This is a genomic window from Glycomyces sp. NPDC048151 (genome assembly GCF_043202775.1).
GTDB lineage: Bacteria > Actinomycetota > Actinomycetes > Mycobacteriales > Micromonosporaceae > Glycomyces.
Window position 1 is genome coordinate 227940 of record NZ_JBIDBB010000004.1, and the last position, 54490, is coordinate 282429.

Below are 54490 nucleotides of genomic sequence, written 5' to 3' on the forward strand. Positions count from 1 at the left end.
GGCGCGGGCTTGCCGGTCGCGTCGAACAGCTCCTCAGGGCGGTACGAGCGCATCCACGCCTCGAGCATCGCCAGGTGCTCGGGGTTGGTGCGCACGCCCGCCAGCGGCACCTGGTGGGCCCGCCACGTGCCCTCGACGGGCACGCCGTCCACTTCGTCGGGTCCCGTCCAGCCCTTCGGGGTCCTGAGGATGACCATGGGCCAGCGCGGCCGGACCGGTTTCCCGTTCGCCTTGCCGCGCGCGTCGGCGCGGATCTCGGCGATCCGGTCGAAGCACGCGTCCAGAGTGGCGGCCAGCTGCTGGTGGACGCTCGCGGGATCGTCGCCGTCGACCATGAACGGCTCGTAGCCGACTCCGCGGAAGAACGACGCGCGGTCCTCGTCGGAGATGCGAGCGAAGATCGTCGGGTTGGCGATCTTGTAGCCGTTGAGGTGCAGGATCGGCAGCACCGTGCCGTCCGAGACGGGGTTGAGGAACACGTTCGAGAACCACGACCCGGCCATCGGGCCGGTCTCGGCCTCGCCGTCGCCCACGACGCACGCCACGGTGAGCTCAGGGTTGTCGAACGCGGCCCCGTACGCGTGCGAGAGCGCGTAGCCGAGCTCGCCGCCCTCGTGGATCGAGCCGGGCACCTCGGCGGCCACGTGCGAGGGGATGCCGCCGGGGAACGAGAACTGGCGGAACAGCTGCTTCATGCCCTCCTCGGAGTGGTTCACCGAGGGGTACAGCTCCGGGTAGGTGCCTTCGAGCCACGTGTTGGCGACGATCGCGGGGCCGCCGTGGCCGGGGCCGGTCACGTAGATCATGTCGAGGTCGCGCGCGGCGATGCAGCGGTTCAGGTGCGCGTAGATCAGGCTCAGGCCCGGGCTCGTGCCCCAGTGGCCGAGCAGGCGCGGCTTGACGTGCTCGGGGCGCAGCGGCTCCCGGAGGAGGGGGTTGTCGAGCAGGTAGATCTGGCCGACGGTGAGGTAGTTCGCGGCCCGCCAGTAGGCGTCGATGCGGGCGAGCTCCTCGTCGCTCAGAGGCGCGGTGGCGAGGCCGGATTGCGTCGTGTCCATGCGTCCGAGGGTGCCGTATCGGACGCGCCTTAACCGCGATTCGCGCGAATTCCTCGCTTCAGTGACGCGCGGTCAGTCGACCTCTTTGAGCATCCGCTCCACAGACGCCAAGCGGCCCTTGATCTCCGCGAGCGAGGCCCGCACCTCGGCCGCGTCCTCGCCGGCCTTCGCGGCCAGCTCGCGGTAGTTCGCCTCGCGGGCGGCCGAGGCCTGCGCCTTCTTCGTCGAGGCCCACACGAGCATCGACACGATGACGATCGCGGCGATGAGGAACGCGAATCCGAATACGAACAGCATCCCGGCTTGTCCCATGGACATCAGTCTGTTTCCTTTCCGTGGTCGCCCGGTGCGGGCAAGGTGGGCAGCGCGGCCTTCACGACCTGCGGCGAGATCTCGAGCGCGAACGGGACCGCCTCGAAGTACTTGACGGCCCGGCCGTCCTCGGAGAGCTCCAGCGACCCCGTCACGAGCCCCGCGGACTGGAGCTTCTGCAGGTGCATGTGGAGCAGCGGGCGGCTCATCCCGAGCAGGCGGGCCAGATGGCTCACGTACTGCCGCCCGTCCGCGAGCGCGCCGAGGATCCGCAGCCGGTGCGGGTTCGCCAGCGCCGAGCACGCGGCGAGCAGGGCCGCGCCGGTCAGCTCCTCCATGAAAACCATCCTTGTCGTATGTCAGAAAATTCTGACACATGTCAGCGTCACCTGCAACCCGGCCCTAAACCGATTGCCCCGCAGCGCCCCCACCGGGAAAAATCGGACCCATGCTCGCCGACCACCTCCCGATCTACCGCATCCGCCTGCGCACCGAACGCCTCGAACTGCGCCTCCCCCAAACCTTCGACGAGATCGCCGAACTGGCCGATGTCGCCGTAGCGGGCGTCCACGACCCGGGCTTCATGCCCTTCGGCATCCCGTGGACCGCGGCCGAACCCAAGGCGGTCGCCCGCGGCGTCGCCCTCTGGTACCACCGCGCCATCGGCCGCTGGGACGACCAGGCCTGGACGATCCCGTTCTACGTCTTCAAGGACGGCCAACCGATCGGCGTGCAGGACATCAAGGGAACCGAGTTCACCGCCACACGCGAAGTCAGCACCGGCTCCTGGATCGGCCGCAGCCACCAGGGCAAGGGCCTCGGCAAGGAGATGCGCGCCGCCGTCCTCCACTTCGCGTTCTCCGGCATCGACGCCGACTACGCCACCAGCGGCTCGTACGACGGCAACGCCGCCTCCGCAGGGGTCTCGCGCAGCCTCGGCTACCGCGAGGACGGCATCAAACTCCCAGTGGTCCAAGGCGTCCGCCGCACCGAACAGCGCTGGCGGCTCTCGCGCGCGGACTGGGAGGCGAACCGCAAGCACGAGGTCGCGATCGACGGCCTCGACGACGACGTGCTCGACATGCTCGGCCTGAAGGAGGCGAAATGACGCTCAGCGACTACCTGCCGGTCTACCGGCTCCGCCTGCGCACCGAACGGCTCGAACTGCGCCTGCCGGACCTGGACGACCTCGTCGCGCTGGCCGACCGGGCCGCCGAAGGCGTCCACACCCCGGACTTCATGCCGTTCGTGATGCCGTGGACCGAGTGCGAGCCGGTCGAGCGCGGCCGCCGGACCCTGCTGCACCAGATGGGCGTCATCGCCGGGATCACGCCCGAGAAGTGGATGCTCCCGCTCGTCGTGGTCCACGAAGGCCGGGTGATCGGCGTGCAGGAGGTCGGCGCGAGCGACTTCAAGACGACCCGCGAGGCCACGACCGGGTCGTGGCTCGGCCTGGCCCACCACGGCAAGGGCCTCGGCACCGAGATGCGCGCTGCCGTGCTCGAGTTCGTCTTCAACGGGCTCGGCGCCGACTTCGCGCTGAGCGCCTCGTTCGAGGGCAACGGTCCGTCGCAGGGCGTCTCGCGCAAGCTCGGCTACAAGGCCGACGGCATCGACCACAAGGTCCTCGGCGGGGTGCGCCGCCAGGACAACCGGTGGCGGCTCACCCGCGCGGACTGGGAGGCCCACCGCAAGCACGAGGTCGCGATCGAGGGCCTGGACGCCGAGGTCCTGGCCTCGCTCGGTCTCGGCGGCGACAAGGAGTGACCGGGGCGGGCGCGGCCCAGGCGTGAGCCGCGCCCCAATCGGTCCCAAGGCCCTATCGAAGCCCGATGGACGATGCGCTACAGTAATCATCGTTCGCGGGTCAACCCCGCAGAGAACAACAAGTCGCAGCAAATGCGACATGCGGACGTAGCGCAGTTGGTAGCGCGACACCTTGCCAAGGTGTAGGTCGCCGGTTCGATCCCGGTCGTCCGCTCCAAAGAAGAGGCCCAGTCATTCGACCGGGCCTTTTCGCTTGTCTGACAATGCGATTGGGCCGCCCGTTACCGGGCGGCCCTCTCCCTACGCCTTCGCGTCCTTCGGGATCCAGCGGGAGCTCATCTCCTCCTCCGTCACCGGACTGCCACCGAGCGGTCCCGAGCCCGGAGCGCGCAGCGCCAGCAGGTACAGGTCGAGCATCCGCAGCCGCACCTCCATCGTCCGCTCCTTGTCGCCGATCTCGATCGACGCGAGCGACTCGGTGATCATCTGCAGGTCGCCGTTCTCGACATCCGCGCGGAGCACCCCGCCGGACTTGAAGCGCTCCAGCATCGCCTTGTTCGCGGCGTCGCCGTCCACCGCGAGCCCGAACATGTCCGGGCTCGGAGTGAAGGTCCCCGCGAGCCGGACCGTGAGCGACGGCGTGTCCGCGAGGATCACGCCCCTCATGAAGGCGCGGAAAGCCTCCCACAGGTCGCCCTCGGCCTCGACCGCCTCGCGCGCGAGCTGCGTGTACCGCACGAGCCCGTCTCCGGCGAGCTTGCGCAGCAGGTCCTCCTTGCTCGGGTAGCGGCGGTACAGCGCGCTGATGCCCACGCCGGCCCGCTTGGCGACCTCCGCGATCGGCGCCTCCGGGTTCGCTACGAACACCTCGTGGGCGGCTTCGAGGATGAGCTTGTCGTTGCGGGCGGCCTGCGCCTTGCGCCCGCTGAGCGGCTTGTCGGTCATGACGGCATCCTATCCGGAACAGAGCGGTTCATTCTGTTGCACCTTTCCTGGTACGCCCGCGACCGGCCGCGCCCGCGAGGGCCCGACCGGTCACGGGACTCGATTCACTAGTGCTCGGCCTTCGCCTGCTTCGGCAGCCCGAAGGCCACGAGGAACGCCACCACCGTCAGACCCACGGTCAGGCCGGTGACCCACTGGGCCGCGCCCATCGCCTCGACCGCGCCGTCACCGAACCCGAAGCGGCCGAAGAACACCGTCCCGAGCACGGCCACGCCGAGCGCCGCCGCGCCCTGCTGGAAGGACTCCAGGAGCCCCGAGGCCGAACCGACCTCGTGGTCCTCCAGCTCGCCGGTGATGATCCCGAACAGCGGCACGAAGATCATGCCCATCCCGATCCCGTAGACCAGGAACGCCGGGGACAGCGACCAGGCGCCCGGCGCTGATGCCGCGCCGAACTGGAGCCACAGCACGACCAGGCCTGCGGTCATCGTCGCGAGTCCGACGTGGAGCACCTTGCGTCCGAGCTTCGGGGCGAGGCCCGCGCTGGCGCCGGAGCCGATGAACGCGCCGACCGCCCACGCGGCCATCGCGAGGCTCGCCTTGAGCGGGCCGAAGCCCAGGCCGAGCTGGAGGAACAGGCCCACGGCGAGGGAGAAGCCGGTGACCGAGCCGAAGAAGACGACCACGAACGCGATGCCGGAGGTGTACGAGCGCTTCTTGAAGACGCTCAGCTCGATGAGCGCGGTCCTGCCGGAGCGGGCGCGCTTCACCTGGCTGCGGACGAACCAGGCGAGGACCGGGACGGAGGCGGCGAGCATCGCGATCGACCAGGCCGGCCAGCCGAGCTCGCGGCCTTCGACGAGCGGGACGAGCAGCAGGCTCATGCCCGCGGCGGCGATGAGTGCCCCGCCGAGGTCGAGTTTGAGGCCCCGGGTCCTGGGGGCTCCGGCGGGGAGGACCTTGGCGCCGAGGACGAGCGCGGCGATGCCGAGCGGCAGGTTGATGAGGAAGATCGAGCGCCAGCCGGTGCCGAGGACGTCGGCGTCGACCAGGAGCCCGGCCACGATCGGTCCGCCGATGGAGGCGAGGCCGATGAGCGGGCCGAAGACCGCGTACGCCTTGCCCATGTCGCGGCCGAACAGGTCGCGGATGAGTCCGAAGCACTGCGGCACCATCACGGCCGCGAACGCGCCCTGCACGAAGCGGGCGGCGAGCAGGACTTCGATCGATCCGGCGGCGCCGCACGCGAGGGAGGCGGCGAGGAAGCCGACCAGCCCGACGGTGAGGACCCGCTTGCGGCCGAACATGTCGCCGAGGCGGCCGCCGGTGAGGAGGCCGACCGCGAGGGCGAGCGTGTACCCGGCGGCGAGCCACTGGATGGTCGAGGCGGTGCCGCCGAGTTCGGCGCGGATCGCGGGGGCGGCGACGTTGACGATCGACGCGTCGAGCAGGTTGAGGAGGGTCGTCGCGAGGATCGCGATGAGCCCGAGCCAGCGGCGGGGGTAGACCGCTTCGCTTGCGGCCGTTGCGGATTCGGCGGTGGTGTGTGACGTGGCACCGGCCTGCGCGGTGTCGTCGGTCGGGGTTTCGACGGTGATGGTCACGGAAGCCTCCGGGGCTCTCGAACTACTGGAACGGAACGCTTGATTCCACTATAGCAGAGCGGAATCATCTGTTCCACTATCGGGGCCGGGAAATTTCCCGGAGCACCCGGAAACCGGCGGAGAGCAGCGAAAACGCCCGGCCGAAACTTCGACCGGGCGTGGCAGCGGGCAGACGTCTAGGTCGTCTGAGTGCCCTTGAGGAGCTCGAAGATGATGATCATCGCGACCGCCGCGATGACCAGCCAGAGCGTGGCCTTGCGGAACTTGTGGCGGGCGCCGGGGGAGAACCACATGATCGCCGCGATGATGAGCAGTACCCCGACCACTACGCCCGGAGCGGCGCTGATGCCTTCGTCCACGTTGATCCCTATCCCGTCGTCCTAGTCGCCTCATTCAATCATTCAGTCTGCGGCCCGGCCGGTCAACCCGTGCGCCGTCCCGGCCCGGCCGCGCCCCCTGTCACCACGAGCAGCTCGTGCCCTCGGCCGTGCGCTCGTGGAAGTACACAGTGATCTGTTCGCCGTAGTCGGCGGTCTCGCCCGCCGTCGGGCTCTGCTGGATCACCGTGCAGTGCGCGGGCTCAGGAGTGATGTAGTAGTAGCCGACCGCGGCGACGACGTTCGAGAACCCCTCGCCGTTCAGCTGGTCGCGGGCGTCGAACGTGGTCTGGCCCGTCACGTCGGGCACCTCGCCGCTGCCCTCCTTGACGGTGTCGTCACCGCCGGTGTCCTCGTCGCCTCCGCCGCCGGTCTCGCCGCCGCCCGTTGAGCCGTCGTCCTGGGAGCCGCCGTCACCGGCCTCGCCCGTGGCCTCGCTTTCCCCGGTCGTCTCCGCTGACGGATCGGTGGTCGTCGCGCCGCCCGAGGCCGAAGGCTCCTGGGCCGCAGCCGAACCCGGGTCCTCGGAGGAGGCAGCGCCCGCAGGGGACGTGCCGTCGTCCTCTCCGGCGACCTTGCCGTCGCCCGCGAACGGGTTGAACGCCAGGACCGCGATCACGGTCAGCACCAGCACGGCCGCGACGCCGACGAGCACCATGCGACGGCGTTTGCGCGGATCCTTCTCGGACGGCCCGGCGATCGCGGGCTGGGAGGGCGGCGTCACCGGCGGCTCCGCGGCGGGCAGGAACGGCGCGCGGGCGGCGGCCGGGACGTCCGCGGTGCGGGCCTCCATCGAGGACCCGGCGGCCGGGGGCGTCTCGACCGGGTGCTGCCCCGTGGTCGCCGCGCGGGCGGCCGCCGCGAGGACGTCGCCGGACTCCCAGCGCTCCTCAGGGGACTTCAGGAGCGACCGGGAGACGATCCCGGCGACCTCGGCGGGCACGTCGGCCGGCAGCGCGGGAGGCTCGGAGTACAGGTGCCCGTGGATGACCGCCGCCGGGTCGTCCGCGTCGAACGGCGGCGTCCCGGTCAGGCACTCGTAGGCCACCGCACCGAGCGAGTACAGGTCCGACGCGCCCGTGACGCCCTTGTCGCGCAACTGCTCCGGCGAGACGTACGGCGCCGTCCCCAGCACCTGGTCGCTCGGGGTGAGCCGGGAACGGTTCGCGAACAGGGAGATCCCGAAGTCGACCACCTTCACGCGGTCGTCGGCGTCGATGAGGATGTTGCCGGGCTTGATGTCGCGGTGGACGATGCCGCGCCGGTGCGCGGCCGCGAGCGCCTCGGCCGCCTCCGCCATGATCCGCATCGTCCGGGCCGGGTCGAGCCGCTCCTCCCGGTGCAGCAGCTCCGCGAGCGAGACGCCGTCGACGAGCTCCATCACCAGGTACACGACCGTGCGGTCCCCGTCGGGCTCCTCGCCGAAGTCGTAGACCTCCACGCACCCCGGGCCCTTCAGGCTCGCCAGGGTCTTCGCCTCCCGCTCGAACCGGTCCTTCGGGCGCTGCGCGCCGTCGAGGCCCGCGTGCAGGACCTTCACGGCGACGGTGCGGTCCAGCCGCTCGTCCTCGGCCCGCCACACCGCTCCCATGCCGCCGGAGGCGATGACGCGGTCGAGACGGTAGCGGCCGGCGATGAGCGTTCCGGAGTCCACGGGCAAATCCTCGTTCGGGGTGTCCTGTCGCGCGATCGCCTGCGGGCCATGGGGAGACGGAATCCGGCGGCGGGCGGGGTCGGCGCTGCTGTCGGGCTGGAGGTCCACTCTAAGGCGCGGCCGCCACGGGCCCGCCGCCGCCTGCGCGGTGACCCGCGGCACCGGTCGGACGTTCGGGTCCGCGCCGCGTGAAATCCCGTAGGCTGGCAAGCGAACCGGAGCGGCGATCGCGACAGCAAGCGTCACCAGGCGGCCCACAGGCGTGCCGGACGAGGAGAAGCCAATGACCGAATTCATCGAAGTCCCCAAAGGCCTGGACCGTGTCATCGTCGCCGACACCGAGATCGGCGACGTGCGCGGCGAGGAGGGCTTCTACCACTACCGCCAGTACAACGCCGTCGAGCTCGCCAAGCGCTGCTCGTTCGAGCAGGTCTGGTACCTCATGACCCACGCCGCGCTGCCCACCCGCCCGCAGCTCGCCTCGTTCCGGGCCCAGGTCGCCCCCTACCGGACGCTCACGCCCGAGCTGCGCGAGCTCCTGCCCCTGCTCAAGGGCTCCACGCCGCTCGACGGGCTGCGCACCGCGCTCTCGGCGGCGTGCGCGTCCCGTCCCATGCAGCCCGTGCTCGACATCGACGAGGCCGCCCGCGCCGACGACGCCCTGTTCGCGTGCGCCGTCACGCCGACGATCCTCACCGCCATGTGGCGCATCGGCCAGGGACTCGAACCGCTCGACCCGCGCGAGGACCTCGGCTACGCCGCGAACTACCTGTACATGATGACCGGCGAGGAGCCCTCCGAGGCCAACGCGCGCGCCGTCGAGCAGTACCTCATCCTCACGATCGACCACGGCTTCAACGCCTCCACGTTCACCGCCCGCGTCATCGCCTCCACAGAGGCCGATCTCGGCGCGGCCCTGGTGGGCGCGGTCGGCGCGCTGTCGGGGCCGCTGCACGGCGGCGCGCCCGCCCGCGCGCTCGACGCGCTGGACGCGATCGGCGGGCCCGAGAACATCGACGCGTGGATCCGCGGCGAGCTGGAGGCCGGGCGGCGCATCATGGGCTTCGGCCACGCCGTCTACAAGACCGACGACCCGCGCTCGGTGCACCTGCGGGACGTCGCCGACGGCCTCGACGGCGACATCGTGGACTTCGCCAAGACCGTGGAGCGGCGGGTCGTCGAGATCCTCGCCGAGGTCAAGCCCGGGCGCAAGCTCTACACGAACGTCGAGTTCTACGCGGGCGTGGTGATGGAGCTCGCGGGCGTGCCGCGCACGATGTTCACGCCCACGTTCACGACCAGCCGCGTCGTCGGCTGGAGCGCGAACATCCTCGAGCAGGCCCGCGACTCCAAGATCATCCGCCCCCGCGCACGCTACGTCGGCACCCCGCCGCCCCAGCCGGTCCCCGAGGACGGCTTCGCCGCCTGAGACGACGGGCCCGTCGCCACCGGCGGCGGGCCCAAGCTCACAGGTGAGCCGCCGCGCAGATCCGCTGCGCGGGTCGCACGGGGTGGATAGCGTTGGAGCCGTGGCTCAAAGTCTCTACCTCGCCAGTCTCGACCCCGGCAGCGGCAAGTCCGCCGTAGCGGTCGGCGTCATGGACCTGCTCACCCGGCGCGCCGGCTCCGTAGCCGTGTTCCGCCCCGTCGTCCGCGACGAGCACGCCCGCCCGTCGCCCGCCGCCCCGACCGGACTGCAGACCGATCCGGCTCCCCAGGGCGACCCGGTCATCACCCTCCTCCGCGACCAGTACCGCCTGCCCAGCCCCTACGAGGCCTCGGTCGGCGTCACCTACTCCGACGTCCGCAACGACGCGGACGCCGCCCTCACCCAGATCGTCGAGCGCTACCACGCGCTCGCCGACGCGCACGACGTCGTCCTCGTCGTCGGCTCCGACTACTCCGATGTGGGCGCCCCCGTCGAGTTCACCTACAACGTCCGCATCGCCGTGAACCTCGCCGCGCCGATGCTCCTCGTCGTCACCGGGTACCGCAAGACCCCCGCCGACATCGCCGCCGCCCTCCGCTTCGGCACCGCCCAGGCGGAGGCCGACCACGCCACGGTCCTCGGCACCGTCGTCAACCGCGTCGACCCCGCCGACGCGGACCTCGTCAAGGCCGCGCACCCCGGCACCGGCGTCATCGCCGAGGACCCGGTCGTCGTGGCGCCCACCGTGGGCGAGCTCATCGAGGCCGCCGACGCGACCCTCATCTCCGGCGACCCCGACGTCTTCACCCGCACCGTCGGGGACGTCGTCGTCGCGGCGATGACCCTTCCGAACCTCCTCACCCGCCTCGCGGACGACAAGGCCGTGATCCTCCCCGGCGACCGCTCCGAAGTCCTCCTCGGACTCCTCGCCGCCCACCAGGCCGAAGGCACGCCGAGCCTCTCGGCCGTGTTCCTCACCGGCGGCATCCGGCCCGAGCCGCAGATCCTCGACATCGTCGCCGGACTCGACTCGCGCCTGCCGATCGCCCTGGTGCAGCACGACACCTTCGACATGGCCAACCTCGTCGGCGACGTCTCCGGCTCGCTCGCCGCGGGCGGCCAGCGCAAGATCACCCGGGCCCTGGAGGACTTCGCGGCCGGAGTGGACGGCGACGACCTGCTCGACCGGCTCGCGCTGGCGAAGCCCACGGTGGTCACGCCGGTCATGTTCGAGCACGCGATGATCGGCCGCGCGAAGGCCCTCGACAAGCACATCGTGCTGCCCGAGGGTGCCGAGCCGCGCATCCTCAAGGCCGCCGAGATCCTCATGCGCCGCGACGTGGCCCGCCTGACGCTCCTCGGCGAGGAGTCCGAGATCCGTTCGCAGGCGGCGCAACTGGGCGTCGACATCAACGGCGCCGCGATCCTCAACCCGGGCGACCACGAGATCCGCGAGCGGTTCGCGAAGGAGTACGCGCAGCTGCGGGCCCACAAGGGCGTCACGGTGGAGCAGGCGTACGACACGGTCGCCGACGTCTCCTACTTCGGCACGATGATGGTCCACACGGGCATGGCCGACGGCATGGTCTCGGGCGCGGTGCACACGACGGCCCACACGATCCGGCCGTCGTTCGAGATCATCAAGACCAAACCCGAAGTGGCCGTGGTCTCCTCGGTGTTCTTCATGTGCCTGGAGGACCGGGTGCTCGTCTACGGGGACTGCGCGGTCAACCCGAACCCCGATGCCGAGCAGCTGGCCGACATCGCGCTATCCTCTGCTGACACCGCCATCGAGTTCGGGGTGGAACCGCGCGTGGCGCTGCTGTCCTATTCCACCGGCACGTCCGGTCACGGCGAGGCCGTGGACAAGGTCCGGGCGGCAACCGAGATCGTCCGGTCCCGCAGGCCGGGCCTCCCGGTGGAGGGTCCCATCCAGTACGACGCCGCCGCCGACGCCGGCGTCGCCGGCACGAAGCTGCCGGACTCCCAAGTGGCGGGGAAGGCCACGGTCTTCATCGTCCCCGACCTGAACACCGGCAACAACCTGTACAAGGCCGTGCAGCGATCCGCCGGTGCGATCGCGGTGGGCCCGGTGCTCCAGGGCCTGCGCAAGCCCGTCAACGACCTGTCGCGGGGCGCGACCGTGCCCGACATCGTCAACACCGTCGCGCTGACCGCCATCCAGGCGAGCCAGCCCGCCTGAGCCCTGGGGGGCCCGCGTCCGCGCGGGCCCGCGCGCGAGAAAGGAACGCCATGAGCGCACCGGTCCTGGTGATCAACTCCGGGTCCTCGTCGATCAAGTACCAGCTGGTCGACGGCGAGACCCTGGAGGCCTCGACCTCGGGCGTGATCGAGCGCATCGGGCAGCCGGAGTCGATTCTCACCCACAAGCACGGGGGCGGGAAGCACCAGACGACCGCGCACCTGGCCGACCACGCGGCGGGCCTGGAGGCCATGGTCGCGGCGTTCGAGGAGCACGGCACCCCGCTGTCGGGGGCCGGGCTCATCGCTGTGGCGCACCGGGTGGTGCACGGCGGCGAGCAGTTCGTGCAGCCGGTGGTCGTGGACGACGAGGCCGAGCGGGCCATCGAGGAGCTGTCGGCGCTCGCGCCGCTGCACAACCCGGCGAATCTCGAGGGCATCCGGGTGGCGCGCAAGCTCTTCCCGAAGCTGCCGCAGGTCGCGGTGTTCGACACGGCGTTCCACGCCACGGTGCCCGAGCGGGCGCACCTGTACGCCGTCCCGGGCGCGTGGCGCGAGGAGCACGGGGTGCGCCGGTACGGCTTCCACGGCACCTCGCACGCGTACGTGTCCCGCAAGGCCGCCGAGCTGCTCGGCAAGAGTCCCAAGGAGGTCAACGTGATCGTCGCCCACCTGGGCAACGGCGCGTCGGTCTCGGCCGTGGAGCGGGGCCGCTCGATCGACACGTCGATGGGGCTCACGCCGCTCGAGGGCCTGGTCATGGGCACGCGTTCGGGCGACATCGACCCGGCGATCGTGTTCCACATGCACCGCCGCACGGGCGCCTCGTTCGAGGACCTGGACGCGGCGCTGAACAAGGAGTCGGGGATGCTCGCCCTGACCGGCCAGATCGACATGCGCGCCGTCGAGGCGGCCGCGGCGTCGGGCGACCGGTCGGCGCAGGTCGCCCTGGAGATCTACTGCTACCGGATCCGCAAGTACATCGGGTCCTATATCGCCGCGCTCGGCGGGGCGGACGCGATCGCGTTCACCGCCGGAGTGGGGGAGAACAGCGCCGAGGTGCGCGCGGGCGCGCTCGGCTCGCTGGTGGCGCTGGGCGTGCACCTGGACGAGGCCGCGAACGCGGCGGGCGGGCCGGTCATCTCGACGCCGCAGTCGCCGATCACGGTCATGGTGATCCCCACGAACGAAGAGGGCGAGATCGCCGCGCAGACGGCGGCGCTCCTGCGCTCCTGACGCCCTCGGCGAGCCTGGACTCCGAGCCGCGTCCCGTATTCGGGGCGCGGCTCCTGCTTTCACGGAAACGAACACTCTTCGTGTGCTTATCATCACTCTTGGGAGTGGATTTTTCGTGGACCCGTCAGGAGGGCAGCCGCATGAGAGTCTTCTACCGCATCCTCGCCTACGTCATCGCCGCCGAGGTCGCGCTGCAGGCCGCGTTCATGGCCTACGCCGTGGCCGGACTCGGCATCTGGGTCCAGGACGGGGGCGTCCTCGACTCGGCCGTCATGGAGAGCGAGGAGCCGCCGTTCGACGAGGCGATCGGCTTCATGTTCCACGGGATCAACGGCATGATGGTCCTCCCGGCCCTCGCCCTGATCCTCCTCATCGTCTCGTTCTTCGCCAAGGTCAAGGGCGGCGTCCTCTTCGCCGTCCTCGTGCTCGCGTGGGTCGCCGTCCAGGTCACCCTCGGCATCTTCGGCCACGAGGCCGCGATCTTCGGGTTCCTCCACGGCCTGGTCGCCTTCGCCGTCTACGGCAGCGCGTTCATGGCCGGGTACCGCGCCAAGAAGCCGGGGCCGGAGCCGATGCCCGCCGCGGCGGCCGGGGATGCGCTTTAGCCGACGCGCCAAGACCCTCGCCGCCGTCGCGGCGGCCGTCGCGGTCTTCGCGCCGATCGCCTGGCTCTGGCAGGCCAGCCTGCTGCCGGAGTCGTACTCGGTCGCGCACACCGACGGCCACGCCGACGCGGGGAGCGACGACGACATCCCCGTCGACAAGCTCACCGTCCCCGACTTCGAAGCCGCCGACGTGCGGGTCGAGCTCACCGCCGAGCGGCAGCGGTTCACCCTCGCCACCGGACGCGAGGTCGACGGCTACACCCTCAACGGCGCCTCGCCCGGCCCCGAGATCCGCGCCGAGCAGGGCCAGCTCGTCGAGGTCGTCCTCGTCAACAGCGACATCGCCGAGGGCATCACGCTCCACTGGCACGGCGTCGACGTGCCCGGCGCGATGGACGGCGCCGCGGGCGTCACCCAGGACGCCGTCGCCCCGGGCGAGACCTTCACCTACCGGTTCTTCGCCGACCAGGCCGGGACCTTCTGGTACCACTCCCACCAGGTCTCGCACGAACAGGTCCTCGGCGGCCTCCTCGGCCCGCTCGTCGTCGTCCCGGCCGGAGGCTCCGGCGCGGATGCCGACGCGCTGGCGCTCGTGCACGTCTACGACGGGCGGCGCACCGTGAACGGCCGCGACGGGCAGGACGCGGCGGCCGCCTCGCCCGGCGACACGGTCCGCGTCCGGGTCGTCAACACCGACTTCGGGGTGATGCCCGTGTGGGTCGACGGCGCGCCGTTCCGCGTCGCCGCCGTCGACGGCACCGACCTCGAAGGGCCCGACGAGATCGCCGGCACCGCAGTCGAAGTGGCCGCGGGCGGCCGGGTCGACCTCGTGTTCACGATGCCCGCGAGCGGGGGCGTGCGCGTCAACCTGAGCGCCTCGGCCGCGCTCGTCGTCGGCGACGGCCCGGCGGAGCCCTCGGAACAGCCTGAGGACGTGCTCGATCTGCTCCACTATGGATCGAAAGCGGACATCGGGTTCGATCCCGATGCGGCGGACCGCGTCTTCGAGTACGGCATCGACCGCCGCCCCGGGTTCCTCGACGGGAAGCCGGGGTTCTGGTGGACCGTGAACGGGGAGCTCGTCCCGGACGTGCCGGTGTTCACCGTCGCCTACGGGGAGGTCGTCGTCATGCGCGTCGCCAACGACAGCGGCGAGGCCCACCCGATGCACCTGCACGGCCACCACGCGGTCGTCCTCTCGCGCAACGGCATCGAGGCCACCGGCAGCCCCTGGTGGGTCGACTCGCTCGAAGTGCGCGACGGCGAGACCTACGAGATCGCCTTCGTCGCGGACAACCCCGGGCTCTGGATGGACCACTGCCACAACCTGCCGCACGCCGCCGAGGGCCTGGTCGCGCACGTCGCCTACGAGGGGGTCGCCGCGCCGTTCCTCATCGGCGGGCCCGCCGGGAACCACCCCGAATGAGCGCCGTAGGACGCGGAAGGGCGGACCGGGAATCCCGGTCCGCCCTTCCGCTCGCTGGTATGGCTGTCGGCGTCAGACGCCTCCGGCCAGGAGTTTCGTGAGGGTCGAGTCCATGTCGACGTAGCCGGACTCGCGGCCGCGCGGCACCAGGCTGTACGCCCGGCGGAGGAACCGCTGCACGACCCCCCGGTTGATCTCGAAGAGCGCGTTCCCGTCGGGCGAGGAGAGCGCCAGCGCGACCGACTCGCCCCGCGGGGTGGTCCAGGGCCACACCCTGACGTCGCCGATCCCCGTGGGCTCCTCCAGGCCCTTCGCGAGCAGCTCCCGCGAGAAGGACCAGGCGACCTGGTCGGCGTCGGTGCCGTCGGGGTGGAACATGACGCAGACGGCGTAAGGGTCGTCCGGGTCGTAGCGCAGGCTCGCGCGCACACTCACCGTCGCGAAGTCGGGTGCGACGAGCCGCATGGTGGTGCCGATATCGACTGTCGCCGATCGTGCCATGCTCATAGCGTTACCCCCCAGTGTGCGACCGGCTCCCCCCGAAGCCGGCCGTCATTCCAATCCGCCGCCGCACCGGAGGTCCGGAACTTCGGCCGCGAACAAGTCGTGATTCAGGTCTATCATTCAAGCCGTTGCGCCGTACGACGATCCGCAAGACCGAGACCGGCGCGTTCCCCTGATAAGGGGGCAAATTCTGACAAAAGACCACTGTCAATCATCGTTCTATGTCGTAATTACAACAACGTCCTTCACTCTTTAGCGGTACTATTCCCGACCCCCAGTCCGAGCAGTCGCAAAACGGCGTTACGACTCGGTTGCGAAACCGCCAATTTATCGGCGTGAATCGGGCGGGGCGGCGGTGATAGCGTTTGACCGACGTTCTCGGACTCGGAAGGGGCGAACCATGGGCCAGGCGCAATGGACCGAAGTCGACGGGTTCCTCTCGTCGCTGCTCGTCGGCGAGGACGAGGTCCTCGCCGGGGCCACCGAAGCGGCCCAGCGGGCCGGACTGCCGCCGATCTCGGTGTCGCCCGCCCAGGGCAAGCTCCTGTACCTCCTCGCGAAGACCCTCGGTGCCAAGCGGGTCCTCGAGATCGGCACGCTCGGCGGCTACAGCGCGATCTGGATGGCGCGGGCCCTCCCCAAGGACGGCCACCTCGTCAGCCTCGAGTACAGCCCCAGGCACGCCGAGGTCGCCAGCGCCAACGTCGCCCGCGCCGGGCTCGTCGGCGTCGTCGAGATCCGAGTCGGCGCGGCCTCCGAGAGCCTGCCGAAGCTCGCGGCCGAGGGCTCGGAGCCGTTCGACATGGTCTTCATCGACGCCGACAAGGGCGGCTACCCCGACTACCTCGACTGGTCGCTCAAGCTCACCCGGCCCGGCGGGCTCATCGTGGCCGACAACGTGGTGCGCGGCGGCGCGGTCGCGGACGGGCTCAGCCGGGACCCGAACGTGCAGGGCGTCAGGTCCTATCTGGAGAAGGTCGCGGCCGACCCGCGTCTTGACGGCACCGTCATGCAGACCGTGGGCGTCAAGGGCTACGACGGCCTCTCGATCGCCCGCGTCGCCGACTGAGGCGCACTCTTTCGGGTGACATGGCGGCCGCGCGCCCCGGTTCTTGTCGTACCCGGGAGGGAAGCTGGGCCTACAGTCTTCTCCCCTCTAGTGGTGGGTGGGGGGTGGAGGGTGGGGATCAGCGGCGCTGGTAGTCCGCGAAGCGGCGCAGGACCAGGCCGATGAGGCGGGTCATGAGCCGCCGCGGGCGGCGCGGCAGCAGGTGCGCCTCGGGCCAGTTCTTCCAGTCCGGGACCACGTACCCCTTGTCGCGGTCGAGCGCGCGCAGCGACTGCCGCACGATCGCCTCCGGGTCGGCCAGCAGCCAGCCCAGCCGCCGCTCGTCGTACTTGATGCCGTTGGCGATCGGGAAGTCGGTGTCCACCGGCCCCGGGCACACCGCCAGGACCCGCACGCCCGAGCCCCTCGTCTCGACCCACAGGCCCAGGCTGTAGTTCACGACGAACGCCTTCGTCGCCGCGTACAGCGCCATGTACGGCTGCGGCTGGAAGCCCGCCATCGACGCGACGTTCACGACCGCGCCCGAGCCTCGCGCGACCATTCCAGGCAGGAACCGCTGCACGAGGTCGGCCACCGCGACGACGTTCACCATCGCCACGTCCCGGTTGTAGTCCGCGCCGATCTCCGCGTCCCGCCCGAACGTGCCGATCCCCGCGTTGTTGACCAGCACCTCGACCTCGATACCGGCCGCGGTGACGGTCTCGGCGAGCCGCTCGGCCGCCCCCGGCACCGCCAGGTCCTGCACCGCGACCCGCACCCGCACGCCGTGCTCGTCCCGCAGCCGGGCCGCCAGCGCCTCGAGCCTCGACTCCGACCGCGCCACGAGGACCAGGTGGTGCCCGCGCGCGGCCAGCTGCCGCGCGAAGGCCGCGCCGAGCCCCGCGGAAGCGCCCGTGACCAGCGCCCACGTCCCCTCGCCCATACCAGTCCTCCTCGGCCGGAATCGAAAAGCAGGCCCCAGCCTAGCGAGCGGCCCGCCCGCGCAGGTCGAGCCGCAGGCAGTGGCGCCTGAGCCGGAAACGCAGCGGGTACTCTTGCCGCACCATGTCGATACCGGCCAATCCCATCACGCGGCGACTGGCCCTCCCAGGCTGGTCGGTCCTGCGGTTCAGCCTGACGCTCGTCGCCGCGGCGCTCCTGGCCGCGGCCATCGTCACCGGCGTCCTCGTCGTCTTCTGGATCGGCATCCCCGTCGCCGTCGCGGTCTTCCTCGCCATCCGCGTCTGGGCGAACTCCCAGCGGCGCATCATCGGCGAGCAGCTCGGCGTCCACATCCCCGTCCCGTACCGGCCGCGGCCGAAGCGGACCCGGCTCGACCAGCAGGCGCTGCTGCTCGTGCGCGAGGCCGCGACCTGGCGCGACGTCGCCTGGCTCGCGATCGACGCGACCCTCGGGTTCCTCGTGAACCTGCTGTACCTCGTCGTGTTCGGCATCGCCGTCTACTACCTGGTGCAGCCGCTGCTGCTGGTCACGGTCTTCCACTCCGTGCCGAGCCCGTTCGTCAACGACTTCGGGTTCTACGACTTCGACACGCCAGCGAAGACGCTCATGCTGGTGCCGTTCGCGCTGGCGTGCGGCGTCGCGTGGTGGCGCTGGGGCGAGCTGTTCCTGCGCTGGTACTCGCACCTGGGCGTGCTGCTGCTCGGGCCGACCGCGAAGGCGCTGCTGACCGAGCGGGTCTCGGAGCTGCGGCAGTCGCGCGACCAGACGGCCGACCACGCGGCGGCGGAGCTGCGCCGGATCGAGCGGGACCTGCACGACGGCGCGCAGGCGCGCATCGCCGCGCTGAGCCTGACCCTCGGGATGGCCGAGGAGCTGTTGACGCAGGGCCGGCCCGACCAGGCGGCGGCGCTCGTCGGGGAGGCCCGGCAGGCGTGCTCGGACGCGCTGGAGGAGATCCGGCAGCTCGTGCGGGGCATCCACCCGCCGGTGCTCGCCGACCGCGGCCTCACTGGCGCGCTCCAGGCGATGGCGCTCGACCACCCGCTCCCGGTGTCGGTCGTGGACCGCCTGGTGGACAAGCTGCCCGCGCCGCTGGAGGCCGCCGCGTACTTCGCGACGAACGAGGTGCTCACGAACATCACCAAGCACGCCGAGGCGTCGCAGGTGCAGGTCGTGGTGAACCGGGAGCCGCAGCGGGTGGTCATCGAGGTCCGCGACGACGGGATCGGCGGCGCGTCGTTCTCGGCCGGAGGCGGGCTCGACGGCGTGCGCCGCCGCCTGGCCGCGTTCGACGGCACCGTCAGCATCGACAGCCCCGAGGGCGGCCCCACCGTGGTCACGATGACGATCCCCGCCGCACCGGCCGACCCCGGCAGCGCCCATAATGCGCCCAGGCCGAATCAGAGCTGAACCACAAGGGGTGCAAGATGGACGTCGTCCTCGCCGAAGACCACTCGCTCCTGCGCGACGGCCTGACCCGCATGCTCGAGGCCCACGACTTCCACGTGGTCGAAGCGGTCGACAACGGGCCCGCGCTCGCGGCGGCCCTGCTCGAGCACCGGCCGGACGTGGCCGTCGTCGACATCCGGCTCCCGCCGACGTTCACCGACGAGGGCCTGCGGGCCGCGATCGAGGCGCGGCGCCACATCCCGGCGCTGCCGATCCTCGTGCTCTCCCAGTACGTCGAGCAGCTGTACGCCCGGGAGCTCCTGGGCGACCGGCGCGGCGGGGTCGGCTACCTGCTGAAGGACCGGGTCTCGAACGTCGCCGAGTTCATCGAGGCGCTGCGCCGCGTCGCCGCCGGGGGCACCGCGATGGACCCGGAGGTCGTCGCGCGCCTGCTCGGGAAGCAGCAGAACCGGCTCGACGCGCTCACCCCGCGCGAGCTGGAGGTCCTGGGCCTTATGGCCGAGGGCCGCACGAACGCCGCGATCGCCGCGAGCCTGTTCATCACCGAGAAGGCCGTCGGCAAGCACTCGGCGAACGTGTTCCGCAAGCTCGGACTCGGGCAGTCCGAGGACGACAACCGCCGCGTCCTCGCCGTCCTCGCCTACCTCGAAGGCAACTGACCCGCAGGTCGCGGGCCTGGGCGCGGACCGATCAGGATTCGAGAAGCGGGCGTCGGACCCCGCCTCTAGAGTTGCGTTCATGAGCAAAGCCGTGAAGCCCTCCGATCCTCGCACCGCCGACAGCCACGACACGATCCGCGTGCTGGGCGCCCGCGAGAACAACCTGAAGGACGTCAGCGTCGAGCTGCCGAAGCGCCGCCTGACCGTGTTCACGGGCGTGTCCGGCTCGGGCAAGAGCTCGCTCGTGTTCAGCACGATCGCGGCCGAGTCGCAGCGGCTCATCAACGAGACGTACTCGACGTTCGTGCAGGGCTTCATGCCCTCGATGTCCCGGCCCGAGGTCGACCGCCTCGAAGGGCTCACCACGGCGATCATCGTCGACCAGGAGCGGATGGGCGCGAACCCCCGCTCCACCGTCGGCACCGCCACCGACGCGAACGCGATGCTGCGCATCCTCTTCAGCCGCCTCGGCGTCCCGCACATCGGCTCGCCGAACGCGTACTCGTTCAACGTCCCGTCGGTGTCGGCCAGCGGCGCGATCACCGTCGAGCGCGGCGGCAAGACCATCGCCGAGAAGGCCAGCTTCAACCAGCTCGGCGGCATGTGCCCGCGCTGCGAGGGCCGCGGCTCGGTCTCCGACTTCGACCTGTCCGCGCTGTACGACGACACGCTGGCGCTCAGCGAGGGCGCGCTCAAGGTGCCCGGCTACAGCATGGACGGATGGTACGGGCGCATCTTCACCGGCGCGGGGATCCCGATGGACAAGCCGATCGGGAAGTTCACCAAGAAGCAGCTGCACGACCTGCTCTACAAGGAGCCCACCAAGATCAAGGTCGAGGGCATCAACCTCACCTACGAGGGCCTGATCCCCAAGATCCAGAAGTCGATGCTATCCAAGGACATCGACGCGCTCCAGCCGCACGTCCGGGCGTTCGTGGAGCGGGCGGTCGTGTTCCAGACCTGCCCCGACTGCGAGGGCACCCGGCTCGCGCCCGAGGCGCGCTCCTCGAAGATCAAGGGCAAGAACATCGCCGACCTGTGCGCGATGCAGATCAGCGACCTGCGCGAATGGGTCGCCGAGCTCGACGAGCCCACGGTCGCGCCGCTCCTCGCCGGGCTCCAGCACCTGCTCGACTCCTTCACCGACATCGGCCTGGGCTACCTCTCGCTCGAGCGGCCCACCGGCACGCTCTCGGGCGGCGAGTCGCAGCGCACCAAGATGATCCGCCACCTCGGCTCCTCGCTCACCGACGTCACGTACGTCTTCGACGAGCCCACGATCGGCCTCCACCCGCACGACATCGAGCGCATGAACGACCTGCTGCTCCAGCTGCGGGACAAGGGCAACACGGTCCTCGTCGTCGAGCACAAGCCCGAGGCCATCGCCATCGCCGACCACGTGGTCGACCTCGGCCCCGGCGCGGGCGCCGGCGGCGGCACCATCTGCTACGAGGGCACCGTGGCCGGACTCCGCAAGAGCGACACCGTGACCGGCCGCCACCTCGACGACCGCGTCCACCTCAAGGACAAGGTCCGCGAGGCCGCCGGGCAGCTCGAAGTGCGCGGCGCGACCGCCAACAACCTCCTGGACGTGGACGTCGACATCCCCGAAGGCGTGCTCACCGTCGTCACCGGCGTCGCCGGTTCGGGCAAGAGCTCCCTCATCCACGGCTCGGTCTCCCCGCGCGAGGGCGTCGTGACGATCGACCAGGGCGCGATCCGCGGCTCCCGCCGCAGCAACCCCGCCACCTACACCGGGCTGCTCGACCCGATCCGCAAGGCGTTCGCGAAGGCCAACGGCGTCAAGCCCGCCCTGTTCAGCGCCAACTCCGAAGGCGCCTGCCCGACCTGCAAGGGCGCGGGCGTCATCTACACCGACCTCGGCATCATGGACACCGTCGAGTCCACTTGCGAGGAATGCGGCGGGAAGCGGTTCCAGGCGGCCGTCCTCGAATACCGCCTGGGCGGCAAGGACATCAGCGAAGTCCTCGGCATGTCCGTCGCCGAAGCGGAGGCGTTCTTCGCCGACGGCGACGCCAAGACCCCCGCCGCGCACAAGATCCTCGACCGCCTCGCCGACGTCGGCCTCGGCTACCTCACCCTCGGCCAGCCGCTCACCACCCTCTCCGGCGGCGAGCGCCAGCGCCTCAAGCTCGCGACCCACATGGGGGAGAAGGGCGGCGTGCTCGTCCTCGACGAGCCGACCACCGGCCTCCACCTCGCCGACGTCGACAACCTGCTCGGCCTGCTCGACCGGCTCGTCGACTCCGGCAAGACCGTGATCGTCATCGAGCACCACCAGGCCGTGATGGCCCACGCCGACTGGATCATCGACCTCGGCCCCGGCGCGGGCCACGACGGCGGGAAGATCGTCTTCGAGGGCACGCCCGCCGACCTCGTCGCCGACCGCTCGACCCTGACGGCCCGGCACCTCGCCGACTACGTGGGGGCCTGACCTCACTTTCGGAACGCCCGCGGCCCCCGCCGCGGGCGTTCCGCGTTCCACGGTTTGGCCGGGGCTCGGCCGCGGTGGCACACTGTCCTGGTGACCAGCCGACCGACCTCCGAACAGCGCCTGCGCGACCTCGCCCTCCTGCGCCGCGTCCGCGACCGCATCGACCGCGAGTACACCGAGCCGCTCAACGTCGAGGCCCTCGCCCACGGCGTCCACATGTCGGCCGGGCACCTCAGCCGCGAGTTCAAGGCCGCGTACGGCGAATCGGTCTACTCCTACCTCATGACCCGCCGCATCGAACGCGCGATGGCGCTGCTGCGCATCGGGGAGCTGAGCGTCACCGAGGTGTGCTTCGCGGTCGGCTCCTCCTCGCTCGGCACGTTCAGCACGCGGTTCACCGAACTCGTCGGCATGCCCCCGAGCGTCTACAAGGAGAAGGCCGCCGACGCGACCGAGGGCATCCCCGCGTGCGTCTCGAAGCAGATCTCCCGACCGATCAGGAATCGAGAAGCGCCCGGCGGCGCCACGAAATAGGCTTGGCGGCATGGACATCAACATCTACCAGGCATATCTGCCGCAGAACGACCCTGAAGCCGCCCTCGAGTTCTACCGGGACGTGCTCGGCTTCGAAGTCCGCAACGACGTCGGCTACGAGGGGATGCGGTGGATCACCGTCGGGCCCGTCGGGCAGCCCGACGTGTCGATCGTGCTGCACCCGCCGGCGGCCGACCCCGGCATCACCGACGAGGAGCGCGCGACGATCGCCGAGATGATGGCCAAGGGCACCTACGCCTCCATCAACCTCTCGACCTCCGACCTCGACGGGGTCTTCGCGAAGCTCCAGGAGACCGCCGAGGTCGTCCAGGAGCCCACCGACCAGCCGTACGGCATCCGCGACTGCGCCTTCCGCGACCCCGCGGGCAACATGGTCCGCATCAAGCAGCAGTAGCACCCGCGTTGCGGCGCCCGGTCGGACCTCCGGCCGGGCGCCGCCGCGTCTCCGCGGGCTTGTGACCGATGCCACGGAACTTCACTGACACGAGATGTCAGTGAATACCCCGCACACTTCCACCCATGACGATCACCGCCCGCGAGGACGAACCCGCACCGGCTTCGATGACCGCCGCCGCGCCACCCGCCCCTCCCCGCTCGGACACCGCCCGCGCCCTCCCGCCGCCGGGGCGCGCCGAACGGCTCCTGCTGCCCGCCACGTTCATCACCAGCCTCGGCAACGGCATCCAGCTCGTCGCCGCCGCCGTCCTCGTCTTCACCACCGGGCAGAGCGCGCTCGCCGTCGGCTGGCTCTTCATCGCCGTCTCGGTCCCGCCCGCGCTGCTCTCGCTCTGGTTCGGCACCGTCGCCGACCGCTTCGACCGCCGCACGCTCTGCCTCATCGCCGACCTCGTCAGCGCCGCCGCCGCACTCGTCCTGCCCTTCTGGATGCTCGCGGGCGGCGACCCCGGCATCGTCGCCTACGGGACCGCGTTCGCCCTCTCGCTCCTCGCGGCCCTGTTCATGCCCGCGAGCAACGCGCTCATCAAAGAACGCGTCCACCCGGCGCGCGTCGCCCGTTTCAGCGCCCACTACGAGATGGCACTGCAACTCGGCACCCTGCTCGCCGCCTCCATCGGCGGGTTCCTCATCCACTTCGTCGGCACCACACCGCTGTTCATGTTCAACGGCGCGACGTTCCTCGCCTCGGCCCTCGCGATGTGGGCCCTGCGCCGAGCGCCCCGCGCGGCGGCCGCCGCCGAACCGGACGGCGAACCGGCGGCCGCGGGCGGCGCACCGCTCCTGCGGCTCGGGTTCCTCTACGCGATGTGCCAGGTCATGACGATGGTCAGCAACACGACCCTGATCGTGCTCGTCTACGAGGGCTTCGGGCGGGGCGCGGGGGTCTACGGGCTCGTCGACGCGCTGGCGGGACTCGGCTTCTGCGTCGCGGCCGCGTTCTACCCCAGGGTGAGCCGGCGCTTCGGGGAGTTGCGCACGGCGCTGGTCGGCGGCTTCGGGTGCGCGCTGTTCTCGTTCGTGTTCCCGGTACACCTGGCGGCGCTGCTGATCTGCATTCCGCCCGCGGCGTTCCTCATCGGACTGTCGAGGGTAGGCATGCGGTCGCTGCTGCTCGCGGCGGTGCCGGAGCGGCGGGCCGGGCGGATGTTCGGCGCGATCAACGCGGTGGGCCTGGGCATGTCGGCGGCGATGACCGTGGTAGTGGCCTGGGTCGCCGACACGACGCACATCCGGTACGGGTTCTACGTGCTCGGAGCCGTGAGCGCGGTGGCGTTCGCGGCGACGGCGGTGACCTTGCGGGGCAGGGCGAATGCGGCGGCGGGTCTGGTCAGGCGTGGAGGTCGGCCGCTTCGAGGGCGAGGGCTCGCATGAGCGAGCGCAGGGACGCCGGTTCGAGGACCTCGAGGCCGCCCAGGCGCAGGAACTCACCCGCTGCGTGGGCGTGGGTCTCGATCGGGACGGTCGCGACCGTCCAGCCGTCCGAGTCGAGGGTCCCTTCGCCGATGGCCGCCACCGAGTCGGCGTCCAGGTTGTCCGGCGCCTTCGCGACCGACTCCGGGGAGAACCGCACCAGCGCCTCGCCCCGGTAGCGGCGGGCGTCGAAATCCTCCAGCTGCCGCGACCACCACGCCGCCAGGTCGAAATCCTCCGGCCGGTCGAACGTCGCCTCGGTCTTCTTGGCCGCCAACAGGTTCGTGACCTTGTACATGCGCGCCGGACCGTCCTCCGCCGTCGCGACCAGATACCACTGGCCGCTCTTGAGGACCAGGCCCAGCGGGCACAGCTCCCGCTCGACCTCCTTCGGCTCGGCCCAGCGCGAATACCGCACCTGCAGCCGCCGCCGCTCCCACGCGGCGTTCGCGACCAGCGCCAGGAACGGCACCGGCTCGGCCCGCCTGAACCAGCCCACCACGTCGAGATGGAACAGCCGCTTCGCCTCCTCAGCGCGCTCCCGCTGCGCCTTCGGCATCGCCGCCGAGAGCTTGAGCTCGAGCGCGGCCAGCTCCGTCTGCAACCCCAGATCGGTCGCCGCCGCCGGGACCCCGGACAGCGCCAGCGCCTCCGCCTCGCCCTCCGTCAGGCCCGTCAGCTTTGTCCGATATCCGTCAAGGAGCCGGTAGCCGCCGTCGTGACCGCTCTCGCCGTAGATCGGGATCCCCGCGGCGGCAAGGGCCTCCGCGTCGCGGTACACCGTGCGGACCGAGACGCCGAGCTCCCTGGCCAGAGCCTCGGCGGTCATGCCCCCGCGCTGTTGCAGCAGGAGCAGCATCGAGACGAGACGACCGGCGCGCATGACGCCCAGTATCCACGACCGGGCCCGCGGGGAACCCGGTTGCACACACGCGCGGCCGGCGGGGCGTTTCCCCCGAATCCGGGGCGTCCCGGCCCCGCGAATCCTAGAGTCCCCTCCGGAAACGCGAACGGCGCCAAGCGACCTCGCGCGGCGCCGGTCGCCGGCCAGATGCCGGAAGGAACCGGCAGAGCACGAACAGGAGCACCATGGAACCCACCGAGTCCGAACGTCCGAGCCCCGCCGCACCGCGCGGGCGCCGCGTCGCGCTGGCCGCGGCCGCCGGGCCGCTCGCGGTCCTCATGACGGCCGCAGCCGCGGTCGCCTCGCCCGCCGAGAGCACACCGGAGATCCAGTGGGAGCAGGTCCAGGTCACCGGGATGGGCGCGCAGATCAGCCTCTCCGACGAGCACACGGTCTACCGGACCGGCGCGCTCAAGGGCACCATGGACCTCGCGCTCGTCGCCGAGGACTACGCCGAGGCCGACAACATGTTCCTGCACAAGCGCGCGTCCTCGCCCGGCCACTTCGGGCACGTCGACGCGATGATCGGCCCCGGCGGGCCGGTCGAAGGCAAGCACGGCCCGGCCCCGACGCTCGACTTCCCCACGGGCGTGGGCTTCGACGTCTACAAGCTGCCCGAGCCGCTGCCCGGCCTCGAAGCCGTCGCCGCCGAGAGCGGCGGCGAGCCGGTGGTGACGCTCGTGTCGGACCCGTTCGTGCTCGAACCGGTCGAGTGCGGATGCGCCGAGGAGTTCCCGCCGGTGAACCAGCAGTACGAGATCGAGGACTCCATGTCGCTCTACTACATCGACGACGAGGGCGCGTACGTGAAGGTCGGCGTCCTGGAGCGCTTCGACATCACGGTGAACCGGACCCCGTAGGCCCCCTTCATCGAAGAACCGGGTCGGGGGCCTCGCGGACCTCGACCCGGTCGACGTGCACGCAGGTCCGCTCGTCGGCGATCCCGTAGTCCATCATCGCGTCGAGCCGGTCGCGCACGGCGGTCAGGCTCCTGATCTGCTCGTCGACCTTCGCGCGCTCGGCGGCCACCAATGCCCGCTCCTCAGCGGTGATGTCGCCGCTGTCGTTGCACGGCTTCAGCTTCAGGATCGTCCGGCTCGGCAGGCGGGCCGAAAGCAGGTGCCTGATCCACAGCACCCGGTCGACCGCGTGCTCGGCGTACACGCGCTGGCCGCTCGCGCTCCGTTCGGACTCGAGCAGCCCCTGCTCCTCGTAGTACCGCAGCGCCCGCACGCTCGCCCCGGTCGCCTTCGCGAGATCCCCGATCCTCATGCGCACTCCCTGTGGGCTCGGACACAACTGTTTGCCTCTGACGTCAACGTCAGGTTTTAGCGTAGGTCGCGTTCCACCGATCGACACCCGCGCGAACGCGGCGGGAGTCCAATCCACCTGGGAGACCTCATGAAGCTCAACGGATCCGTAGTCCTCGTCACCGGCGCCAACCGCGGCATGGGCCGCCACTTCGCTGCTCAGGCGCTCGAACGCGGGGCCGCGAAGGTCTACGCCGCGGCCCGCAACCCCGAGTCGGTCGACCTCCCCGGCGTCGAACCGCTCCGGCTCGACATCACCGATCCGGCGTCGGCCGCGGCCGCCGCGGCGGCCGCTTCCGATGTCACCGTCCTGATCAACAACGCGGGTGTGGCGACGTTCGCGAACCTGGTGACCGGCGATCCGGCCTTGATCCGCCAGGAGTTCGAGACGAACTTCTTCGGGACCCTGAACATGGTGCGCGCCTTCGCGCCCGCCCTGGGCGCCAACGGCGGCGGCGCAATCCTGAACATCCTCTCGGTCTTGTCCTGGCGCTCGCCCGGGCTCGGACACGCTTACGCCGCAGCGAAAGCCGCGTCGTGGAGCCTCACCAACGGCGTCCGCCTCGAACTCGCCGCACAGGGCACCCGGGTGACCGGACTGCACGTGGGCGGGGTCGACACCGACATGCTCGCCGGGATCGAAGCGCTGAAGGCCGACCCTGCGGACATCGCGCGGGCCGGGCTCGACGGCATCGAGTCGGGCGCTCTGGAAGTCCTCGCGGACAAGGTCACGGCCGACTTCAAGCCGCTCCTCAGTGCCGACCCGAGCGTGATCTACCCCGAGCTCGTCTGATCGCCGTAAGCGAAACAAGCGCTGTGCACCGATCTTTCCATTGACAAGATCGGTGCACAGCGGCTATCTTGACAATGTCTACATCTTGAAGGAGATTGTCATGGAACCCTTGATCGCGTTCGTGTCGACGACGCTGGTCCTCCGGCTGCTGGGCCGCCTCAAGTTCGAGCGGTTCGACGCCTGGCGTCCCGCGATGCGCGGCGGGCTCACCGCGCTGTTCATCACCACGGGCGTGGTCCACTTCGTGCCCGGCTTCCGGGAGAGCATGATCGCGATGGTGCCGCCCGGCCTGCCGTGGCCTGCAGTCCTCGTCGCGGTCACCGGCGTGCTCGAACTGGCCGGCGCGATCGGCCTGTGGGTGCGCCCCTTCAAGCGTGCTGCGGCGGTCTGCCTGGTCCTGCTCATGCTCGCGATGTTCCCGGCGAACATCTACGCGGCGCTCAACGGCGTCGAGTTCAACGGCGCCGCCCCCGACCCGCTCCTCCAGCGCACCCTCATCGAGATCCTCTGGCTCGGCGCGGCCGTCGCCGTCGCCACCGAACCCGCAGCGCGACAGCGGGAGCCGGCCGAAGCGGCCGAGGTCCGCGTCAGCGCGGGCCGGTCCTGACCGCCGTGACGACCATTGCGGAGTACGGCATGACGAACCCGCCTCCGAGGGCGTCGACGGCGGCGCCGGTCCTCGCGAGGATGCGGTCGACCTGGTCCTGCGGGATGCGGGAGAAGCCGCCGGAGGTCGGGAGCTGGTCGAGCCATTCGGCGGTCGTGTAGGTCCGCTGCCAGTCGAACCGCCACTGCTCCGGATCGGTGAAGCGCCCCGAGGAGCGGATGCCGTCCTCGGCGCGCCGGGCGAGCATCGCGTAGCCCTCCATGGCGGGGCGCTTCCAGACGTCGGGGACCGAGTCGGGGAGGATCCCGCGCGAGACCTCCGCGAACGCCTCGGCGACCTTGGGCGGCGGCTGGAAGACGTTCCAGCACAGCGCGATCCGGCCGTCAGGTGCCAGAGCCTCCGCAGCCTTGGCGGTCCCCGCCGCCGGATCGACCCAGTGCCAGGTCTGGGCAGAGATGACGGTGTCGAAGGTGCGGCCCGCGGGCTCCCAGTCCTCGAACTTCGCGATCTCGACCGGGATGCCGCTGCGGCGGGCGAGACGGGCCATCCGGTCGTCGACGTCGACGCCGAGGACCTCGCAGCCGCGGGCTTTGAAGAGGCGGGCGGCGATGCCGGTGCCGATGCCGACGTCGAGGACGCGCGGTCCCGGGCTGGCGGCGGCGATCGCCGCGACCATGGCGTCGGGGTAGGCGGGCCGGGAGCGGTCGTAGCGTTCGGCGTCGGCGCCGAAGGCGCCCGCCGCGCCGCGGAGCTGGCGCTCGGTCTCGCGGAAGCGCCGTTCGGCCTCGTCGTTGAGGTCGGGAACTGGTGTCGCGCCGTCTGGCGGCGGTATAGTGACCATGCGCCCACTATAAATGGGCGGTTGCCCACTCGTCAATCCTTCGGTGCTGCAAGGAGAACGAACATGCCCACAGGGGTGCCCATCGGCGATGCGCGGGAGCGGCTCTTCGACGCCGCCGACCGGCTCCTGCTGCAAGGCGGCCCGAGCGCGCTGACCAGCCGCGCGGTCACCGACGAGGCCGGGACCGCGAAGGGCGTGCTGCACCGCCACTTCGCGGACTTCGACGACTTCCTCGCCCAGTTCGTGCTCGACCGGGCACACCGCATGGACGAGCGCGCGGCGGCGCTGCGCGACGCTGCGGGGACCGGCACGGTCGCCGGGAACCTGGCCGAGGCGCTGACCGCCGTGTTCGAGTCCGTCGCGGTGGGCATCGTGGCGCTCGTGACGTTCCGGGACGAACTGCGGGCGCGCCTGCGCGAGACCTGGCCCGCCGGGGTGCCGGTGCTGACCGACGCGGTCGAGATGATCGCCGACTACCTTGCGGCGGAACGCGAACTGGGGCGTCTGGACCCCGGGGCCGAACCTGAGGGCCTGGCGCCGATGCTCGTGGGGACCGCCCACCTGCTGTTCGCCGACCGGACCGGTCGGCCTCCGACCGCGGAGGCCGTGCGGAACGCGGTCGCGTCGGTGATGGGAGGGGTGCTCGTATGACGGCCGCATCGGCGTATTTCGAGAGGATCGACGAGGGGCGCTTCCGGCCGACCGCGTGGACCGGTGGGGCGTGGACGGTGAGCGAGCAGCACATCAGTCCGATGAACGGCCTGATCGTGCATGAGGTGGAACGGTTCTGCGCCGAGCGCGGGCCGGACGGGATGGCGATCGGCCGTATCAGTGTGGACATCCTCGGGGTGCTCGGGATCGAGCCGTTCGAGGTGTCAGTGTCGGTGGTGCGGCCCGGGCGGACGATCGAGCTGCTCGAAGCCGTCGTGACGTCGGCGGGCAGGGCCGCGGTGGCCGCGCGGGTCTGGCGTTCGGTCGTGCTCGACACCGCCGCGGTGGCGGGCGGCGAGGTGGAGCCGCTGCCGGGGCTGGCGGAGTCGGAGGCGCTGGATCTCGCGGAGGTCTGGCCGGGCGGGTACATCGGTTCGGTCGAGCTGCGCTCGGTCGGCGCGGTGAAGCCGGGCCGGGCTGCGGCTTGGATCAGGTCGCGAGTGGACCTTGTGGAGGGTGAAGCGGCGAGCGACCTGGCGCGGCTGGTCGGGCTGGTGGACACGGCGAACGGGCTGTGCGTGCGCCAGAGCATCGATGCATGGCTGTTCCCGAACGTGGACTTGACGATCCACCTGCTGCGGCAGCCGGTCGGGGAGTGGCTCGGGCTCGACACGACCGTGGTGTTCGGGGCGGCGGGGCACGGGGTGACGAGCAGCGTGCTGCACGACGCGGCCGGGCATGCGGGGTACGCGAACCAGACGCTGACGATCCGGCCGCGGCGCTGAATCGCGATCGCTCGCTCGCGCTTGCGGGGGTCGTAGGGCGTGCCCCTTCCCACCCGCATCCGCCTCCGACCAACCGAAGAAATAGGACGACTCTCCCACACGGGTCTGACACTGGCGCGTTTTCGCTGATGGCGCCTGGGTCGGGGTGCCGGCAGGGATCGCACGTTGCGTGGCCGGGAGCCTTCCGGCTCCCGGCCCGGCGGGCGTCAGGTGGCGGCGACTTCGGCGAGGGCCGCGTTCGCCTGGTCGAAGTGCTTCATGGCGGCCTCGATCCACGGCACCGGCTGGGGGTCGTACACCGCTTCCTGCATCAGGCTGATCCCGGCCTCCAGGTCGGATCCGATGGCCGTCTGCCACGGATGCGGGTCGGGGTCGGCGAAGACCTTGCCGCTTTCGGGTTCGATCCAGGCGAACTCCTTGAACGGCGCCTTCGATCCCTTGAGGACTTCGGCGGCGGTGTAGAACTCCCGCACCGCCTCATCGCGCAGCTGCGCGGCGAGCTTCTCGTCCTTCTCGAGGCTCGACTGGGACAGCAGGGCCAGGCCCTTGCCGAGGCGTTCGTGGAACTCGGCCGGGTTGACGACGTCCTCGCCGAAGTTCCAGGAGGGCGCGCACACCCAGCAGTCGCGCGGCCAGCCCTTGCGGGGGCCGGCGACCGGCACGTCGATGGTGTAGCAGACGCGTTCCCACGTGCCGTCGTCGTTGACCGCCCAGAAGCAGATGGTCATCGTGGGCCAGGCGGCCTGGGCGGGAGCGGGGACGAAGAGGATCGCGGACACGGCGAGCGCGACCGCGAGGAGGAGTCGTTGGACGGTGAGGCGCATGGGCACTCCTTGAGCAGGGGTCGTTACCGCCTCAGTATGGGATCGCGTTCCGGCTCGGCGGGGTACGCGCACGGTCCTGAGCAGGTGCTGGAGTGTCCTATTGGGAATCGAGAGCGGTTCGGCGGCCTTTGCTCCGCCGAACCGGTCCGAAGTTGGCACGCGGTGTGCCACGGGGCCGTGTCAGGCCATGGCGGCGAGGATCGCGGCGGCGCGTTCGGGGCGGACGAGGAAGCCGACGTGGCTGGTGTCGAGGGTGTGCACGTCGAAGGTGTTGTCCGGGGTGAGCGCGTCGGCCTCCTTGATGAAGAGGTCCTGCAGCTCGACGGGGATCGAGGTGTCCTGGGTGATCCGGATGTAGCTGCGGGGGATGCGACCCCAGGTCGCGGCGTCCGCGCGGTCCTCAGGGCCGCCCGCGTCGAGGCTCTCGTCGGGGGTGAGGGTGCTGAGGAAGACGCGGAACTCGTCGTCGGTGCCGTCGGCGAGCATCGACTCCTTCAGGGCCGCGAGGAGGGCAGGGTCAGCGGTCCGCCAGTTCATCCTGACCGCGCCGAGCCGGGCCGGGTTCGCCGCGGAGACGCCCATGACCCGGTCGAGGACGCTGCCGGCGTTCTCCGGCCGGGCGACGTATTCGCGCGGCGTGTGCTCGACGCAGCACCAGGCCGAGGCGTACACGAGACGGTCGAGGAGCTCGGGGTGGCGGTTGGCGACGGCGGTGAGGGTGACGCCGCCGCGGCTGTGGGCGACGGCGATGACCGGGCCGTTCTGCTTGGCGCGCTTGAGGATCGCCACCATGTGGTCGACGTTCGCCTGGAGTCCGACGCCCGCGAGGTGCGACGGCGCCTCCGCCAGTTCCGCCGCGTCCTGGGTCTGGAACGCGGACGGTACGCCCGCCTCGAACCCGTGGCCCGGCAGGTCGACCGCAAGGGAGCGGTGGCCCAGGAGGGCGAGCTCGCGCTGGAGCGGGGCCCACGTGAAGGAGTTGGCGTTGGAGCCGTGGATGAGGACGAACGTCGGTGTCATCGGGTGATTATCGCACCGGGGCGGGCGTGGGCCCTGCCGCGGAATGCGGCAGGGCCCGCCGGTCAGACGAATGTCGCGCCGAGGTTCGGGTAGTTCTTGGGGACGAGGAAGTTCGTGGACGGGATCGACCCGTCGGCGGCGCGGGCCCCGGTGATGACCGAGGTGCTGGTGTTGGCGAGGTCGGCGTCGACCCAGCTCGACTTGATGTTCCAGGAGTTGCCCGAGCCCGTGGAGGAGCCGAGTGCGACCGGGGTGGCGTTGTTGACCGCGAGGTTCGCGGTGAGTTTCGAGGTCGAGGAGTCGAAGTCGAAGCCGGTCTTGCCGTTCTTCCAGGCGGTGGAGCGGCTGATCTGGAGCGAGCCGGGGTTGCCGTTGTCGGTGAGGCCGTGCGCGGAGTTGCGCCAGGCCATGGTGTTCACGACGACGTGGTTCGCGGCCGGGTCGGGGTCGCCGCCGCCGAGTTTGAAGCCGTTGCCGTCGCCCGAGTAGTTCGGGAGGTTCCAGTGGTTGTAGCCGTTGCCGTAGGCGACGGAGTCCTCGATGCGGATGGGGGAGAGGAACTCCCACGCGTCGAAGCCGTCGTCGGCGTTGTTCCACAGGCGCGCCCCGACGACGGTGTTGCCGGTGCCCGAGCCCTCCTTGATGGCGAGGCCGTCGGCGCTCTCGCCGTTCTTGCGGGGGTCGCGGTTGCCGTACGAGTCGAGGTTCACGATCCGGTTGTTCGCGGAGGCGCCCTGGATGTGGAGGCCGGACTCGTAGTTGTCGCGGGTGATGAGGCGGTCGTAGACGTTGCCGTTGCTGTCGAGCGCGAAGATCGCGTACGGGCCGTGGATGATCTCCAGGTGCTCGAAGCGCCAGTAGTCGCCTTCGACGTGGAGGGCGCCGCGGTCGGCGCGGGGGATGGAGGAGCCGACGGCGCCGGGGGTGTACGGCATGTTCTCGCCGTCGATGACCACCTTCTCCGTGCCGTAGGCGCGCATGGTGATCGGTGCGGCGGCGGTGCCGTTGGAGTTGACCTGGATGTTGGTGCTCGGCGCGTAGGTGCCGCCGCGGATCTGGATGACGGTGCCCGGGGCGGCCTTGTTGACGGCGGCCTGGATGGTCTTGAGCGGGGCGGCGACGGTGCCGGGGTTGGCGTCGTTCCCGTTGACGGCCACGGTGATCGTGGCGGACTGCGCGGCGGCGGTGCCGGTCCAGGCGAACGCGGCGGCCGCTGCCGCCGCCGCTGCGGTGAGCGCCGCGAGCGCGAGGACCGCCTTGCGCGCCAGGCGCTTCGGACGGGGAGGTGCGGTGGTCATGTGAGGGTCGCTTTCTCGATGGTGCCGGTACGAGAACCTGAAGGCGCTTGCCGTCTTCAGGTTTCTTCAGGTAACCGCAATCATCGAAGAAAGTCAATATATGGGCGGGATGTCCGCCGTCGTTCATCCGCAGTGCCGGTGCCCGTGGTAGGCGGCCGGGCGGCCTTCCCTCTGGTTGGCCCGGTAGACCCCGGTGCGGAGTTCGACCTCCCACACATCGGCTTCGGGCATGCCGGAGCGGTGGGCGGCATCGATTTCGGATTCCTGGTCGTAGGGGACGCGAACGAACTGGATCGCGAACGGCCCGGGCTCGGTCGAGTCGGGGACGCCTTCGACGATCACGTAGACCGGGGTCGGGTCGTCGAGGCAGTTGCCGACACTGCCGACGTTGAACAGGGTCCGGCCGCCCCGGTCGGTTTCGAGGTACGGGTCGTGGATGTCGCCGTAGCCGACGACATCAGGGGCCGGTCCGTCGCCGGTGGCCTCGGTGTTCGCGAACATGGCCAGGAACTGGGCTTCGTCGTGGTCGAAGAACACGCGGTTGTAGACGCTCTGCGGTGAGGCGTGGAAGACGCGGATCCGTTTGCCGCTCATGAGGAAGTCGTGGGAGAGCGGCAGGTCCCGCAGCCACTTCTGCTGCTCCTCGGGGAGCTCGTCGCGCCACCATTCGGCAAGTGGGAAGCCCGCCATCTGCTGCGGGTTGGTCAGCGACGCCTCCCAGTTCCCTTGGACGTGCGCCTCGCAGCGCTCACGGGAGAGGTCGACGCATGCGGAGCCCCGCGGACCCTTCCCGACCGTGTCCCCCAAGTTGAGGATGCGTGTGATCCCGCGCGCGGCGATGTCGTCGAGCACCGCCTGGAACGCGGTGAGGTTGCCGTGGATGTCGGAGATCAGGGCGACGCGTTCGAGGGAGGAAGCCATGCCACTCAGTCTGCCATCGGCGGGAAACCCTTTCCTAACGCTTCGAGTGGCGTTCCAGGAACTGGTAGACCTCGGTCTCGTCGACGCCGGGGAAGGAGCCGAGGGGCATGGCGGCGAGTTGGGAGCTGGCGGCGCGGGCGGTGGGCCAGACCTGGCCCGCCCAGGCGTCGGCGAGGGCGCGCGGGGGATTGCGGCAGCAGTCCGGGTCCGGGCACTTCGACACCGAGCGGGCCTTGGTCTCCTTGCCGCGGAACCACTTCGCGGACTCGTAGGGCACGCCGATGGAGAGGGAGAACAGGCCGTCGGCACTGCGCTCGGTGCGGGCGGTGCACCAGTAGGTGCCCGTCGCGGTGTCCGTGTACTGGTTGAACGCGTTGAACTTGTCCGGCACGTCGAAGACCTGGCGGCTCGTCCAGTACCGGCAGATCGGCTGGCCCTCGATCGCGCCGGTCGGGTCCGCCGGGAACGCCACGTCGTCGTTCTCGTAGGCCTTGAAGATGATCCCGGACTTGTGGACCTTCTGGAAATGGGTGCGTATGCCCAGGTGGTGCGTTGCCAAATTCGTGAAGCGGTGCGCGGCGGCCTCGTAGGAGACGGCGAAGTTGTCCCGCAGGTCCTCGACGGCGATCTCCTTGCCCGTCATCTTCTGGCGCAGGAACGCCACCGCGCTCGACTCCGGGATGAGCAGGGCGGCGGCGAGGTAGTTCGTGGCCACGCGCTGGCCCAGGAACTCCAGGTACGTGCGCGGCACGTCGTGCTGCAGGACGTGGCTCGCGAGCGCCTGCAGCAGCACCGTGCGCGGGTCGTGGGAGCCGGTGCCGACCTGCGTCAGGTAGATCCGGCGGTGCTTGAGGTCGGTGACCGAGCGGGTCGAGTGCGGCAGGTCGTCGACGTGGTGGAGCGTGAACCGCAGGTACGCGGCGAGGTCGGCGATCTGGTGCTGCGAGAGCGGGCCGCCGGAGTAGTCGACGCCGTTGAGGAGGGTGCGGGCCTCGGCCTCGATGTCGCCGAAGTAGTTGTCCTTGTCGCGCATGCGCCGCCGCAGCTCGGTGTTCGCGCGCCGGGCCTCCTCGGGGGTCGCGGTGTGCAGGTTGGCCTGGCGTTCGACCTCCCGGTGGAGGCCGACGAGCGCTTCGAGGATCTCGGTGGGCGTGCGCCCGGACGGCTTGACGTTCGGCAGGTTGAGGGCCTGGTACTGGGCGCTGCGCTGGGCGCGTTCGAGCGCGATCTCCAGCGCGATGCGGCGGTTGGGCGGCTCGGCCCCGAGGAGCTCGTCCGAGGAGACGCCGAGCGCGCGGGCCAGGGCCCGCAGCATCGACAGCTTCGGCTCCTTCTTGCCGTTCTCGATGAGCGAGAGCTGCGAGGCGGCGGCGCCGACGGCCGCGCCGAGGTCGTCCAGGCTCATGTCGCGCTGCTTGCGCAGGTGCCGGATCTGCTTGCCCAGGCTGATGAGGTCCACGGTCGCGTCGTCGGCGGCCAGCTCGGCGGCCTCGGCCGCCCCCCACGGGCGGTGCGCGGCCCCCGGATCGGAGGAATCGCCGTTCTTCGCAATGACACCGGTGTGCTTCGCGCGCGCGGCCGGGCGCGGGTTACCGCTGCCACCGTTCGTGCTCTGGGTGGCGGTCGCGCCTGGGCCGGGGCCGTTCGCGGGCAGGTTCGTCATTTCCCCAGTATTGCGAAGAACTGCCGATCTTTCCACCCGGAACCGCTACTCAGGCGTGGCGGCAAGTGAAAGATTGTTGTTACCTGCAAGTAATGGCCGCGCCTGCGGCCCCGAAGACTCGGAGCCGACGATGAACGACACCAACCGCGAAGCGAACGACACGAGCCTCGCCGCCGAACGGCTGGCCCTCGAATGGGCCTCCGATCCGCGCTGGGCCAACACGGTGCGCGACTACACCCCCGAAGACGTCGTCCGCCTGCGCGGCCGCGTCACCGAAGAGCACACCCTCGCCCGCCGCGGCGCGATGCGCCTCTGGTCCCGGCTCACCGAGGACGCCGCCACCGGCGGGTACACCCACGCGCTCGGCGCGATGACCGGCGGCCAGGCCGTCGAACAGGTCAAGGCCGGCCTCCACGCCATCTACCTCTCCGGCTGGCAGGTCGCCGCCGACGCCAACCTCGCCGCGCAGACCTACCCCGACCAGTCGCTCTACCCGGCCAACTCGGTCCCGCAGGTCGTGCGCCGCATCAACAACGCGCTCATGCGCGCCGACCAGATCGAGGCCTCCGAAGGCGTCCAGTCCGTCGAGGACTGGCTCGTGCCCATCGTCGCCGACGCCGAAGCCGGCTTCGGCGGCCCGCTCAACGCCTTCGAGCTCATGAAGGCCATGATCGGCGCGGGCGCGGCGGCCGTGCACTGGGAGGACCAGCTCGCCTCCGAGAAGAAGTGCGGCCACCTCGGCGGCAAGGTGCTCATCCCCACCAGCCAGCACCTCAGGACGCTCAACGCCGCCCGGCTCGCCGCCGACGTGGAGAACACGCCGACCCTCATCATCGCCCGCACCGACGCCGAGGCCGCCACGCTGCTGACCTCCGACGTGGACGAACGCGACCACCGGTTCCTCACCGGCGACCGCACCGCCGAGGGCTACTACCGCGTGCGCAACGGCATCGAACCGTGCATCGCCCGCGCCATCGCCTACGCGCCCTACGCGGACCTGCTCTGGATGGAGACCGGCACGCCCGACCTCGAGGCCGCCCGCACGTTCGCCGAAGCCGTCAAGGCCGAGCACCCCGACCAGATGCTCGCCTACAACTGCTCGCCGTCCTTCAACTGGAAGCGCCACCTGGACGACGACACGATCGCCAAGTTCCAGCGCGAGCTCGGCTCCATGGGCTTCACCTTCCAGTTCATCACGCTGGCGGGCTTCCACGCCCTCAACCACTCCATGTTCGACCTCGCCCACGGCTACGCCCGCGACGGCATGACCGCCTACGTGGAACTCCAGGAACGCGAGTTCGACTCCGAGGAGCGCGGGTACACCGCCACCAAGCACCAGAGGGAGGTCGGCACCGGCTACTTCGACAAGGTGACCGCCGCCCTCAACCCGCAAAGTGAGACGCTCGCGCTCGCGGGCTCCACCGAGGCGGGACAATTCCACTAGCTGCCCTGCGACCTGTCCGAGAGGGTGGAGCCCGCACTCCGGGCTCCACCCGCCACACAAGGAGAACCACGTGGTTACTCAAGCCGAGACCCGCACTGACTCAGGGATCGCGGTCAACGGGCCCGCCGTCGACCGCCAGGACGAGATCCTGACCCCGGAGGCGCTGGCGTTCGTCGCCGCCCTCCACCGGGCCTTCGCCCCCCGCAGGCAGGAGCTGCTGCAACTGCGCCAGGAGCGCCGCAACAGGATCGCCAACGGCGCCGACCCCGGCTTCCTCAAGGAGACCGAGGACGTGCGCGAGGACTTCTCCTGGAGCGTCGCCACCCTCGCCCCGGGCCTGGAGGACCGGCGCGTCGAGATCACCGGCCCGTGCGACCGGAAGATGACGATCAACGCCCTCAACTCGGGCGCGAAGTGCTGGATGGCCGACCTCGAGGACTCCTCGACGCCCAACTGGCACAACGTCGTCGACTCGCAGGTGAACCTGCGCGACGCCATCGAGCGGCGCATCGACTTCACCAGCCCCCAGGGCAAGGAGTACCGCCTCAAGGGCGAGACGCTCACCGACCTGCCCACGATCATCGTGCGCCCGCGCGGCTGGCACCTCGCCGAGCTGCACGTCAGGGTCGACGGCGTCCCCGTCGCAGGGTCCCTAGTGGACTTCGGGCTCTACTTCTTCCACAACGCGCACCGGCTCATCGAACTCGGCCGCGGCCCGTACTTCTACCTGCCGAAGATCGAGTCGCACCTCGAGGCCCGGCTGTGGAACGACGTGTTCGTCATGGCGCAGGACCTCCTCGGCCTGCCGCAGGGGACCATCCGCGCCACCGTGCTCATCGAGACCATCACCGCCGCGTTCGAGATGGAGGAGATCCTCTACGAACTGCGGCACCACTCGTCCGGGCTCAACGCCGGACGCTGGGACTACATCTTCTCGGTCATCAAGAACTTCCGCGAGCGGGGACCCCGCTTCGTGCTGCCCGACCGCGACCAGGTGACCATGACCGCGCCGTTCATGCGCGCCTACACCGAGCTGCTCGTGCGCACCTGCCACCGGCGCAGCGCCTCCGCGATCGGCGGGATGGCCGCGTTCATCCCCTCCCGCCGCGACCCGGAGGCGAACGCGATCGCGCTGGAGAAGGTGCGGGCCGACAAGAACCGCGAGGCCGACGACGGCTTCGACGGCTCCTGGGTGGCCCACCCCGACCTCGTCCCGGTCGCCATGGCGGTCTTCGACGAGACCCTCGGCGGCCTGCCGAACCAGATCGACAAGCAGCGCGAGGACGTCGTGCCGAACGTCGCGGCCCTCCTCGACGTGGCCGCGACGCCCGGCGAGATCACCGAGGCCGGCATCCGCAAGAACCTCGAGGTCGGCGTGCGCTACATCGAGTCCTGGCTGCGCGGGGTCGGCGCGGCCGCCATCAACAACCTGATGGAGGACGCCGCGACCGCCGAGATCTCGCGCTCGCAGATCTGGCAGTGGATCAACGCCGAGGCCGTCACGGGCGACGGGAAGGTCGTCACGCGCGGCTGGGTCGAGCGCCTGCTCAAGGACGAGTTCGCCCGCCTGGAGCGGTTCGACGGCGACCGCTTCGACGACGCGCTCTCGGTCTTCGCCGAGTGCGCGCTGGGCGAGTCGTACCCGACGTTCCTCACCATCCCCGCCTACACGAGGTTCCTCGCCAACGGCGGCTGAGCACTGCGCTGCTCCCCTTGCGGCGGAGCCGGAACCGCACCCGCGCGGACCGGCTCCGCCGCTCTTTTGTAAATATATATCGACATGGATGTAATCCATCCGCGCTCGCCGTGGCCACGCGCTCAACGCTTGCTAAGGAGCCCAGTCGAGTTGGTCCTCGGGGATGCCGATCGAGGCCGCGTGTCCGGCGGCGGCCGAGCGGCCCGCCTCGTCGCCTCGCGGATAGCTGAAGACCTTGCCGGCGAAGACCACGAACGTCTCGTCGGCCGTGGTGAAGTCGACGTACCAGGGGCCCTCGTCGAGGGCGGCCGCGAGGGACTCGCCCAGCAGCTCGGCGCGGTCGTCGTCGGCCTCGAAGTAGAGGAGCGTCCACACGTTCGGCTGCCCGGCCGGGGGCGATCCGACGTCGGCGCGCCAGATCCGTTTGACGCGCAACGGCACCGAGTCGAGCTCGGCTCCGACCCGCAGGCTCTCCGCGATCAGTGTGCCCGTGACCATCCGGTCTCCTCTCGTCCCTGCGTTCGAGGCAACCTTACGGACGGGGTGCGACACGATCGGGGCCTCGTCGAGAACCGGACGCCCGCTCAGTGCGGGCGGCGGTTGACGCGGCGCGGGCGCTGCGTTAAACGGCGGCCCGCCGCGGACTCGACGGGGCGCATCGGGGTCTGGGCCGCGGCGTAGGCGGTGTGGTAGAGCCGGCACATGGAGCGGATGGCCGAGCGGACCTCCTGGAGGTAGCCGCTCGCGGTGTGCCGCTTGCGGAAGTGCGGCTCGGGGAGCTCCGCCGGGTCGACGCCGACGGTGTCGATGGTGCAGCCGTAGGGGAGTCCCATGTGGGTGATCGCGTCGCAGTGCTGGAACGCCGTGTAGGGCGAGGAGGTGACGACGAGGACGCTGTCGCCGGGGGCGAGGTCGACGACGCGGTCGGCCCAGAAGCGGCACGTGTCCACGGTGTCGGCGCGGCGGCGGCCCGGCTGCGAGGAGGGGGCGGCGACGGCGCGGACGGTGACGGGACCAACTTGGTAGGTCGCCACCTTCCAGGAGCGGCCGGGGTCGCGCTGCGGGTCACCGCCTTCGTCGATGCGCGGCTCTCCGCCGATGTTGAAGGCGCGCTTGAGGCTCGCTTCGATCGCGTCCACTTCGTACCCGCCGCAGTCGAGGCCGCTCAGCGCCGCGGATTCGAGGTCGGGGCCGTCGAGGGGGCGGAAGCCGCCGACGCCGGTGACGTTGTCGGCGCCGATGCCGCTGTCGAGGAGCTCGGCGGCGAAGCGGGTGCGGAAGACGCAGGAGGCGACGAGGCCGCCGAGGACCAGCACTTGCGTGTAGTGGCTCAGGCGCGGCCGCGCCTGGGCGCCGAGTCCCAGGGCGAGAGCGGCGTGGATCGCGGCGTGCTCGTGCTCGGGGGCGAGCGGCTGGGGCGCGGTCTCGTGGCGTTCGCGCCCGGCCCGGAAGTCCCAGTGGTCGGCCGAGAAGGCCTCGAGGTACGCGAGGTCTTCGGCGGTGCCGGTGCCCGGGAGCCTCCCCCCGAAGAGGGCGAGGAGGCGATGCATCGGCTCGGAGCCGGTCCAGGCGGCGACATCGGCCAGGAGCGAGTGCGGGCCTTGGCCGTCGTAGTGCGGGAGTCGCACTGGTTCGAACTCGGGCATGGCTGGTCCGATCTGCGGTGGTGTCGCGGCCTTGTGGGCCGTGGCGGTGTTGAGGCACATGCTATGCGGTTACTGACCGTGCCTCACTGGTCAGACCAGGCGAAACGCCGTGTCGCGGCCCAAATACGGTCCGGTCGGACGCCGACGGCGCACCTGGCTGGGGCGCATGTGCCACAGGGGATCGCTGTGGTTTCCTTCTGCTGCTTGCTATGCGGGTGTCGTGAATGCCTTTCTGGGTATGTGACGCGTGATGTACCACTGCAAGTTGCACACGGCCGAGTGTGGCGGTGCGCACGACCGAGATCACGCCGCCCGCGGGCGGCGTGGAGGAGAGCGGGACGGGACTAAGCCCGGCAGCATCGCGGTGCGGACCTCGGCCAGGAGCGCCCGCATGGCGGCCTCGGCGTCGGCGGAGCGGCCCGCCGCGACGGCCGCGGCGACGGCGTCATGCAGGTCCATCGCCTCGGGCACCGGCTTGTGCGGCATGAGCCCGAGCTGGGTGCGGCCGCGCAGGACCGCGGCGATGACGTCCGCGAGCGCCGCGAACATCTCGTTGCCGCTGGCCTGCAGCAGGAGTGCGTGGAACTCGACGTCGCGTTCCATGAACTCGGTGAGCTCGGCGGCCTCCCCGAGGCGGCGGAGCGTGGCGGCGAGCTCGACGACGCGGTCGCGCTGGGCGGCGGTGGCGGCGCGCGCGGCGGCGCCCGCCGCGAGGGGTTCGACGGCGATGCGCAGCTCGGTGAGGGTGCGCAGCTGCGCGCGCCGGGCGGGGCCGGAGAGGCGCCACCAGATGACCTTGGGGTCGAAGACGTTCCAGTCGGCGATGGGTCGGACGGTGATGCCGACGCGGCGGCGGGACTGGACGAGGCCCATGGACTCGAGGATGCGCATGGTCTCGCGGGCGACGGTGCGGGAGACGCCGAAGCGCTCCTGGATGCCGTCGAGGGTGAGGACGTGCCCGGCGGGCAGCTCGCCGGCGGCGATCTCCATCCCGAGTTTCTCGAGGATGGGGTCGTGGAGGCCGGTGCCGTTCTGGGCGGGGCGTTCGATCATGCCGCCGCTCCGTGCCGGTGGTGCCGGTGTGCCGTATCTCCGTGCCTGTCGCCCATGCCCGAATCCTATACGGTCCGCGGTTGCATCGCGGTTCAAATGATGTTACCTTTCCGCTCATTAAGTATTACCTTTCGAAGAGGAGGGGTTCCGTGACGACGACCTGCCTGGTGGTCATGGGAGTCTCGGGCTCGGGCAAGAGCACCGTCGCGCGGCTGCTGGCCGACCGGCTCGGCGCGCCCATGGCCGAAGCCGACGAGTTCCACCCTGAGGCGAACATCGCCAAGATGAGCGCGGGCGTGCCGCTCACGGACGCCGACCGGGAGCCCTGGCTCCTGGCGCTCAGGGACTGGATCAGCGAGCACGACGCGGCCGGCCGCGGGAGCGTCGTCACCTGCTCGGCGCTCAAGCGCTCCTACCGGGACCTCCTGCGCGGCGCGACCGCCCGCGTCCGCTTCGTCCACCTCAGCGGCTCCCGCGAGGTCATCGGCGAGCGGCTCTCCCACCGCAGCGGGCATTTCATGCCGCCCAGCCTGCTCGACTCCCAGTTCGCCGACCTCGAGCCGCTCGGCGACAACGAGGACGGCATCACCGTCGACGTCACCGCTACCCCCGAGCAGATCGCCGACCGCGTCCTCGCCGGCTTCGAGCCCTAAACCCCGCCGACACCCCGAGAGCCCACCCCGCGATCGACCCCCTGTGCAGCAAAGGAGCTCACCCCGCAATGGAAATGGAATGGACTCAGACCCTCGGAGCGGCCCCGCTCCTGGGGATCGCCGCAGGCGCCGTCGCGCTCCTGCTGGTGCTCATCATCTGGCTGCGCGTGCACGCGTTCCTCGCGCTGGTCACCGTCTCGGCGCTCACCGCGTTCGCCACGGGCATCCCGGCCGAGTACCTCATCCCGACGCTCACCAGCGGCTTCGGGGCGACCCTCGCGAGCGTCGCCCTGCTCGTGGGCCTGGGCGCGATGCTCGGACGCCTCGTCGAGGTCTCCGGCGGCGCGAAGGCGCTGACGGACATGCTCATCTCGCGGTTCGGCGAGAAGCGCGCCCCGCTCGCGCTGGGCGTGGCCTCCCTGATCTTCGGGTTCCCGATCTTCTTCGACGCCGGGCTCGTCGTCATGCTGCCCATCATCTTCGCGGTGGCGCGGCGCCTGGGAGGCGGCGTCCTGAAGTACGCCTTGCCTGCGGCGGGCGCGTTTTCCGTGATGCACATCTACGTGCCGCCGCACCCGGGCCCGGTCGCGGCGAGCACGCTGCTCGGCGCCGACGTCGGCCTCGTCGTCGCGCTCGGCCTCCTGGTCGCGATCCCCACCTGGTACGTCACGAGCTACCTGTACGGCCTGTGGGTCGGCAAGCGCATCGAGCTGCCGGTGCCGGACGTGCTCTCGGGCGGCCCGCAGGCCGACGACGTCAAGAACCCGCCGCGGGCGAGCACGGTGATCCTGCTGCTGCTCCTGCCGCTGGTGATGATCTTCTTCGACACCGGCCTCAACACCGCCGGTTCGGCAGGCTGGGTCGACTCCGAAGCGACGTGGTTCAACGTGGCGCGGGCGCTCGGCTCGACGCCGATCGCGCTGCTCGTCACCGTGTTCGTGGCGTCCTACGTGCTCGGCCAGCGGCGCGGGCGCACCCGCGCCTGGGTCGAGGACCTGCTCGACAAGGCCCTCGCCCCGGTCTGCGCGATCATCCTGATCACCGGCGCGGGCGGCATGTTCGGCGGGGTGCTGCGCGCCAGCGGCATCGGCGACGCGCTCTCGGGCGCGCTGTCGGACATCGGCCTGCCGGTGATCGTGGCGGCGTTCCTCATCGCGACCGCGCTGCGCGTCGCGCAGGGCTCGGCGACGGTGGCGCTGACGACGGCGGCGGGCCTGGTGCAGCCGATCGTGGCCGGGAACGGCTACAACGCGGTCGAGCTGGCCGCGATCGTGCTGGCGATGTCCGCCGGGTCGGTCATGATCAGCCACGTCAACGACTCCGGGTTCTGGCTCGTCGGGCGCTTCCTGAACATGGACGTCAAGACCACGCTGAAGACCTGGACCGTCATGGAGACCACGATCGGCCTCATGGGCTTCGCCGGTGCGAGCCTGATCTTCGCCCTGGCCGGCGCCGCCTAGCGCGGCACGAGGGAACCGGCCTCCGCGGCGGTCGGCGGGACGCAAGGGGTGTCCCGCCGGCCGCTTTTTTCATGTCCACTAATGTTGTACAGTGTACGGAGTAAAAGCGCGGGAGGGGATCACTCAATGGAATCTGTGGCAGTCGACAAGGGCGCGTACGGGATCGCGTTCGCAGCGGACGGGACCGCCTGGTTCACCGTCGCCGAAGGCGACCGCGTCGGGCGCATCGGCCCCGGCGGCGGGGCGCCGGACTACTGGGACCTCCCGGCCGGGTCGCAGCCCACGGTCGTCGCGGCCGGTCCCGACGGCGCGGCCTGGTTCACCATGTACAAGGCCGACGCGATCGGCCGCATCGGCGCGGACGGGGAGCGCAGCGAGATGCGCCTGGCCGAGGGAGCCGAGCCGTACGGGATCGCCGTCGACGGCACGGGCGCGGTGTGGTTCACCGAGACCCGAACCGACCACATCGGACGGATCGGGCCGGGCGGGCAGCTGACGCGGTTCGCGATCCCGCAGGAAGGCGGCTTCCCCGCGGCGATCGCGTCCGGGGGCGGCGGACTGTGGTTCACGCTCAACGCCGCCGCCTCGGTCGGCCGGATCGAGCCCGACGGCACCGCGAAGGTCTTCCGGCTCGGCCTCGAAGGCGTCGCGCCGGTCGGCATCGCGGCCGGGGCGGGCGGCGTGTGGTTCGCGGACATCATGGGCGACCGCATCGGGCACATCGACGAGGACGGGGCGGTCAGGGCCGTCGCGCTCGCACCTGGCGCGAAGCCCCACGCCGTCGCCGACGACGGCGCGGGCGGCTGCTGGTTCACCGAGTGGGGCGGCAACCGCATCGGCCACGTCGACGAGGACGGCAACGTCACCGGCCGCGACCTTCCGGTCGAAGCGAGCGAGCCCCACGGCATCGCGATCGCCCCCGACGGATCGGTCTGGGCCGCACTGGAGATCGGGCAGCTCGTCCGCATCGCGGAGTGAGGGGCCGCCCGAGCCCGGCGACGGGTTCGGGCGGCCCTGTCCTTTCCGGCCTAAGCCTTGGTGCCGCAGTGGTGGCCTTCGCTGTTCGTGTTCGTCAGGCACGCGCGGATGTACAGGCCCTTGATGTTGTTCCGCTGCCAGCTGCCCTCCGCGGTGGACAGGTACGTCCACGCGCGCTGGTTCGCCGGGGGCACGTCGTAGTGGACGTCGCCGTCGGTGCCGGTCCACTCCATCCGGATCGTCGCGCCGGAGCCGTCGGCCAGGGTGTCCTGGACGTCCCACACGACGAGGGTGTTGTAGTACCCGTCGCCGCGCGGCGCCCAGCAGATGTCGGCGTAGACGTGCGCGCCGCCGGCCTGGCCGACGCCTTCGTTGTCGGCGATGACGGTCCGGCCGTTCGTGTACCCGTAGACGCTGCACGTGTACGGGACCGCGGCCTGGGCCGGTGCAGCGACGGCCACGGCACCGACCGCGGAAGTCAATGCCGCGAGCGCGACGGTCAGCGCGCGGCGGATCCCGGCGGTCACCACTTGGCCCCGCAGTGGTGGCCTTCGCTGTTCGTGTTCGTCAGGCACGCGCGGATGTACAGGTTCTCGATGTTCATCCGGCTCCACGTGCCCGTTGCGGTGTCCCAGGCCGTCCAGGCGCGCTGGCTCGACGGCGGCACGTCGTAGTGCTTCTCGCCGAGCGGGTCGGTCCACTCCATGCGGATGGTCGCGCCCGCGCCGTTCGCGGCGGTGTCGGTGACGGTCCAGGAGACGTACGTGTTGTAGACGCCGAAGCCGTCGGGCTCCCAGCAGAGCGTGGCGGTGACGAACGCGCCGCCGCCGTTGTTGTCGTTGTCCGCGTTGACGGTGCGGCCGCTGGGGTAGCCCTTCTGGGCGCACAGCGACGGCTGCGCGAAGGCGGGTTCGGCCACGGCCGTGAACCCGACGGTGGCCATCAAGGCCGCGAGGGCGCCGATGAGGGCGCGTCGAAGTCGCATTGCGTTGCTCCTTTGTGGAGTAGATATGCGGCGGGTGTTCCCGCCGCGCAATGAGACTGCGGCTCCGACCTGTCGCCGCCCTGTCGCGGCTCTGACGCGGCAACAGAAAACCTTCCGTCGGATATGTTGGGCTGCAACGTATCCGACGGAAGGCAAGGTATTCACGCTAGCCGCGGGCCATGCGCCTGACGGCCAGTTCAGCGAGCAGCGCCGAGCCGTCCGCGAGGACGGCGTCGTCGAACGCGGCCCTGGGGGAGTGGTTGGAGGCGCCGTCGTTCGGGTCCGCGGCGATGGTCGCGCCGTAGAACATGTAGCTGCCCGGCACGTTCTCCAGCACGCGCGAGAAGTCCTCCGAGCCCATCACCGGGAACGGCATCTCGGTGTACCGCTCCTCGCCGAACAGGTCCTTCACCGTCGACTCGACGAACGCGGCCTCGTCGGCGTGGTTCACCGTCGCCGGGTACTCGCGGTCGAACCGCACCTCGGCCGTGAGCCCGTGCGCGGCCGCGATGTCCTCGGCGAGCTTCACCGACTCCTTCTCGACCTGCGCGAGCGCCTCCTCCGAGAAGGTCCGCACCGTCGCCTCGAACTTGGCGTTGTCGGGGATGATGTTGTACTTCGTCCCGGCGTGGAAGGTGCCGACGGTGATCACGATCGGCTCGAACGTCGAGAACCGGCGGGTCACGAGCGTCTGCAGCGCCGTCACGATCTCGGCCGCCACCGGGATCGGGTCGAGGGTCGCGTGCGGGCGCGAACCATGCCCGCCCTTGCCGACCACGTTCACGAACAGCCCCGACGAAGCGGCCATCATCGGCCCCGGCTTCGTGGTGAACACCCCGCGCGGCACCATGTCCGAGATGACGTGCAGGCCGTAGGCGGCGTCGGCCTTGCGCCCGGCCGCCTCGAGCACGCCCTCGGCGATCATGTGGCCCGCGCCGTCCTGGCCCTCCTCGCCCGGCTGGAACATGAAGACGACGTCGCCGTGCAGCTCGGCCTGGTGCGCGCTCAGCAGCTTCGCGGCGCCCACGAGGCCCGCGGTGTGCATGTCGTGGCCGCACGCGTGCATGGTGCCGACGTGCTCGGACGTGAAGTCGACACCGGACTCCTCGGTGACGGGCAGCGCGTCCATGTCGCCGCGCAGCAGCACCACCGGGCCGGGGTTGCCGCCGCGCAGGACCGCCGTGACGGACGTCGAGGTCTGCCCGAGCGTGATCTCCAGCGGCAGGCCCTCGAGCGCGGCGAGCACGGCCGCCTGCGTCTTCGGGAGGTCCAGCCCGATCTCGGGGATCTTGTGCAGCTCGCGGCGCAGCGCGATCAGCTCGGGTGCGATCGCGGCGGCCTCTTCACGGAAGTCCATGTGCGCTCCTGGCATCGGGGACGGTCACTACTAGCCGGGCGGCAAGGTGATGCCGCAATACTGCCATGCCCGCATGGTGCGCCGGAAGCGAGAATCCCAGTCGGGTTTCCCCGATCGCGCCGCACCGCCCTCGCCGATCCGCTACACCTGCGGGAGGACCAGCAGAGGAGGCGTCCGATGGCAGCCGAGATCAGGCCCATGAAGTACCTGGTCATGACCGGGTCGGGACGGCAGGGCTCGTTCAACGCCCGGCTCGCGGCGCTCGCCGCCGCGGCGGTGGAGGCGAACGGCGGCACCGCCGACCGGGCCCGCATCACCGACTTCCCCGTCCCCGTCTACGACGGCGACCTCGAAGCGGCCGAAGGCATTCCGGCGGGCGCAGTGGCGTTCAAGGACCGCCTGGAGGCCAACGACGCGTTCATCCTCGCGTGCCCCGAGTACAACGCCTCCGTGCCCGGCTCGGTGAAGAACCTGATCGACTGGATCTCGCGGATGCGCCCGCAGCCGCTCCACCAGCGGCAGGCGCTCATCATGTCCGCCTCGCCGTCCATGGCGGGCGGCAACCGCGGCCTGTGGGCGCTGCGCGTCCCCTTGGAGCACCTGGGGACCCGCGTCTACCCCGACATGTTCTCGCTCGCGTCCGCGCACGCCGCGTTCGGCGACGACGGGAAGCTCCTGGACGACCCGCTCGCCAAGCGCCTGGACGACAACGTCGCCGGGTTCATGGAGCTCGTCGAGGCCGCCGTGGTCTTCCCCTGCGTGCGGCACGCCTGGGTCGAGTTCCTCGGCGAGCGGCCCGACCCGGCGACCGACCGCGTCCAGATCGAATGAGCGCAGGAAGAAGGCGGCGCCGGGCCCGGCGCCGCCTTCTCGCTTGCGTCCCTTAGCTGCGCCCTTTAGAAGACCGGGGTGCCCTCGCGGGTCAGCTTCCAGTCGGCCGAGGCGAACTCGGCCGGGTCGAGGGCGCCCTTGGCGGTCACCCACTCGATGATGCGGGTGCGGATCTCGATCGACTCGGCCCACAGCTCCTGGGCCGCGGCCACGTGCGGGAAGTTCCCGCCGCCGTTCGCCCGGTAGTTGTTGACCGCGAACGCGAACTGCTGGTCGTCGGCCAGGTCCGCGCCCTGGTACTTGAGGTTCGCGATGCGCGAGCCGACGGGCTTGGCGATGTCGATGTCGTACGTCAGGCCCGAGACGTAGTCGTAGTTGTAGTCGGGGCGGCCGTTCGCGCCCGAGACGCTGTCGGTGTTCGTCCCGGTCGCCGGATCGATCGTCACGACGACCTCGACGCCCGGCGCGGTCTGCTTGAAGTACTCGGCCGAGTACTCCAGGTACGCCCGGATCTGCGCGCCGGTCATGAGCTTCGCGGCCAGCGTGTTGTCGAAGACGTACAGGCTGGAGAGGTCGCGGATCTTCACGTCGCCCGACGGGATCAGCGAGGTCCGGGAGAACGGCGACGCCTGCGCGATCACCGGCAGGTCCGCGTACTCGGTGCCCGCCAGCGCCGTCTTCACCGTGTCCTCCTGGACCTTGGTGATGAGGTCGATGATCGGGGCGTCCTCCAGGCGGGCGCGGGCGGTGTCGAGGTCGATCGTGGCCTGGCCGACGACCTGGTTGACGTAGGCGACGACCTCGTTGTGCTCGTCGGTGAGGATCGCGGCGATGCGGGGGTCCTCTTCGACCTGGTTGGAGTTGAGGATGGAGGCCTTGACGGATTCGACCTTCCACTTGCCCTTCTCCAGGACGAGCTCGAAGTCGAACAGGGTGAGGCGCTGGCCGTAGCAGAGGGGGTTGGAGAGGACGACCTCGTGGCCGTCGGGGTCGGCGACGCGCAGTTCCTCGATCTCGACGTGGGCGTGGCCGACGAGGATCGCGTCGATGCCGCTGACCTGCTGGGCGACGAGCGCGGAGGCGTTCTCGACGCCGAGCCCGGTGGAGGTGTCGTAGGCGGACTTGCCGGAGGTGCCGGAGTGGGCGGAGATGACGACGACGTCGGCGCCCATGGCCTTGAGCTTGGGCACCCAGTGGGCGGCCTCGGACTCCAGGCTCGGGAACTCCAGGACGCCTTCGACGTAGGCCTTGTCCCAGATGGTGACGCCGGGGGTGCAGAGGCCGAGGATGGCGACCTTGACGTCCTTGCCGCAGCCGGTGCGCAGGCGCACCATGTGGTAGGGCGGGAAGGCGGGCTGGCCGGTCTTGACGTCGACGGTGTTGGCGCCCAGGAGCGGGAACTCGAGCTGGGACTCGAATTTGCGGAGGGTGTCGAGGCCGTAGTTGAACTCGTGGTTGCCGAGGGCGGCGGCGTCGTAGCCGATCTCGTTCATGGACTGGGCCATGGGGTGGACGGGTCCGGCTTCGGCGGCGATGGGGTCGACGCGGGCGTAGTAGTAGGCGAGGGGCGTGCCCTGGATGGTGTCGCCGGAGTCGATGAGGATGGTGTTCTTGCGGCCCTTCTCTTTGCGGACCTGCTCGACGAGGGTGGCGATGCGGGCGATGCCGCGGGTGTTGCCCGCGGTGTCGGTGTACTCCTTGTTCGCGAAGTAGTCCCAGTTGAAGACGTTGCCGTGGAGGTCGGTGGTGCCCATGACGGTGAAGGCGTAGCGCTTGGCCGGCTTGGCCTCGGCGGGCGAGGCGGCCGCGACGGCAGCGGCCGCCCCCGCGGCGGCCGATGCTCCGAGGAGGGTTCTGCGGTTGACTGACATGTGGTGCTCCAGTTTCTGCGCCGAGGGATTGAGCGGATATGTGAGGAGTATTGCACCTGGCCAGGGGGGTCATCCCATGACCCCATATTGAACGACCGGTGTCGATCCCGAAACGATTCGGCCGGATGCGGGCGGTCTAGCATCTGAGGATGATCTGCGTATACGGCGCCGGAAGCATCGGCTGCTACGTCGGCGGCAGGCTCGCGGCGGCGGGCGCGGAGGTCGTGTTCGTCGGGCGGCGGCGGTTCGCCGACGAGACCGCCGCGCACGGGCTCACCCTCACCGACCTGCACGGCGCCGGACTCCACGTCCCAGCGCCCAGGTACGAGACCGCTCCCGAGGCCGCCGCCGGAGCCCGGCTCGTGCTCGTCACCGTCAAGTCCGCGGCCACCGCCGAAGCGGCCGAAGCGCTCGCGCCGCACCTCGATCCGGGCGCGGTCGTCGTGAGCCTCCAGAACGGACTGCGGAACGCCGCGGTGCTGCGCGAGCGACTGCCCGGGGCAGCCGTGCTCGCGGGCATGTGCGCGTTCAACGTCGTCCACACCGGCGAGGGCCGCTTCCACCAGGGCACCGACGGGGACCTCGGCGTCCAGGACCACCCCGTGCTCGACGCCTTCGCGCCGCGGTTCGCCCGCGCCGGGCTCCCGCTCGCCCGCGAGGCCGACCTCACCGGCGTCCAGGCCGCGAAGCTCCTGCTCAACCTCAACAACGCCGTCAACGCCCTCTCCGGCCTGCCGCTGAAAGCCGAACTCTCCCAGCGGGACTACCGCCGCTGCCTCGCCCTCGCCCAGCGCGAGGCCCTCGCCGCCTACAAGGCCGCCGGGATCGCCCCCGCCAAGACCGCCGGGCTCGACCCGCGCCTCCTGCCCGTCCTCCTCGGCCTGCCCGACGCGCTGTTCACCCGCGCCGCCGCGAAGATGCTCGCCATGGACCCGCTCGCCCGGTCCTCTACACAGGACGACCTGGCGGCCGGGCGGGCCACCGAAGTGGACTACCTCAACGGCGAGATCGCCGCCCTCGCAGCTGAACACGGCCTCGATGCGCCCGTCAACGCTCGCCTCACCGCGCTCGTGCACGCCGCCGAGGACGGCGGCCGCCGCGACTTCACCGGCCGCGAACTCCTCGCGGCGCTCCGCACTGCGGCCTGAGCGCCGCGCCCCGTTCAGTATTCGGACACCACTGGTTCATTCCCGTTGGCTAGCTTGACATCCGCACCACCAGGCTCAGCGACGGCGAAGGAACACGATGCGCACCCCCGAAGAGATCATGCAGGACCTGGAGCAGCGCGTGACCGCGATGCAGGAGCAGGCGGGCCGCGCCGAGGAGGCGCTGGCGGCATCGGAGACGACGCTCGCCAGCGACGACCGCGCCGTCACGGTCACCGTCAACGCGGGCGGCAGCCTCACCGGCCTCCGCTTCTCCAACGAGGCCAAGCACATGTCCGGCACCGGACTCGCCGACCTCGTCCTGGACACCTACCGGCGCGCCGTCGAGGAGTCCGGCCAGAAGACCGCCGCGATCATGACCGGCCTCCTCGGCGGCGACTCCGAGGCCATGGGCCTCCTCCAGTCCTTCACCGCACCCAAGAAGGACGAGGACTGATGGTCAAAGTCGACCCGCAGGCGCTGCGCGACCACGCCTCCCGACTCGCCAACGGCCCCATGGCGAAGGTCAAGACCGCCGCCGACGCGGCCAACACCGTGCGCCTGGGCGACACCGACGCGTACGGCATCGTCTTCGCCCAGGTCGTCCCGCCCGTCCTCGACCTGTTCCTCGACGACGCCGGCGCGGCCCTCACCTCCGCCGACGACCTCGGCCTCGGCTTCGCGCTGGCGGTCAACGACACCGCGATCCAGCACCTGGCCGCTGACCAGGAGGTCGCGGCCCTCTTCGACGAACTCGGCAGGCAACTGGACGGGCACACCCCATGACGAACCCCCTCATCGAAGGCCCCACCGCGACCTCGGCCCTCCAGGGCACCAAGGTGGTCAACAGCCTCTCCAAGACCGCCACCGCCTACAGCGCGGTGTTCACCGCCGAGAAGTTCGACTACCTGGACGCCGCGGCCAACACCGCGGTCGCCGCGATCGACGTCCTCTCGTTCGTGTCCAACCCGTTCAAGCACCTGCTGCAGGCCGGGCTCGGCTGGCTCATCGAGCACGTCTCGTTCATCCGCGAACCCTTCGACTGGCTCGCCGGGAACCCGCAGGCGATCGAGGGCCTGGCCCTCACCTGGAACAACATCGCCATGGAGATGAGCACCGCCGCCGACGAGTGGGCCGCGGAGCTCAAGAGCGTCGAGGACTGGGACGGGGCGGACGCCGACGCCTACCGGACCGCCGCCGCCGGGTTCGAGCAGGTCCTGCGGTCCTGCGCCGAATCGGCCGCGACCACCGCGAACGGCGTCAACGTCGCCGGTGTCGCCGTGGCCGTCCTGCGCACGATCATCCTCGAGCTCATCACCAACTTCCTGGCCGAGGCCATCATGCTGGGACTCGCCGCGCTCGCCTCGGCCGGGTTCACGTTCGGCGCAACCCTCGCGGCCGCGATCACCCGGATCGTCTCCAAGGGCGTCACGGTCTTCGCGAACATGATCGGCAGGATCGGGCAGCTCATGTCGAGGTTCGGGCGGTACGTCGGCTCGTTCCGCCAGTTCGGCGCCCAGTCGCAGGGCCTGAAGAAGGCCATGGACGCCACCAAGGACCAGCTCCTCAAGGGCGGCTCGCAGGGCTTCATGGGCGGCGGGCGCATGGCCATGAACGGCGCGCAGAACATGCGCAACACCGCGATGGACACGTTCACCAAGTCGTTCAACCCGCTGAAGAACAACTGGGGCAACCCGATCGACACGCAGAAGGTCCTCAAGTACGCGACGACCGAGATCAACCGGGGCCGCAAGCTCGACGACAAGATGGAGCAGGAGCGCAAGGACAACGGCGGGCCGTGACCTCACCCGCCCGGGACGGGCAGGGTCAGCCGGAACCGGCAGCCCCGCTCTGACGCCAGGAGCTCGACCGCGCCGCCGTGGGCCTCGGCGATCTGGCGGGCGATCGGCAGCCCCAGGCCCGTCCCGGGCGCGAGGTCGCCCCGCCAGAACCGCTCGAAGACCCGGTCGCGTTCGGCCGCAGGGACGCCCGGGCCCAGGTCGGTCACGGTGACCGCGACGGCCGCCGCTTCTCGCTCGACCGCGACCGCCACCGCAGTGCCCTCCGGGGCGTGCTTCACGGCGTTGTGCACGAGGTTCGCGATCGCGCGGTGGACGCTCGGGCCGTCGACCGGGGCCTCGGCGGCCCCGCCGCGCAGCTCCAGCCGGACCGACCTCGACGCGGCGAAGGCCTCGCTCTCGGCGAAGACCTCGCGCACCAGCGCGGTGACGTCGGCGGGCCGCCGGTCGATCGCGCGGGCCCGCCCGCGCGCGTCCACCAGCAGCTCGCCCACGGCGTCGCGCATCCGCTCGGCCGCGTTCCGGCTGCGCACCAAGCCCTCCCGGTACAGCGCGAGGTCCGGGTCCGGGTGGCGCAGCAGCACCTCGGCGCCGGTGATCAAGACCGCCAAGGGGGTCCGCAGCTCGTGGCTGGTCTCCTCGATCAGCCGCCGCTGCACCTGCGCGGACCGCTCCAGGCGGTCGAGCATCGCGTCGAACGCGGCCGCGAGCCCGATCGCCTCGGTCGTCCCCTGCGCCCCGCCCACGCGCAGGCTCAGATCAGCAGCCTCGATCGCCTCGGCCGCCTCGCGGACGCGCGCGAACGGGCGCACCGCCCGGCCCGACCACCACCACGCGAGCGCGACGGTGACCGGCAGGAGCGCGACCACGGTGGCCCACGCCCACCCCGTCGGGTCGATCCCTGTGGCCGAGACGAGGCGCGTCGTGCCGTCGGGCGCGGTCTCGGTGACCTCGTGCTCGTCGATCGAGGTCACCGCGAACACGAGCACCACCGGCAGGTAGATCGCGAGGGTCCCGGTGAGCGCGAGCCGGGCGCGCAGCGACCGCAGGACGCCGGTCACGGCAGCTCCCGCAGGACGTAGCCGACACCGGTCACCGTCGATATCGGGCCGGGCTCGCCCAGCTTGCGCCGCAAGCGGCTGAGGATCACCCGCACCGACGCGGTGAACGGGTCGGCGTTGGCGTCCCAGACGTGCTCGAGCAGTTCCTCGGCGCTGACCGTCCGGCCGGGGTGGTGCATGAGGTACCGCAGCATCGAGAACTCGCGCGGGGTGAGGTCGAGTTCGGTCCCGCCGCGCCAGGCCCGGTGCGCGGCGGTGTCGAGCCGCAGGCCGCCCACGTCCAGGACCGCGTCGGCGGTGTCGGTGCGGCGGGCGAGCGCGCGCAGCCGGGCCGCGAGCTCCGCGAAGCTGAAGGGTTTCACCAGGTAGTCGTCCGCGCCCGCGTCGAGCCCGGCGACGCGGTCCTCGACGGCGTCGCGGGCGGTGAGCACGAGGACGCGGCGGGGGCGGCGCAGCGCCGGGTCGGCCCCGAGCCGCCGCAGCAGCGCGAGGCCGTCGCCGTCCGGCAGGCCCAGGTCGAGGCAGGCCACGTCGAAGTCGTTGGCGCACAAGAGTTCCTCGGCCTCGGCGCACGTGGTCGCGAGGTCCACGGCGTACGCCTCGCCGCGCAGGCCCAGCGCGAGGACCGGACCCAGGTCGCGGTCGTCCTCGCACAGCAGGATGCGCATGCTCGCCCCTTTCTAGCGGCGGGCTTCGATCGTGCCGGCCGGGCCGGCGACCCTCAGCGAATCGTCCTCGAAGGACACCAGCACGGCTCCGGCGGACCCCGCCGGGCGGTACTCGCCTTCGCCCGCGGGCACCAGCGTAAACGCGGGC

The 54490-nt window shown here is 70.9% G+C and carries 56 protein-coding genes and 1 tRNA gene (2 of these 57 only partly in view); 30 read left to right on the plus strand and 27 right to left on the minus strand.

From position 1 onward, the window contains the following. From ACGGCP_RS10840 to ACGGCP_RS10850, 3 genes are all read right to left on the minus strand, one after another. Window positions 1–1058, minus strand: partial view of a phosphoketolase gene (locus ACGGCP_RS10840; protein ID WP_392964116.1) — the beginning only. 1327 nt of this gene lie to the left of the window's left edge; 1058 of the gene's 2385 nt are visible here — the first part of the coding sequence; its start codon is at window positions 1056–1058; its stop codon lies beyond the left edge, outside the window. A gap of 72 nt (window positions 1059–1130) precedes the next feature. Then, complete coding sequence (locus ACGGCP_RS10845) at window positions 1131–1376, minus strand: hypothetical protein (RefSeq protein ID WP_392964118.1); 246 nt, start codon at window positions 1374–1376, stop codon at window positions 1131–1133. Beyond that, complete coding sequence (locus tag ACGGCP_RS10850; protein WP_392964121.1) at window positions 1376–1717, minus strand: ArsR/SmtB family transcription factor; 342 nt, start codon at window positions 1715–1717, stop codon at window positions 1376–1378. The genes ACGGCP_RS10845 and ACGGCP_RS10850 overlap by 1 nt, the downstream gene beginning before the upstream one ends. A gap of 101 nt (window positions 1718–1818) precedes the next feature. Here ACGGCP_RS10850 and ACGGCP_RS10855 point away from each other — a divergent pair, with 101 nt between their 5' ends. The 3 genes from ACGGCP_RS10855 to ACGGCP_RS10865 all read left to right on the plus strand — a co-directional run bounded on the left by ACGGCP_RS10855 (window position 1819) and on the right by ACGGCP_RS10865 (window position 3354). Continuing rightward, complete coding sequence (locus tag ACGGCP_RS10855; protein WP_392964123.1) at window positions 1819–2478, plus strand: GNAT family N-acetyltransferase; 660 nt, start codon at window positions 1819–1821, stop codon at window positions 2476–2478. After that, window positions 2475–3137 (plus strand): GNAT family N-acetyltransferase, encoded by a 663-nt coding sequence (locus tag ACGGCP_RS10860; protein ID WP_392964126.1) that lies wholly within the window; start codon window positions 2475–2477, stop codon window positions 3135–3137. The genes ACGGCP_RS10855 and ACGGCP_RS10860 overlap by 4 nt, the downstream gene beginning before the upstream one ends. 141 nt (window positions 3138–3278) lie before the next feature. Continuing rightward, window positions 3279–3354: transfer RNA gene (locus ACGGCP_RS10865), tRNA-Gly, on the plus strand. Window positions 3355–3437: 83 nt separating this feature from the next. Here the strand turns inward: ACGGCP_RS10865 and ACGGCP_RS10870 are convergent. From ACGGCP_RS10870 to ACGGCP_RS10885, 4 genes are all read right to left on the minus strand, one after another. Continuing rightward, a complete protein-coding gene (locus ACGGCP_RS10870; RefSeq protein WP_392964129.1) occupies window positions 3438–4082 on the minus strand; it encodes a TetR/AcrR family transcriptional regulator in 645 nt (214 codons plus the stop codon). Between the two features lie 107 nt (window positions 4083–4189). Continuing rightward, a complete protein-coding gene (locus ACGGCP_RS10875; RefSeq protein WP_392964131.1) occupies window positions 4190–5686 on the minus strand; it encodes an MFS transporter in 1497 nt (498 codons plus the stop codon). 176 nt (window positions 5687–5862) lie between these two features. Further along, window positions 5863–6045, minus strand: coding sequence for a hypothetical protein (locus ACGGCP_RS10880; protein ID WP_392964134.1), 183 nt, complete (start codon window positions 6043–6045; stop codon window positions 5863–5865). 100 nt (window positions 6046–6145) lie between these two features. After that, window positions 6146–7717 carry a protein kinase gene (locus tag ACGGCP_RS10885; RefSeq protein WP_392964136.1) on the minus strand — a complete coding sequence of 524 codons (1572 nt, stop codon included), beginning with the start codon at window positions 7715–7717 and terminating at the stop codon, window positions 6146–6148. A 283-nt stretch (window positions 7718–8000) separates the two neighbouring features. On the opposite strand from ACGGCP_RS10885, the gene ACGGCP_RS10890 reads away from it, so the two are divergent. The 5 genes from ACGGCP_RS10890 to ACGGCP_RS10910 all read left to right on the plus strand — a co-directional run bounded on the left by ACGGCP_RS10890 (window position 8001) and on the right by ACGGCP_RS10910 (window position 14615). Next, a complete protein-coding gene (locus ACGGCP_RS10890; protein ID WP_392964139.1) occupies window positions 8001–9146 on the plus strand; it encodes a citrate/2-methylcitrate synthase in 1146 nt (381 codons plus the stop codon). A 100-nt stretch (window positions 9147–9246) separates the two neighbouring features. Next, window positions 9247–11349, plus strand: a complete 2103-nt coding sequence (gene pta / locus ACGGCP_RS10895; RefSeq protein ID WP_392964142.1) for a phosphate acetyltransferase — start codon at window positions 9247–9249, stop codon at window positions 11347–11349. A 50-nt stretch (window positions 11350–11399) separates the two neighbouring features. After that, window positions 11400–12584: an acetate/propionate family kinase gene (locus ACGGCP_RS10900; RefSeq protein ID WP_392964145.1), complete on the plus strand. Its 1185-nt coding sequence runs from the start codon at window positions 11400–11402 to the stop codon at window positions 12582–12584. Window positions 12585–12724: 140 nt separating this feature from the next. Then, on the plus strand, window positions 12725–13189 hold the full coding sequence (locus ACGGCP_RS10905) for a hypothetical protein (RefSeq protein ID WP_392964148.1): 465 nt from the start codon (window positions 12725–12727) through the stop codon (window positions 13187–13189). After that, on the plus strand, window positions 13179–14615 hold the full coding sequence (locus tag ACGGCP_RS10910; RefSeq protein ID WP_392964150.1) for a multicopper oxidase family protein: 1437 nt from the start codon (window positions 13179–13181) through the stop codon (window positions 14613–14615). Before ACGGCP_RS10905 ends, ACGGCP_RS10910 begins: the two co-directional genes overlap by 11 nt. Before the next feature lie 72 nt (window positions 14616–14687). Here ACGGCP_RS10910 and ACGGCP_RS10915 read toward each other — a convergent pair whose 3' ends face one another. After that, window positions 14688–15122 carry an SsgA family sporulation/cell division regulator gene (locus tag ACGGCP_RS10915; protein ID WP_125246281.1) on the minus strand — a complete coding sequence of 145 codons (435 nt, stop codon included), beginning with the start codon at window positions 15120–15122 and terminating at the stop codon, window positions 14688–14690. Between the two features lie 397 nt (window positions 15123–15519). Between ACGGCP_RS10915 and ACGGCP_RS10920 the strand changes: the two genes are divergently transcribed. After that, a complete protein-coding gene (locus ACGGCP_RS10920; protein ID WP_392964154.1) occupies window positions 15520–16188 on the plus strand; it encodes an O-methyltransferase in 669 nt (222 codons plus the stop codon). 118 nt (window positions 16189–16306) lie between these two features. On the opposite strand, the gene ACGGCP_RS10925 is transcribed toward ACGGCP_RS10920, so the two are convergent. Next, window positions 16307–17110: an SDR family NAD(P)-dependent oxidoreductase gene (locus ACGGCP_RS10925; protein ID WP_392964156.1), complete on the minus strand. Its 804-nt coding sequence runs from the start codon at window positions 17108–17110 to the stop codon at window positions 16307–16309. Between the two features lie 122 nt (window positions 17111–17232). Here ACGGCP_RS10925 and ACGGCP_RS10930 point away from each other — a divergent pair, with 122 nt between their 5' ends. The 6 genes from ACGGCP_RS10930 (at window position 17233) to ACGGCP_RS10955 (ending at window position 24039) form a co-directional block, all read left to right on the plus strand. After that, a complete protein-coding gene (locus tag ACGGCP_RS10930) occupies window positions 17233–18540 on the plus strand; it encodes a sensor histidine kinase (RefSeq protein ID WP_392964158.1) in 1308 nt (435 codons plus the stop codon). Between the two features lie 17 nt (window positions 18541–18557). Then, window positions 18558–19199, plus strand: coding sequence for a LuxR C-terminal-related transcriptional regulator (locus tag ACGGCP_RS10935; protein ID WP_392964161.1), 642 nt, complete (start codon window positions 18558–18560; stop codon window positions 19197–19199). A 79-nt stretch (window positions 19200–19278) separates the two neighbouring features. Continuing rightward, window positions 19279–21654: an ATP-binding cassette domain-containing protein gene (locus tag ACGGCP_RS10940; protein ID WP_392964164.1), complete on the plus strand. Its 2376-nt coding sequence runs from the start codon at window positions 19279–19281 to the stop codon at window positions 21652–21654. Window positions 21655–21744: 90 nt separating this feature from the next. Continuing rightward, window positions 21745–22188, plus strand: a complete 444-nt coding sequence (locus tag ACGGCP_RS10945; RefSeq protein WP_392964166.1) for a helix-turn-helix transcriptional regulator — start codon at window positions 21745–21747, stop codon at window positions 22186–22188. 10 nt (window positions 22189–22198) lie between these two features. Then, entirely contained in the window at window positions 22199–22603 is a 405-nt protein-coding gene (locus tag ACGGCP_RS10950; protein WP_392964169.1) for a VOC family protein, read from the plus strand. A gap of 125 nt (window positions 22604–22728) precedes the next feature. Continuing rightward, a complete protein-coding gene (locus ACGGCP_RS10955; RefSeq protein WP_392964171.1) occupies window positions 22729–24039 on the plus strand; it encodes an MFS transporter in 1311 nt (436 codons plus the stop codon). Here the strand turns inward: ACGGCP_RS10955 and ACGGCP_RS10960 are convergent. Further along, complete coding sequence (locus ACGGCP_RS10960) at window positions 23996–24961, minus strand: helix-turn-helix transcriptional regulator (RefSeq protein ID WP_392964173.1); 966 nt, start codon at window positions 24959–24961, stop codon at window positions 23996–23998. The two genes, ACGGCP_RS10955 and ACGGCP_RS10960, sit on opposite strands and share 44 nt — an antisense overlap. A 206-nt stretch (window positions 24962–25167) precedes the next feature. On the opposite strand from ACGGCP_RS10960, the gene ACGGCP_RS10965 reads away from it, so the two are divergent. Further along, window positions 25168–25842 carry a hypothetical protein gene (locus ACGGCP_RS10965; RefSeq protein ID WP_392964176.1) on the plus strand — a complete coding sequence of 225 codons (675 nt, stop codon included), beginning with the start codon at window positions 25168–25170 and terminating at the stop codon, window positions 25840–25842. Window positions 25843–25849: 7 nt separating this feature from the next. Here the strand turns inward: ACGGCP_RS10965 and ACGGCP_RS10970 are convergent, their stop codons facing one another. Continuing rightward, window positions 25850–26254, minus strand: a complete 405-nt coding sequence (locus ACGGCP_RS10970) for a MerR family transcriptional regulator (RefSeq protein WP_392964179.1) — start codon at window positions 26252–26254, stop codon at window positions 25850–25852. 129 nt (window positions 26255–26383) lie between these two features. On the opposite strand from ACGGCP_RS10970, the gene ACGGCP_RS10975 reads away from it, so the two are divergent. Both ACGGCP_RS10975 and ACGGCP_RS10980 read left to right on the plus strand, forming a co-directional pair. Then, window positions 26384–27085, plus strand: coding sequence for an SDR family oxidoreductase (locus ACGGCP_RS10975; protein WP_392964181.1), 702 nt, complete (start codon window positions 26384–26386; stop codon window positions 27083–27085). 100 nt (window positions 27086–27185) lie between these two features. Then, window positions 27186–27692: a DoxX family membrane protein gene (locus ACGGCP_RS10980; protein WP_392964184.1), complete on the plus strand. Its 507-nt coding sequence runs from the start codon at window positions 27186–27188 to the stop codon at window positions 27690–27692. Here ACGGCP_RS10980 and ACGGCP_RS10985 read toward each other — a convergent pair. Continuing rightward, the gene (locus ACGGCP_RS10985; protein WP_392964187.1) at window positions 27673–28533 is read right to left on the minus strand and encodes a class I SAM-dependent methyltransferase; all 861 of its coding nucleotides are present in this window, start codon (window positions 28531–28533) and stop codon (window positions 27673–27675) included. The two genes, ACGGCP_RS10980 and ACGGCP_RS10985, sit on opposite strands and share 20 nt — an antisense overlap. 63 nt (window positions 28534–28596) lie before the next feature. Between ACGGCP_RS10985 and ACGGCP_RS10990 the strand changes: the two genes are divergently transcribed. Continuing rightward, on the plus strand, window positions 28597–29184 hold the full coding sequence (locus ACGGCP_RS10990) for a TetR/AcrR family transcriptional regulator (RefSeq protein ID WP_392964189.1): 588 nt from the start codon (window positions 28597–28599) through the stop codon (window positions 29182–29184). Beyond that, the gene (locus tag ACGGCP_RS10995) at window positions 29181–29969 is read left to right on the plus strand and encodes a thioesterase family protein (protein WP_392964191.1); all 789 of its coding nucleotides are present in this window, start codon (window positions 29181–29183) and stop codon (window positions 29967–29969) included. Before ACGGCP_RS10990 ends, ACGGCP_RS10995 begins: the two co-directional genes overlap by 4 nt. A 206-nt stretch (window positions 29970–30175) precedes the next feature. Here the strand turns inward: ACGGCP_RS10995 and ACGGCP_RS11000 are convergent, their stop codons facing one another. The 5 genes from ACGGCP_RS11000 to ACGGCP_RS11020 form a co-directional block, all read right to left on the minus strand. Further along, entirely contained in the window at window positions 30176–30793 is a 618-nt protein-coding gene (locus ACGGCP_RS11000) for a hypothetical protein (RefSeq protein WP_392964193.1), read from the minus strand. A gap of 180 nt (window positions 30794–30973) precedes the next feature. Further along, on the minus strand, window positions 30974–31813 hold the full coding sequence (locus ACGGCP_RS11005) for an alpha/beta hydrolase (protein WP_392964196.1): 840 nt from the start codon (window positions 31811–31813) through the stop codon (window positions 30974–30976). A 62-nt stretch (window positions 31814–31875) separates the two neighbouring features. Beyond that, window positions 31876–33111, minus strand: coding sequence for a DUF1565 domain-containing protein (locus tag ACGGCP_RS11010; RefSeq protein WP_392964198.1), 1236 nt, complete (start codon window positions 33109–33111; stop codon window positions 31876–31878). Between the two features lie 123 nt (window positions 33112–33234). Then, window positions 33235–34032: a metallophosphoesterase family protein gene (locus ACGGCP_RS11015; RefSeq protein WP_392964201.1), complete on the minus strand. Its 798-nt coding sequence runs from the start codon at window positions 34030–34032 to the stop codon at window positions 33235–33237. A 34-nt stretch (window positions 34033–34066) separates the two neighbouring features. Next, a complete protein-coding gene (locus tag ACGGCP_RS11020) occupies window positions 34067–35695 on the minus strand; it encodes a helix-turn-helix domain-containing protein (RefSeq protein WP_392964204.1) in 1629 nt (542 codons plus the stop codon). A 130-nt stretch (window positions 35696–35825) separates the two neighbouring features. Between ACGGCP_RS11020 and aceA the strand changes: the two genes are divergently transcribed. Together aceA and aceB are read left to right on the plus strand one after the other, a co-directional pair. Further along, window positions 35826–37139 carry an isocitrate lyase gene (gene aceA / locus ACGGCP_RS11025; protein WP_392964207.1) on the plus strand — a complete coding sequence of 438 codons (1314 nt, stop codon included), beginning with the start codon at window positions 35826–35828 and terminating at the stop codon, window positions 37137–37139. 70 nt (window positions 37140–37209) lie between these two features. Continuing rightward, complete coding sequence (aceB, locus tag ACGGCP_RS11030) at window positions 37210–38835, plus strand: malate synthase A (protein ID WP_392964210.1); 1626 nt, start codon at window positions 37210–37212, stop codon at window positions 38833–38835. Window positions 38836–38967: 132 nt separating this feature from the next. Here the strand turns inward: aceB and ACGGCP_RS11035 are convergent, their stop codons facing one another. The 3 genes from ACGGCP_RS11035 to ACGGCP_RS11045 all read right to left on the minus strand — a co-directional run bounded on the left by ACGGCP_RS11035 (window position 38968) and on the right by ACGGCP_RS11045 (window position 41534). Continuing rightward, on the minus strand, window positions 38968–39333 hold the full coding sequence (locus ACGGCP_RS11035) for a hypothetical protein (RefSeq protein WP_392964212.1): 366 nt from the start codon (window positions 39331–39333) through the stop codon (window positions 38968–38970). Between the two features lie 86 nt (window positions 39334–39419). Next, the gene (locus tag ACGGCP_RS11040; protein ID WP_392964214.1) at window positions 39420–40541 is read right to left on the minus strand and encodes a hypothetical protein; all 1122 of its coding nucleotides are present in this window, start codon (window positions 40539–40541) and stop codon (window positions 39420–39422) included. Between the two features lie 243 nt (window positions 40542–40784). Next, complete coding sequence (locus ACGGCP_RS11045; protein WP_392964217.1) at window positions 40785–41534, minus strand: FadR/GntR family transcriptional regulator; 750 nt, start codon at window positions 41532–41534, stop codon at window positions 40785–40787. Window positions 41535–41683: 149 nt separating this feature from the next. On the opposite strand from ACGGCP_RS11045, the gene ACGGCP_RS11050 reads away from it, so the two are divergent. The 3 genes from ACGGCP_RS11050 to ACGGCP_RS11060 all read left to right on the plus strand — a co-directional run bounded on the left by ACGGCP_RS11050 (window position 41684) and on the right by ACGGCP_RS11060 (window position 44625). Then, on the plus strand, window positions 41684–42187 hold the full coding sequence (locus ACGGCP_RS11050; RefSeq protein ID WP_392964219.1) for a gluconokinase: 504 nt from the start codon (window positions 41684–41686) through the stop codon (window positions 42185–42187). Between the two features lie 74 nt (window positions 42188–42261). Next, window positions 42262–43647 carry a GntP family permease gene (locus tag ACGGCP_RS11055; RefSeq protein ID WP_392964221.1) on the plus strand — a complete coding sequence of 462 codons (1386 nt, stop codon included), beginning with the start codon at window positions 42262–42264 and terminating at the stop codon, window positions 43645–43647. Between the two features lie 126 nt (window positions 43648–43773). Beyond that, window positions 43774–44625 carry a virginiamycin B lyase gene (locus ACGGCP_RS11060; RefSeq protein WP_392964223.1) on the plus strand — a complete coding sequence of 284 codons (852 nt, stop codon included), beginning with the start codon at window positions 43774–43776 and terminating at the stop codon, window positions 44623–44625. 50 nt (window positions 44626–44675) lie between these two features. On the opposite strand, the gene ACGGCP_RS11065 is transcribed toward ACGGCP_RS11060, so the two are convergent. The 3 genes from ACGGCP_RS11065 to ACGGCP_RS11075 form a co-directional block, all read right to left on the minus strand. After that, complete coding sequence (locus ACGGCP_RS11065) at window positions 44676–45152, minus strand: hypothetical protein (RefSeq protein WP_392964226.1); 477 nt, start codon at window positions 45150–45152, stop codon at window positions 44676–44678. Next, on the minus strand, window positions 45149–45610 hold the full coding sequence (locus tag ACGGCP_RS11070) for a hypothetical protein (protein ID WP_392964229.1): 462 nt from the start codon (window positions 45608–45610) through the stop codon (window positions 45149–45151). Before ACGGCP_RS11070 ends, ACGGCP_RS11065 begins: the two co-directional genes overlap by 4 nt. Window positions 45611–45776: 166 nt before the next feature. Then, window positions 45777–46967: a M20 family metallopeptidase gene (locus ACGGCP_RS11075; RefSeq protein ID WP_392964231.1), complete on the minus strand. Its 1191-nt coding sequence runs from the start codon at window positions 46965–46967 to the stop codon at window positions 45777–45779. A 177-nt stretch (window positions 46968–47144) separates the two neighbouring features. Between ACGGCP_RS11075 and ACGGCP_RS11080 the strand changes: the two genes are divergently transcribed. Further along, entirely contained in the window at window positions 47145–47798 is a 654-nt protein-coding gene (locus ACGGCP_RS11080; RefSeq protein ID WP_392964233.1) for an NADPH-dependent FMN reductase, read from the plus strand. A 65-nt stretch (window positions 47799–47863) separates the two neighbouring features. Here the strand turns inward: ACGGCP_RS11080 and ACGGCP_RS11085 are convergent, their stop codons facing one another. Next, a complete protein-coding gene (locus tag ACGGCP_RS11085) occupies window positions 47864–49669 on the minus strand; it encodes a bifunctional metallophosphatase/5'-nucleotidase (protein ID WP_392964235.1) in 1806 nt (601 codons plus the stop codon). A gap of 149 nt (window positions 49670–49818) precedes the next feature. Here ACGGCP_RS11085 and ACGGCP_RS11090 point away from each other — a divergent pair, with 149 nt between their 5' ends. The 4 genes from ACGGCP_RS11090 (at window position 49819) to ACGGCP_RS11105 (ending at window position 52616) form a co-directional block, all read left to right on the plus strand. Beyond that, window positions 49819–50817, plus strand: a complete 999-nt coding sequence (locus ACGGCP_RS11090; protein WP_392964237.1) for a 2-dehydropantoate 2-reductase — start codon at window positions 49819–49821, stop codon at window positions 50815–50817. A 97-nt stretch (window positions 50818–50914) separates the two neighbouring features. Further along, entirely contained in the window at window positions 50915–51271 is a 357-nt protein-coding gene (locus ACGGCP_RS11095; protein ID WP_392964240.1) for a YbaB/EbfC family nucleoid-associated protein, read from the plus strand. Then, window positions 51271–51600, plus strand: coding sequence for a hypothetical protein (locus ACGGCP_RS11100; RefSeq protein WP_392964242.1), 330 nt, complete (start codon window positions 51271–51273; stop codon window positions 51598–51600). The genes ACGGCP_RS11095 and ACGGCP_RS11100 overlap by 1 nt, the downstream gene beginning before the upstream one ends. Then, a complete protein-coding gene (locus tag ACGGCP_RS11105; RefSeq protein WP_392964245.1) occupies window positions 51597–52616 on the plus strand; it encodes a hypothetical protein in 1020 nt (339 codons plus the stop codon). Before ACGGCP_RS11100 ends, ACGGCP_RS11105 begins: the two co-directional genes overlap by 4 nt. A 2-nt stretch (window positions 52617–52618) precedes the next feature. Here the strand turns inward: ACGGCP_RS11105 and ACGGCP_RS11110 are convergent, their stop codons facing one another. The 3 genes in view from ACGGCP_RS11110 to ACGGCP_RS11120 are tightly spaced (at most 12 nt apart) and all read right to left on the minus strand, a layout consistent with a single transcriptional unit that may run on beyond the window. Further along, on the minus strand, window positions 52619–53674 hold the full coding sequence (locus ACGGCP_RS11110; RefSeq protein WP_392964247.1) for a sensor histidine kinase: 1056 nt from the start codon (window positions 53672–53674) through the stop codon (window positions 52619–52621). After that, entirely contained in the window at window positions 53671–54342 is a 672-nt protein-coding gene (locus tag ACGGCP_RS11115) for a winged helix-turn-helix domain-containing protein (protein ID WP_392964249.1), read from the minus strand. The genes ACGGCP_RS11110 and ACGGCP_RS11115 overlap by 4 nt, the downstream gene beginning before the upstream one ends. Before the next feature lie 12 nt (window positions 54343–54354). Continuing rightward, on the minus strand, window positions 54355–54490 hold the end of the coding sequence (locus tag ACGGCP_RS11120; protein WP_392964252.1) for a serine hydrolase domain-containing protein. The gene runs 1490 nt beyond the window's last position; only the last 136 of its 1626 coding nucleotides appear in the window; its start codon lies beyond the right edge, outside the window; the stop codon is at window positions 54355–54357.

Bases quoted from the DNA above. Each gene is read 5' to 3' on its own strand.
- ACGGCP_RS11035 (WP_392964212.1), bottom strand. From the start codon at position 39,333: ATGGTCACGGGCACACTGATCGCGGAGAGCCTGCGGGTCGGAGCCGAG.
- ACGGCP_RS11055 (WP_392964221.1), top strand. From the start codon at position 42,262: ATGGAATGGACTCAGACCCTCGGAGCGGCCCCGCTCCTGGGGATCGCC.
- ACGGCP_RS10850 (WP_392964121.1), bottom strand. From the start codon at position 1,717: ATGGTTTTCATGGAGGAGCTGACCGGCGCGGCCCTGCTCGCCGCGTGC.
- ACGGCP_RS10965 (WP_392964176.1), top strand. From the start codon at position 25,168: ATGGAACCCACCGAGTCCGAACGTCCGAGCCCCGCCGCACCGCGCGGG.
- ACGGCP_RS10970 (WP_392964179.1), bottom strand. From the start codon at position 26,254: ATGAGGATCGGGGATCTCGCGAAGGCGACCGGGGCGAGCGTGCGGGCG.
- ACGGCP_RS11010 (WP_392964198.1), bottom strand. From the start codon at position 33,111: ATGACCACCGCACCTCCCCGTCCGAAGCGCCTGGCGCGCAAGGCGGTC.
- ACGGCP_RS11080 (WP_392964233.1), top strand. From the start codon at position 47,145: ATGGCAGCCGAGATCAGGCCCATGAAGTACCTGGTCATGACCGGGTCG.
- ACGGCP_RS10940 (WP_392964164.1), top strand. From the start codon at position 19,279: ATGAGCAAAGCCGTGAAGCCCTCCGATCCTCGCACCGCCGACAGCCAC.
- ACGGCP_RS10870 (WP_392964129.1), bottom strand. From the start codon at position 4,082: ATGACCGACAAGCCGCTCAGCGGGCGCAAGGCGCAGGCCGCCCGCAAC.
- aceA (WP_392964207.1), top strand. From the start codon at position 35,826: ATGAACGACACCAACCGCGAAGCGAACGACACGAGCCTCGCCGCCGAA.
- ACGGCP_RS11075 (WP_392964231.1), bottom strand. From the start codon at position 46,967: ATGGACTTCCGTGAAGAGGCCGCCGCGATCGCACCCGAGCTGATCGCG.
- ACGGCP_RS11005 (WP_392964196.1), bottom strand. From the start codon at position 31,813: ATGACACCGACGTTCGTCCTCATCCACGGCTCCAACGCCAACTCCTTC.
- ACGGCP_RS11105 (WP_392964245.1), top strand. From the start codon at position 51,597: ATGACGAACCCCCTCATCGAAGGCCCCACCGCGACCTCGGCCCTCCAG.
- ACGGCP_RS10855 (WP_392964123.1), top strand. From the start codon at position 1,819: ATGCTCGCCGACCACCTCCCGATCTACCGCATCCGCCTGCGCACCGAA.
- ACGGCP_RS11100 (WP_392964242.1), top strand. From the start codon at position 51,271: ATGGTCAAAGTCGACCCGCAGGCGCTGCGCGACCACGCCTCCCGACTC.
- ACGGCP_RS10960 (WP_392964173.1), bottom strand. From the start codon at position 24,961: ATGCGCGCCGGTCGTCTCGTCTCGATGCTGCTCCTGCTGCAACAGCGC.
- ACGGCP_RS10975 (WP_392964181.1), top strand. From the start codon at position 26,384: ATGAAGCTCAACGGATCCGTAGTCCTCGTCACCGGCGCCAACCGCGGC.
- ACGGCP_RS10930 (WP_392964158.1), top strand. From the start codon at position 17,233: ATGTCGATACCGGCCAATCCCATCACGCGGCGACTGGCCCTCCCAGGC.
- ACGGCP_RS10900 (WP_392964145.1), top strand. From the start codon at position 11,400: ATGAGCGCACCGGTCCTGGTGATCAACTCCGGGTCCTCGTCGATCAAG.
- ACGGCP_RS10920 (WP_392964154.1), top strand. From the start codon at position 15,520: ATGGGCCAGGCGCAATGGACCGAAGTCGACGGGTTCCTCTCGTCGCTG.
- ACGGCP_RS10925 (WP_392964156.1), bottom strand. From the start codon at position 17,110: ATGGGCGAGGGGACGTGGGCGCTGGTCACGGGCGCTTCCGCGGGGCTC.
- ACGGCP_RS10905 (WP_392964148.1), top strand. From the start codon at position 12,725: ATGAGAGTCTTCTACCGCATCCTCGCCTACGTCATCGCCGCCGAGGTC.
- ACGGCP_RS11070 (WP_392964229.1), bottom strand. From the start codon at position 45,610: ATGCGACTTCGACGCGCCCTCATCGGCGCCCTCGCGGCCTTGATGGCC.
- ACGGCP_RS10860 (WP_392964126.1), top strand. From the start codon at position 2,475: ATGACGCTCAGCGACTACCTGCCGGTCTACCGGCTCCGCCTGCGCACC.
- ACGGCP_RS10995 (WP_392964191.1), top strand. From the start codon at position 29,181: ATGACGGCCGCATCGGCGTATTTCGAGAGGATCGACGAGGGGCGCTTC.
- ACGGCP_RS11015 (WP_392964201.1), bottom strand. From the start codon at position 34,032: ATGGCTTCCTCCCTCGAACGCGTCGCCCTGATCTCCGACATCCACGGC.
- ACGGCP_RS11045 (WP_392964217.1), bottom strand. From the start codon at position 41,534: ATGATCGAACGCCCCGCCCAGAACGGCACCGGCCTCCACGACCCCATC.
- ACGGCP_RS10980 (WP_392964184.1), top strand. From the start codon at position 27,186: ATGGAACCCTTGATCGCGTTCGTGTCGACGACGCTGGTCCTCCGGCTG.
- ACGGCP_RS10845 (WP_392964118.1), bottom strand. From the start codon at position 1,376: ATGTCCATGGGACAAGCCGGGATGCTGTTCGTATTCGGATTCGCGTTC.
- ACGGCP_RS11095 (WP_392964240.1), top strand. From the start codon at position 50,915: ATGCGCACCCCCGAAGAGATCATGCAGGACCTGGAGCAGCGCGTGACC.
- ACGGCP_RS10955 (WP_392964171.1), top strand. From the start codon at position 22,729: ATGACGATCACCGCCCGCGAGGACGAACCCGCACCGGCTTCGATGACC.
- ACGGCP_RS10915 (WP_125246281.1), bottom strand. From the start codon at position 15,122: ATGAGCATGGCACGATCGGCGACAGTCGATATCGGCACCACCATGCGG.
- ACGGCP_RS11115 (WP_392964249.1), bottom strand. From the start codon at position 54,342: ATGCGCATCCTGCTGTGCGAGGACGACCGCGACCTGGGTCCGGTCCTC.
- ACGGCP_RS11060 (WP_392964223.1), top strand. From the start codon at position 43,774: ATGGAATCTGTGGCAGTCGACAAGGGCGCGTACGGGATCGCGTTCGCA.
- ACGGCP_RS10990 (WP_392964189.1), top strand. From the start codon at position 28,597: ATGCCCACAGGGGTGCCCATCGGCGATGCGCGGGAGCGGCTCTTCGAC.
- ACGGCP_RS10935 (WP_392964161.1), top strand. From the start codon at position 18,558: ATGGACGTCGTCCTCGCCGAAGACCACTCGCTCCTGCGCGACGGCCTG.
- ACGGCP_RS10910 (WP_392964150.1), top strand. From the start codon at position 13,179: ATGCGCTTTAGCCGACGCGCCAAGACCCTCGCCGCCGTCGCGGCGGCC.
- ACGGCP_RS11090 (WP_392964237.1), top strand. From the start codon at position 49,819: ATGATCTGCGTATACGGCGCCGGAAGCATCGGCTGCTACGTCGGCGGC.
- ACGGCP_RS11000 (WP_392964193.1), bottom strand. From the start codon at position 30,793: ATGCGCCTCACCGTCCAACGACTCCTCCTCGCGGTCGCGCTCGCCGTG.
- ACGGCP_RS11085 (WP_392964235.1), bottom strand. From the start codon at position 49,669: ATGTCAGTCAACCGCAGAACCCTCCTCGGAGCATCGGCCGCCGCGGGG.
- ACGGCP_RS11040 (WP_392964214.1), bottom strand. From the start codon at position 40,541: ATGTGCCTCAACACCGCCACGGCCCACAAGGCCGCGACACCACCGCAG.
- ACGGCP_RS10985 (WP_392964187.1), bottom strand. From the start codon at position 28,533: ATGGTCACTATACCGCCGCCAGACGGCGCGACACCAGTTCCCGACCTC.
- ACGGCP_RS11020 (WP_392964204.1), bottom strand. From the start codon at position 35,695: ATGACGAACCTGCCCGCGAACGGCCCCGGCCCAGGCGCGACCGCCACC.
- ACGGCP_RS10950 (WP_392964169.1), top strand. From the start codon at position 22,199: ATGGACATCAACATCTACCAGGCATATCTGCCGCAGAACGACCCTGAA.
- ACGGCP_RS10890 (WP_392964139.1), top strand. From the start codon at position 8,001: ATGACCGAATTCATCGAAGTCCCCAAAGGCCTGGACCGTGTCATCGTC.